Below are 55,502 nucleotides of genomic sequence, written 5' to 3'. Positions count from 1 at the left end.
ACTGCTACGCCGTCGGCGAGGTTGTGCGCAGCGGACTTCAGCCCCTCTTGGATCTTGGGGGAAGCGGTGTCAATGCCGTGCTGGATACGCGGAACAGCCCAATTCACAGCTGCTTCCACGCGGGGTGCAGCCCAGTCGCGGGCGTTATCCACACCAACCGCAACGGATTGTTCAAGGTCGCGGGCAATACGGTCTGATTTCTTCACAACTACCTCCCGATACACATGCTCGTTTGTTGCTAGCCTACGTCGCCAAGTGAACACCGGCTATTCATCTGCTGGATTAGGCCAGGATTTCACCGAGCGCGGAACCGGCTTTACAGCCATGCCGGCGTTGACCCTGCATGGAAGAATGGGCCCATGACCATTGCAACTGCAAAAGCAACGATCCACACGACCCTCGGCGACATCAAGGTTGACCTCTTCGGCAACCACGCGCCCAAGACGGTCGCCAACTTCATTGGGCTGGCCACGGGCGAAAAGTCCTGGAACCACCCTGAAACCGGCGAAGACAAGACCGGAACGCCCCTTTATGACGGCACCATTTTCCACCGCATCATCAAGGACTTCATGATCCAGGGCGGCGATCCCCTGGGCCGCGGCGTGGGTGGCCCCGGCTACCAGTTCGACGATGAGATCCACCCGGAACTGACGTTCAACGCTCCTTACAAGCTGGCCATGGCGAACGCCGGCATCCAGATGGGTAAGGGCACCAACGGGTCACAGTTCTTCATCACCACCGTGAACACCGACTGGCTCTTCGGCAAGCACAGCATCTTCGGCGAAGTTACCGACGAGGAATCCCGCAAGGTTGTTGACTCGATCGAGGCCGTTCGCACCGGTATGGGCGACCGCCCCGTCGAGGACGTTGTCATCAACAGCATCGACATCGAACAGCTCTAGTCACCCACTGAATCTGAGCTCATGAGTTACGGAATTCCGTCGGCAGAGCCGTCCGCTGATATTCCGGTGTGCCCCAGGCACCCGGACAGGCCCTCCTATGTGCGGTGCCAACGCTGTGGGCGCCCTGCGTGCCCCGAGTGCCAGCGGGCGGCCGCCGTCGGGTTCCAATGCGTTGACTGCGTCAACGAACAACAACGTACGACGCCGACCTACCGCTCCCCGTACGGCGGCGCCTTGGCCGTCGGCCGTCCTTTGGTGACGTTCACCATCATCGGGCTGTGCGTGCTGGTGTACATCCTTCAGTGGATTGTGCCGGGCGATCAGATGTTCAGGAACTTTGCCTTTGCCAATGTTTTCGCTGACCGCGAGCCGTGGCGCATGGTCACTTCCGCTTTCCTCCACTCCCAGGGTTTCCTCCTCCACATCGTGCTCAACATGTACACACTGTGGATCTTCGGACAGGCCCTTGAGCCTTTGCTCGGGCGCATCCGTTTTCTTGCCGTCTATCTGATTTCCGCAGTTGGCGGATCTGTAGGCTTCCTTGTCCTCACCCCGACCACAGTGCCCGCAGTGGGTGTGGTGGGTGCCTCCGGGGCCATCTTTGGCCTGTTTGGCGCCATGCTGGTGGTGCAGAGGCACAGGGGCGGCGAGACTAAGCAACTTTGGGTCCTGATTGCCATCAATGGCGCCATTGGCTTCTTTGTTCCCAGTATTGCCTGGCAAGCCCACTTGGGCGGTTTGATCACGGGTGGCCTCGCTGCTGCCGCGATTGCCTACGCCCCCAAGGGCAAGAACCAAGCGCTGCTCCAGGCTGGTGGACTGGTCCTGGTGGCAGGGCTGTTGGCCTTGATCACCTGGTTCCGCGTCACTGCTGGCTAGCGGCTCCTACTTGGTGTTCTGAGAGACCGGCTGCCGCAGGATGGTTTTGAGCTTTTCCGGTGCCGTACGGCGAGGATCACCAAGATAGATCTCATGGTGCCTGCCGGTCATGGACAGTGATTGCTCCGGTATGAAGTTATTGTGCATCTCCTCAAGTACAGGCCCTTCATGGTCGTAGGGCCCTATGTGGAGTGTCTGCACACTTAGTCCCTCCTCCAGTGGTTCCAGGCGGAGCGACCCCAAAGCCGGGGCCTCTCCTTGCTTGGCGACTACTTGTCGCACCATTTCCATGTGCTCCTGGGTGATCCAGTCGGGGACCATGTTCAACAATGTCCAGTCCCACCGCGACTTGTCCCTGGCGCTGGTGAACGACTCCATGTCATCGGACCACCACAGAGCCTCAAGCGGCATGACGCCATAGTCCTGGCCGAGCTCGGCTTTGCTGAAGAACTTCAACTTGTAGGCGACGGGGTACAGGGTAGTCAGCGCGTCCTTGTACGACTGCGCGGTGTTGGGATCCCCGTGGCCGTCGATCATGAGGAACTGCAAGGTGGGAACGGTAACCACAGAGAATTGGCCGTGCTTGGCGCTGTAGGTGGCGATCAGTTTCTTGAAGTCGCTCTTCATGGCTTCATATCTCCGGGTGTTGGGTACTTCTGAGGTGGATCCTTACAGATCCACTTTATCCACAGGCGTTATCCACACTGTGTGTAACTTACACAGGTGTAGTTAGAGCGATTCGCCGTCAGCAGCCTCGCCGGAGCGGTAGATATCCCCTGAAAGGCATGAATTTCTCCACAGCTGTGGATAACTTTGTCCCCGTCGAGGTCGAATATGTGGACAAACAGGGCATCTTGAGGCCCGGTGTGGACAACCCTGTTAATCACTCTGTAGAAGACGCTCTATCAACAGGCTTATCAACATTGTTAATAACTTACACAGGTGTAGTTCCGACCCCTTAAAGGGCTGAGAACCCCGGCATGGCAGGGATCTCCTGAGTAAAACCCACACGTTTTCCCCATCTGTGGATAACTTGTGGGTAGGGGGGTGTTGTTAAGTGGGTAACCTCTGGCAGGGCCGTAGGCCGCGAGCGGTGGGGTGGACCCCTTGGTTATCGAGTCCAAGACCCCTCGAAATGACGCTCGGCAAATCCGGCAATCCTGAGATGTTTAACTTTGGGTGAAGCTTGGAGCACTATCCACAGGGCAGTACACAGTGGGTATAAGTGTCCACGGGAGGTTCCGGGACGTGAATCGGCGGCGTGGCGGCGATTTGCACCGTATATACGTGGATGTCCACAGAAGTTATCCACGCTTGTGGATAAAGTTACGCACTTCTGTGGACAAGAACTGTGGACTACTGGAGGCTCTCCCACAGCGTGGAGGAAGAATCCCTGCCTAGACCCAAACCCCGGATGTCCCCCGGCGGTGGCTGTCCAGAAGGTGGGTATCTACGATCCCTACCGCTTCCATCAAGGCGTACATGGTGGTGGGCCCCACGAAGGCAAAGCCCTTTTTCCTCAGCGCCTTGGACAAAGCGATCGACTCAGGGGATGTCGTGGGGATATCGGCCATGGTGCTGGGCGTCGGCGTGCTTTCCGGCTGGAACGACCATACGAAGTCCACCAAGCCACCTTCCTCGCGCAGGGCAATGGTGGCCTTCGCGTTGGTGATGGCGGCGTGGATCTTGAGCCGGTTACGAACGATGCCGGCGTCCAACATGAGGCGCTCTACGTCCGCCTCGGTGAAAGCTGCAACGCTTTCCGGATGGAAGTCCAGGAAGGCCTTCCTGAACGCATCCCGTTTCCGAAGGATGGTGGCCCAGGAAAGGCCAGCCTGGAAAGCTTCGAGGCTGATGCGCTCGTACATGCCCTGCTCATCGCGGACGGGCATTCCCCATTCGTGGTCGTAGTACGCCTGCATGAGGGGATCAGAGGCAGCCCACAGAGGACGGGCCAAGCCGTCCTCGCCGATGATGGTGCCGTTATCCGGGGTCATGAATGCTCCTCTGCAGCCGAGCCACCCAGGTGGTCCAACCAGTAATTTAGCTTCCGGGGATATTGTGCCCCGTACCCCTGACATTCGAGAGCTGAGCCCGCGGCCTCACGACAATCCAGTGACCCGCATGGTGATGTTGATCCGTCCATGGGACAGGCCGCAGCCAAGCGGCGCCGTCCCCGGGAGGACTTTGGGGATGCCGTGATAGGCAAACCGTGATGGCCCGCCGAAAACGAAAAGGTCTCCGGAACGCAGCTCGACGTCCTTGTAGGGTTTGGTGCGTGTCTGGGCGTTACCGAAACGGAAGACACACGCCTCGCCAATGCTGAGCGACACCACAGGGGCGCTGGAGCGTTCGTCCTTGTCCTGGTGCATTCCCATGGCTGCGCCATCATCGTAAAAGTTCACCAGCGCGGCATCGGGTGTGTAGTCGTCCGCGAGGTTTGCCAGGGGATCATTGTCCTCAATACCAGAGGCGTAGGCCGCGTTAACAGCCTTCCGCCCCAAGCGGACCATCCAATCCGGGAAGTCGAGCACGGGACGCCCGTTGACGTCAGTGGCTTCCCGTGTGTACCGGTAGGGCTGCCAATGCCAGCCCAAGCACACCGTTCGTACGGACATCTGGTGGCCGCCCGGAAGGGTGGCGGCCCGCAACGGAACTGGCCCGTGCGTCCATTCGTCAAAGCGCTCCACTATCCAGCGCTGCTGCTCCATGGTGAGCCAGCCAGGGAGGTGAACAGCCCCCGGCGCTATCAGGCGAGGGCCGGCGTCGTGGTCTTCCGGCTGCACCAGCTCAAGCGGAAACAGGGCGTCGTCACTCACGCCGCTGCCTCAAGGGTGAGCAGTGCGCGTTTGGCGTCGGTTCCACCGAGATAGCCGCCAAAGCTGCCGTCGGATTTCACCACCCGATGGCACGGCACGATGACCGGAAGCGGGTTGGTGGCGCAAGCGGTTCCGACTGCGCGGACCGCGTTCGGGCTGCCTGCGGCTTGGGCAACTTGCGCATAGCTTTCGGTGTTGCCGTAGGCGATGCGAGGAAGGTGCTGAAGTACATTCAGGCGGAAACCGCGGGCCAGGCGGAAATCCAAAATGAGATCGAATTCCCTCCGCTTGCCGCTGAAGTACTCGTCGAGTTGGCGGGCGGCGTCCTCCAACCGCGCTGGTGCTCGAAGGATGCGGGGGCTGACGCTGTTCGCCAGCGCCTGCAGGACCTCGACATGGTCCTCCACTTCGAACGCCACCCGGACGATCCCACGGTCCGTGGCCGCCAGCAGGAGCTTACCCACCGGCGAGTCAACCACCCGGTACGCGACGTCCAGGGTGTGGGTCAGTTGCGCGTCGCGGGCCAGACGGGCGCGAAGACTGGCGATGGCGGGCTCGAGTCCGTCGTCGAGCGGGTGCAGGAGCTCCGCGACTTCGGAATAGTCCAGGGTTGGATCGAGGGTCATCGGATTTCTCCTTTCGAGGAATGAGCCAGCACGGAACGTTCCGCGAGAGCCAGGCGGAGCGCCTTCACGCCGTCTGCGCCGGCGCGACGTGCGGCCTCCGGGGTGCCACCCAGCAAGATGGCTATGTCCTTGTACGCGAGGCCTGCTAGGTAGTGGTATGCCACGGCCTGGCGCTGTTTCGGTGGAAGATGACTGACGGCGTCGAGCAGTTCCGCATTGCCCGCGCCTGGAATGCCAAGGCCGGAAGGCCGCTCCGGCGGAGAGTCGACGGGCACGGCACGACGGGATCCTGCCCGCACATGGTCGATGCACTTGCGGTGGGCGATGGTGACCAGCCAGGCTTGCACGTTCGCCTCACCCGGAAGAGCGGGATAGGCCTGCAGCGCGGACAGGAAGGTGTCGGACCAGGCGTCGTCAGCATCATGCACGCCGAGCACTGCACGGCACACCCGGAGCACAGTGGCGCCATGTTCCTGGACGACTGCCTCGAACGGCACTTTGGCGGTAGCCGACTGATCTGGCTGCATCAGAAAAGCTTTCCCTCTCTCACAGCCGCTGGTTCTTCAAGCTCCAAGAGGAACCGCTTGTTCCGGAGGCCGCCTGCGTATCCAGTGAGTTGTCCTTTGCGGCCCACCACTCGGTGGCACGGGATGATGATGCTGATGGGGTTGCGTCCCACAGCGGATCCGACGGCCTGGGCAAGGTGGGGATCGCCCAGCTCGGCTGCCAACTCGCCGTAACTGACTGTTTCCCCAAAGGGAATATGTCGGAGCCGATCCCAGACCTTTTCCTGGAAGGGGTTCCCACGGGCTTCGCACGGAACCGTGAATTCCGTCCGCTGGCCGGCAAGGTAGTCATCAAGTTCAACCCGGGTCAGCGCGAAAACGGGGTCCTCGAGCTCAGCCGGTTCCCCGAAGTAGTCGGGAGGAGGCATGTGCCAATGACCCTCGTAGAAGATACCCGTCAAGAATTCGCCGCGGGCAGTCATCGTCAACTGCCCTAACGGGGAATCCATGGTGGTGTGCCGGATGCTCATATCTTGTAGACGTCCTAGGGCACGGAAATGTGAGGTGCGGAATTCCTAGGAGCGCCAGCGAGTGGTCATGAGGAAGCCGACAATCGCGATGCCGAAGCCTGCCACGATGTTCCAGGAGGCCCAGTCGCGGACGGGGAATTGGCCCTCGGTGATATAGAACGTGATGATCCAAATCAGGCCGATGATCATCAGGCCAAACATAACTGCCTTGTACCAAACCGGGTTGGGCTTGTACTGCTGTGCTGCGGAAGTCTGCTGGGCCTGACGGGCAGGCCGCTTGCGGGGCTTGGACTCGGGCACGGATCCTCCTTGGCTGTTGGTTAATACCCGTTCCTGTCAGCCTTGATATCCTGCAGGAAGGAAAATTCCAGCGGTTAACGGCCACGCGGCGTTCCGGGTTGGTTCTAGCTGTCAAGTCTAGCCGCAACTCGGGGTCCGCCCGCGCCGCCCGTGCCCGATACAAGGAGACCCCGTGGCGCACCAGCAGACGACGGCGGCTACAGCCGCGCCGTCCGCCGGCAGAGGCCAGCAACAGGGTCCGGGCAGGCCGCTCCGAGCCTCGGACGTCATCCGCAAAATCAGCCAGATCCTGGGCGAACTCCTCATTACTGCAGGCGTTGTCCTGCTGCTCTTCGTGGGCTGGGAACTGTGGTGGACCAACGTGGAAGCCGATGCCAAGCAGACCGAAGCCATCAAGAGCTTCGCCCAGGATTTCAACGGCCCGTTGGAACCCGCAACACCGGACGCTTCGGTGGACTACGGCGTGCCCGTTGTGGGTACAGCTCCGGGTTACGGCGGGATGATCGGGATCATGTACGTTCCCCGGTTCGGGGCGGACTACACCCGTCCCATCATCGAGGGCACCGACTCCGGCGTCTTGGACACACTCGGCCTGGGCCACTACGGCAGCACCAGCATGCCGGGAGCCGTCGGCAACTTCGCAGTTGCCGGCCACAGGCAAACCCACGGCGCCGTGCTGGACAACATCCACACGTTGGTTCCCGGAGACAAGATCTACGTCCAGACGGCAGACGGCTACTACACCTACGTTTTCCGCAACAACCAGATCGTCCTGCCCGAGCGCACGGATGTTTTGTTGCCGGTTCCCACCCAAGCGGGAGCCGCACCCCAGGAGAGCATCCTCACCATGACCAGTTGCAACCCCCGATTCGGGGCGCAGGAACGCATCATCGCCTACTCCCTGTTGGAAAGTTGGCAACCCGCCTCGGCCGGACCGCCGTCGGAAATCGCCGCCCAAGTAGCCCAAGCAAACGGAAAGGGGTAACGGATGTACGCGTGGATCTTCCGCAACTTGCCCGGCCCCCTCTGGGTGCGAATCCTGACATGCTTGGTACTGGTGGGCGTAGCCCTGGTACTTATGGTGGAATTTCTCTTCCCCTGGTTCTCCCAATTCACCACATTGACTGACTCGACGATTGGTTTAGTGCAGCAACCATGAGCACAACAAAAATCCTGGTAGTGGATAACTACGACAGCTTCGTCTACACCCTGGTGGGATACCTTCAGGAGCTCGGCGCGGAAACGACCGTGGTCCGCAACGACGACGTGACGCTCGCAGAGGCCACCGAACTCGCAGCAACCCGCGACGGAGTCCTGGTGTCCCCCGGTCCCGGCACGCCCGCCGAAGCCGGCGTCTGCATCGAACTCATCAAATGGTGTGGTGACAACAGCAAGCCGATGTTTGGCGTCTGCCTGGGGCACCAAGCCCTCGCCGAGGCCTACGGTGGCGTGGTCACTCACGCCCCGGAGCTCATGCACGGCAAGACCTCTCCGGTGCGGCATGAAGGCAAGAGCGTGTTCGCCGGTCTTCCCTCGCCCGTGACGGCAACTCGCTACCACTCGCTCGCAGCGGTCCGCGACTCCATCCCGGACGTCCTGGAAATCACGGCCGAGACCACCAACGGCGTGGTGATGGGGTTGCAGCACAAGACCGCTCCCCTCTGCGGTGTCCAGTTCCACCCGGAATCGGTGCTCACTGAAGGCGGCTACCAGATGCTCGGCAACTGGCTGGAATCCCTCGGAATGACCGGCGCCGCCGAACGCGCTTCCAAGCTGAGCCCGCTCATCAAGCAGTAGCTGAAGGAGGCTGGCACTGCCGCGGTCCGACAGCTATTTCTTGGTTTCCGTCGGCTTCGGGGACGGCTTGTCCTTGTCCGTGGGGGTCGGCGTAGGCGTGGGGACTACCGGAGCCTTCGCCACCGTCACTGTGACCGACTTGCCCTGATCCACCTCGGTGTTGAAGGTCTCGCTCTGGGCAGTGACCGTGCCCGGTGCCACCTGGGAGTTCTCCTGCTCCACCACCGCCATGACCAGTCCGTTGGCCTTGAGCGTGGCTTCCGCTTCGGCCAACGGCAGCCCAATCAGCTGCGGCATGAGTACTTTGCCCGAGGAAACCTGCAGTTCAACCTTGGAGGAAGCCGCAATGGGGCCGCCTGGTGCGGGTCCGGTATTGATCACCAGTCCCACAGGAACAGTGGGGCTGTGTGTCCGGACGGTCACGATATCGCCGGTAATCCCGAGCCTGCGCAGGGCATCACGAGCGTCCGGCTCCGTCCGACCCACGATATCTGCGGGTATGGTGATCGAGCTGGGGCCGCTGGAAATCTTGAGGATGACCTCGGCGTCCCGGTCCAGCATTGAGCCGGCACTGGGTGCGGTTCCGATCGTCATGTCCTTGGCGACCGAATCGCTGGGCTCCCGAACCGTTTTCGGCACCAGCTTGGCCGAGTAGATTTCCTGGATGGCCTGGGATTCGGACATGTTGGCCACCACCGGGACGGCGATCTTGGCCGGGGGCGGCGGCTGCATGTTCATGAGGCTGTACAGCCAGAATCCACCGCCGGCGAGCACCAAGAGCGTGAAGATCACCAGTGTTGCTGCCCATGCACGACGGCGGGACTTTTGGCCTGCTGTCCGCTCGCTCTCCGGTGGGAGGCCCAGGGGAAGGGGCTCTTCCTGGACTTGCTCGGCCGGGTGGTCCCTGAACTGGTCGGCATCGAGGAATCCCACAGCGGTGGCGCTCAGTAGCTGGGTTGCCGGGTCTTCCGTGTCCACGAGGTCGTTCGGGTCGGTAGGCGCCTCGCTGGCCGGCAATGCCGGGACAGGGATGCCGTTGCTGGCGGCGCGCAAGGCGCGGCGGAAAGAAGCGGCGTCCTGGAAACGGTCCGTTCGGTTCTTCTGCAGGGCCTTGGCCAGGACGGAATCCAACGCTTCGGAGACTTCGGGGTTGTGCGCACTGGGCATGTCCGGAATTTCACGGACATGCTGATAGGCAACAGAAACGGGGCTGTCCCCGATGAACGGTGGCCGGCTGGTCAGCAACTCATACAGGAGGCATCCTGCCGAGTAGAGGTCGCTGCGGGCGTCCACGGTTTCGCCACGGGCCTGCTCCGGTGAAAGGTACTGCGCGGTACCCACCACGGCCTGCGTCTGCGTCATGGTGGCAGCAGAATCCGCCATGGCACGCGCTATGCCAAAGTCCATGACCTTGACCTCGCCGGTGTCGGCACAGACCATGACGTTGGCCGGCTTGATGTCGCGGTGCACGATTCCGGCCCGGTGGCTGTACTCCAGGGCGGCCAGGACCCCGAGTGTGTACCCAATGGAATCCTCGACGCCCAGCTCGTTCGCTTTGATCATGTCGCGCAGGGTACGTCCGGACACGAACTCCATGACGATGTACGGAACCCGTACGTCCTCTCCGGGACCTCCTGGGACGGAATATTCGCCGGTATCGAAGATCGCCACGATGGAGGGATGGTTCAACGCCGCAACGGCCTGGGCCTCCCGTTTAAAACGGGCCTGGAACTGCGGATCGCGTGCCAGGTCCGCACGCAGGACCTTGACGGCGATGGTCCGGCCCAGGAGCGTGTCCGTTCCGCGGTAGACGTCCGCCATGCCGCCACGACCGATCAACTCACCGAGTTCGTAGCGAGCATTGAGGATGCGCTGTGAAGACACAGGTGTGCTCTCCTCTCGATGCGCGGGACCGGGTCGTGGCGTAGACATGGCGGATTAATTAGTTGTTCGGGCTGCCGGTGCCGCTGGGGCTGGCGCTCGAGGAACCGGGGTTGGTGGGAACGACGTTCCTGGACAGGAAGTAGGTCACGGTGGAGCCTGCTTCCACCTGCGTTCCTGCAGCAGGCGAAGAGCGGACGAACGTGCCCGGCTGCTGGCCGACGGCGCCGTTCACGGGATCCCCTGCCACCCAACGCAGCCCGGCGCCTTCGATAGCTGCCCGAACCTGTGATTCGTTGGCACCTACGCCGATGGTTGGCACGGCCACGAGCTCAGGGCCCTTGGAGTACTGGACTGTGATGGTAGTCCCGGGATCCACGGCACCTGTGGGATTGAGGTTGATGACTGTTCCGGGGGCCGACGCATCGAACACTTCCTGGCCGTCTACACCCAAGCCCGCTGCACGAAGTTCCGCGCTGACCTGGTTAAACGGCCTTCCCAGGAACTGCTCGGGGATTACATTGATCTTTTCCGGAGTGGTCTGTGTAGGAGAAGGCGCCTCGGAGGTCTGCGTCTGGGTGGGAGTCGCTGACTGCGATGTCGCCGTCGGGCTGGCGCTCCGGCTGGGGCTGGTGGACGTCGTCTCCGTGGGACCAGGGTTCGGCGAGAAGAATCCCGACTGCGAGATCAGGAAACCAACCAGCGCGAACAGGACCAGCAGGATCAGGGCGACAAGGGGCCAGGTCCAGGGACTGCGCTTCTTGCGTTCCGGCTCGGCGTCGTCGAAGTTTTCGTCGTCGCTGTAGACGACTTCTTCCTCGTCGTTCAGCTGCCGCTCAGCCTCCAAGGCGTTGGCACGGGTCAACGGGTTGTCCGAAGATGCCGCTGCGGCTCCCAAAGCAGCCCCGGCTGCGCCGGCGCCGAGCACCGGAAGGGCGGAGGTCGCCGTCGTCGACTGTTCCTTGCCGTAAGGAGAGGTAACGACGCCGGTGGGGGCCGTTGCGGTGTCCACCGGCGCCGTGATGGGTCCCGTGGTGGATTCGAACAACAGCATGCCGGGTACGGCGGCGTGCGCCGTGGCAATGTCGCCGTTGCGGATGGCTTCGGCAGCTTCTGCCAACTTGATGGCATTGGCCGGACGGTTCTTGGGGTCCTTGGCCAGCATGGACATCAAGAGCGCGCGCACGGGGGTGGGCAGCGTCTCCGGAAGGGGCGGCGGGGCGTCGTTGACCTGCGCGAGGGCAATGGCAATCTGCGATTCGCCGGAGAAAGGACGGTGGCCGGTGAGGCATTCGTAGCCGATGACGCCCAAGGAATAGATGTCTGAGGAACCCGTGGCGGTTTGGCCTGTTGCCTGCTCAGGAGCCAAGTACTGGGCGGTGCCCATGACTTGACCGGTCTGCGTCAGCGGCACCTGGTCCGCAAGGCGGGCAATGCCGAAGTCCGTGACTTTGACGCGGTTGTCCGGCGTGATCAGCAGGTTGCCCGGCTTGATGTCGCGGTGGACCAAACCCTGGGCGTGAGCCACGGCAAGGGCCCTGGCCGTCTGCGCGATGATGGAAAGCGTCATATCCGGCGACAGCACCTGCTCGCGCTCAAGGATGCCGCTGAGCGGGTGTCCCGGGACGAGCTCCATGACCAAGTAAGCAGAACCGGCTTCTTCGCCGTAGTCGAAGACATTGGCGATGCCCACGTGGTTCAGGAGGGCGGTGTGGCGCGCCTCGGCACGGAAGCGCTGGAGGAAGCCGGGGTCCCCCGTGTATTCCTCCTTGAGCACCTTAATGGCAACGATCCGGCCCAGGATCTGGTCCTTGGCCTTCCAGACCTCGCCCATGCCGCCAATCGCAATGCGACTGGTCAGCTGGAACCTGCCGCCGAGTGTGATTCCCGAAGTAGGCCTCACTTATTCAACACCGCCTCAAAAATCTTCTTTGCGTTCGGACTGGTTAGCTTGGCACCGCTGAGCACATCCACACCTTCCATGACGATGGTGACGGCTACTTGCGGGTCGTTTGCCGGGGCGAACCCGGTAAACCATGAGTTGTTCAAACCTGAATCTCCGAGCTCGGCGGTACCGGTCTTGCCGGCCACCTTGACGCCCGGAACGGCAGCACCGTTGGCAATGCCGTTGTCCACCGCGCTGGTCATCCACTCGGTGATCTGGCTTGCGATGGGGGCCGTGGTGCTGGTGCGGAGGGATTCGGGCTTGGATTCGCTGATGACGCGAAGGTCCGGAGCGCGGACGGCCTTCACCAGGCTCGGCTTCATCTGCACTCCACCATTGGCGATGGCCGCTGTCATGAGGTTGATCTGGAGCGGGGTTGCCTTGACGTCGCGTTGGCCCACCGAGGACTGCGCCAGTTGAGCCTGGTCCAGATCCTTGGGGAAGATGCTGGGAGCCATTTGGAGCTTGAGTTGATCGCCGAAGTTATCGCCGAAGCCGAACTTCTCCGCCTGTTCCCGAATGGCATCCTGGCCCAGATCAAGGGCGATGCTGGCGAACGGTGTGTTGCAGGACTGCTCCAAGGCAAACACGAACGTGGCCGTTTCGCGGACGTTGCAGTTTCCGCCAGCGTAGTTGGGCAGGCTCGCACTGGAACCGGGAAGGGGCAGGCTGCTGGGGTTCGGCAGTTCGCTGTCCTTGTTGTACTTGCCCGAGTTCAGGGCAGCAGCCGTATCAACGAGCTTGAAGACTGAACCGGGCGACAACAGGTTGCCGGTGGGGCCACTGACGTTTTGGTTTAGGTTGATGCCGGGAATTTGGTTCAACTCGGTGTAATTGGCATCGGCCGTGGCGCGGTCATGGGAGGCGATCAGATTGGGATCATAGGACGGCTTTGAAGCCATGGCGAGGATGGCACCAGTCTTGGGATTGGTGACCACAATGGATCCGCGCTGCCCGTCGGGAATGAGGTCGAAGGCCAGTTGCTGGATGGCAGGGTCCAAGGTCAGTTCCACGGAGGCGCCCTTGGGCTCGTTGCCCAGGAACATTTGGCTCATGCGATCCAGGAATAGTTGGTCCGAGTTGCCAGCGAGGGTTTCCCCCATCGATTGCTCCAAGCCGGTGGAACCGAAGAACTTGGAGAAATATCCGGTGACGCCTGCATATAGCTCCGGCTGGTTGTACTGCCGCTGGAAGGCGCAGGACTCTGTTCCGGGGACTGATTCCGCGATTGGCTTGCCACCGACGATGATCGATCCCCGCTCGTTGCAGAACGACGCCAGGATGGCCCGCTGGTTCCAGGGGTTGGCGTTGAGGTCATCGGCGCCAATGACCTGCACGTAGCTGATGGCGCCGAAGATCAACGCGAACATGGCGACGGCAGCTATCCAGCTGCTGCGAATTGCCTGATTCATTGTTGCTTCACCGCCTCCGTGGGTGCGCTGGGGGTTTGTGCTGTGACAGGTTTCGGTGCGCCAGGATTGCTGCTGGTTGCTGGTGGTTTATTGACCATGGGAGTGGTGTCTACGGGACCACGTGCCGTGTTGGAGATCATGAGCAGAAGGCCAACGATGATCCAGTTGGCCAGGAGAGATGATCCCCCGGCAGCCAGGAACGGCGTGGTGAGGCCGGTCAACGGGATGAGCCGGGTGACGCCGCCAATAACCACAAAGCACTGGAGCGCGATGGCGAAGGACAGGCCACACGCCAGGAGCTTGCCAAAGGCGTCACGGGTTCCCAGAGCCGCACGGAAGCCACGGGTGAAGAGCAACAGGTAGAGCATCACCACGGCGAAGAGCCCGATCAGGCCCAGTTCTTCGCCGATGAGGGCCACGATCATGTCGCTGTTGGCGAAAGGAACCAGGTCGGGCCTGCCTTGGCCAAGTCCGGTGCCCACCAGGCCACCGTCCGCCATGCCGAACAGGCCCTCGACGATTTGCCCACTGCCGCCCGGGGATCTGCCGAAGACCTCCGGGGTGAACGCATTGATCCAACTGTCGATGCGGAACGCGACGTGGGAGAAGATCTGGGCGGCAATGAAGCCACCGCCCAGGATCAGCAGCAGGCCGATAACCACCCAGGAGATACGGCTGGTGGCCACGTAAATCATCACGATGAACAGGCCGAAGAAGAGGATGGAGGATCCGAGGTCGCGCTGGAAGACGAGCACGCCGATGCTCACCAACCATGCGGTGATCATGGGCCCGAGGTCCTTGAACCTCGGGAACTGCATGGGGCCGATCTTGCGGCCGGCCAAGAGAATCAGGTCCCGGTTGGAGGAAAGATACCCGGCGAAGAAGATTGCCAGCGTGATCTTCGCAATTTCGCCCGGTTGGAAGGTCATTGGACCCACGCGGATCCAAACCCGTGCACCCAGGATCTCACCAGCGGAGATACCCGGAATCAAGGGGAGAAGAAGAAGGAAAGCACTTGCCGCCAGCGAGATGTACGTAAACCGGCGCAGGATTCGGTGGTCCTTGAGGAACCAAATCACGGCAATCGAGACAGCCATGGCAATCAACGTCCAACGGAGTTGGTTGTTGCCAGTGTCGTCGCCGGGGCCGTCCATCCGGTGGATCAGGGCAAGGCCGAGCCCGTTCAGGGCCACGACGATAGGAAGTATTACCGGATCGGCATACTTCGCCCGAAGCCTGAGGACAATGTGGAACGCGAACGCTGCTACCGCGAGCAAGCTCGACTGGAACCAGAAGTCATTGTCCAGGCCGGACTCGGAGTTGATGCTCACCAAGGCGCTGGCGCCGATTCCTACGGCCAAGGCCAAGACGATGAGCACCAGCTCTACGTTCCGGCGGGGCTTGGGAGTTGTCTCAGTCTGGATCATTTGGCCGCCTCACAGAGAGTCGGGACGGGCGAAGGGCTGGGGGTAGCGACGGCCGCTGTGCTGGGCACGGGCACGCTGGTGGTGGGGGACGGCGTTGGGGTAGCGCTTGTCGTGGGGCAGTTGGCGGAGGCACTGCCGGTGTTCTTCAGGTTTTCCACAATCCGCTGGGCGTCGTCGAGGTCGCCTGCGGGGACGGTCTGGCGCACGCTCTGCTGGCCGTATTCCGGCAATGAGTCCACCCTGACGTCGGTAACGGCTTCGAGCCTGGAAAGCTGGATAGGCCCAAGCCGCTGCGAAATGCCGTTGAAAATGGCAACACGCTGATCGAACTCGCCCACGTAGTAGCGCGTCTGCGTCCAGGCATAGCCGAGCCACAGGCCCACCACGACGCCAAGGACTACGACGGCAGCGACCGCCGGCATGAGCCAGCGGACACGGCGACGTGGCGGTTCCTCGGCTTCAAGACGATCCTGCTCAGCCTTGTGGGTCAGGACAGTGGCGGCCCGACGAGCGACAGTGCGTCCTGCGACTGTGGGAATGGAACCTGATTCGGCTGCGGTGGCCGCGGCCCCCACGAGTTCATGGGGCCGGCTTGCGAGTTCTTCGCGCAGGACCTCGGCAGACAGGTGCTCACCGAGATGCGGGTCGGTAGTGGCAGGAGGCTCACTGGACCCGTTCGAAGACTCAGGCGCATCGGGGGATTCGTTCTTTGGCGCAGTTGGATCGCCGGCGCTGAACGAGGATCCTCCGTCGGGCGTGGCCTGCGGACCCGGTTTGGTGTCGTCTGCCGTTTTGGTCGCCGAAGGACCTTCTGCGGACTTGGAGGCGGTAACAGCTTCAGGCTCGTCCACGGCGGCAAGCATCGCGGCCGGAACGACGTCGACGGCGGCCGTGTTGACGTCGTCGTCGGTTTCTTCTGCTATCTCCACCATCACCACGGTGACGTTGTCCGGGGCCCCGGCTTCCAGCGTGAGGTCCACGAGGATCTCTGCGCACTCGCGCAGGTCCTTGGTCTCGCGGACCATGCGCTCCACGACGTGGCCCGCTACGTAGTTGAGGCCATCGGAGCACAGCAGCCAGCGTTCGCCGGGTTCGACGTCGAGAACGTCCAAGTCCAGTTCAGGGCTGGCGTCGACGTCGCCGAGGACACGCATCAGGACGTTCTTATGGGGGTGGGTTTCGGCTTCTTCGGGGCGGAGACGGCCTTCGTCAATAAGGCGCTGTACGAACGTGTGGTCCACGCTGACTTGCTCGAATTTTTTGTTTCGCAGGCGGTACGCGCGGGAGTCGCCGATGTGCGCAAAGTGGAGTTTGCGGTCTTCAAGGAGCAGGGCGGTGACCGTGGTTCCCATTCCGGAAAGCTTGGGATTCTGGTGGACCAGCTCTGAAAGGAGCGAATTGGCAGTCTGGATCTCGTCGGCCAGGACCGTCTCGGCGCCGTCCGGATAATCGTCGTGATCCAGGTGGATCATGTCCAGGACCGTTGAAGCTGAGGCGACATCGCCGCCGGCGTGACCGCCCATGCCGTCGGCCACGACTGCAAGATGGCGGCCCACGTATGCGGAGTCGTCATTCTTGGAGCGGATCCGGCCGACGTCGGAGCGCGCAGCGTAGCGCATGATGAGGGGGCGCTCCGCGGGCGTTTCCTTGCCTTCGGGGGTCTCGGGGGAGGCCATTGGGCTACGGCCTCAATTCAATGACCGTCTTGCCGATTCTCACGGGGACGCCAAGCTCAACCGGCAAAGCGCGGGTGAGCTGTTGATCGGCCAAGTAGGTGCCGTTGGTGGAGCCGAGGTCCTCGATGAACCATCGGCTGCCCTGCGGGAACAGGCGGGCGTGCCGGCCGGAAGCGTAATCGTCTTCCAGGACAAGGGTGGCTTCCTGTGCCCGGCCGAGCAAGATGGGGCTTGCTGCCAAGGGAACAGTAGTGCCCTTGAGTGGGCCCTCGGTGACCACCAGGGTGCGCGCATGCTGGATTGCCGGCGGCGGAGACGCGGCCAATTCGGGGTGCTTGCGGACTTCGCGTGCCGTGGGAACTCCGGTCACTGCCTTGCGGCCGATCTGGAAATCGCGGCGCATGGTGGACACGATGCTGAAGATCAGGACCCACAGCAGAAGGAGGAACCCGAAACGCAGCGCTGTGATGGTCAGCTCGCTGATGTCGTTCACGCGTGGCCACCCGGGGTTTGGGGGAGGAGGCGGAAAATGATCTTGGTACGTCCCATCGTGATGGTTGAGCCGTCTGTGAGCTCCACGCTGCCGTTTACCTTATGTCCGTTGACGTAGCTGCCATTGGTGGAGCCCATGTCAACGGCCCACGTGCTGCCGTTCTGAGTGCGAATCTCAAGGTGCTTCCGGGAGACGCCCGTGTCATCCACCAGGATGTCGGCTTCCGAGGAGCGACCCAGCACCACGGACTGGGCGTTGAGGGAATAGCGCTGGCCTCCGATGTCCAAAACAGGTTGGAGGCGGGTGGGCTGCCGTGCCGGAGCTGCCGGCACGTGGGCCCGGGGAGCTTGCGGAGCCGGAGCTGCGTCGTCGGACGATTTCTCGGTCCGGGAAGCGATTTCAAAGTGGCCGGCGCGTTCTTCGTCATTTCGACGGAACGAGATCCTTACCGCGCCCTGGAGCGTGTAGCCCTGGCTTCGGACGTGCTGGATGACGACGTCGCAGAGTTCCTCGGCCAGGGGAGTTCCCCATTCCTGGGCCCGGGCGAAGTCTTCGTCACTGAGGAGGACATCGAAAACGTTGGGTGCAAGTGTGCGGCCGGCGGCGATGGTGATGGACTTGTTGTCCAGTTCCCGCCTCAGCTTGCTTGCGATCTCCACTGGCTCAACACGCGCCCGCGACCCCGTGGAGAAGACGTTGCGGACGGCTTTTTCAATGCCACGTTCGACTTTGTCCAGCAAACCCATGGTCCTTCTCCTTTCCTTGCCGCGGCACCCGTTGTGCCTGTCCGATAGTCCGTCCATCTGTCCGTCTGTGCACACAGCGAAGTACGCGCCTGACGGCCCTTCCACTTCCCGATACTACTGGGACTGACTGGGAATGGCCTTAATCCACAACGCCTTGCGACCCGGAAAAGTTCGATCCCGGCCCTTGCTGACGCGGGAGTGGGGGCGAGAAATTTCCATGGAGTTCAAGCTCTGTTGGGCGTCTTTCGGCACCGTCCACGGGGGCCACTACCGCTCGATTGGTGTTTTGCCGGGGATGTCCGTTATGCTTGATCTCGCTGCTTTTGAAGGAAACGAAGCTGGGAGACCAGCTGAAGTCCGGAAAAAGAAGTTGCGCGCGAGTGGCGGAACGGCAGACGCGCTGGCTTCAGGTGCCAGTATCCGAAAGGGTGTGGGGGTTCAAATCCCCCCTCGCGCACGCAATCGAAAGAGCCCCGGTCTTAGGATCGGGGCTCTTTTGTTTTCCCGGAGGGATGCGTGTTTGGTTCTTGGTGGGACGCGCGGAACCGTCAGCCGCGTGCTGAAGCCGCGAATCGGCGTCGTGAGTTGCTCAAGTGCAGGCGCATGGCTGCTGCGGCAGCCACTTGGTCGCCCTCTGCGATTGCTTCGTATATAGAGGAATGCTCGTGCACCACTTGCTCGAAGCGTTCGCGGGAGTTTTGCTCATCACCGGCCACAAGACGCGGGCGCGGCATGGTGATCATGGTTTGGCCCAGGGCGGAGATGCAGTCCGTATAAAAGGGATTGCCGGTGGCGGCTGCAACTGCGCGGTGGAACTCGAAGTCCGCCTTCATGGAGTGGGCAGGGTGGCCCGAGCTCGCAATGAATTGCTCCAAGGCGCCATGCGCGGCCTTAAGTTGGCGTTCAGTGTGGTTCCGCGCGGCTAAAGCGGCGGCTTCGGTTTCGACGCCGATGCGGAAGTCGAGCATCTGAAGCCGCTCTGCCATGCTGGAAACGGCTCGCGTTCCAGGCGCGGGCGAGGGGCCTTCCGCGGGCGGAGTCAGCGCAAAGCTGCCCCGCCCACGTTCGGTTTCCACTAGTCCCTCGGCCTGCAGGTGGGTCAGGGCGGAGCGGACGACCGTCCGGCTCACCCCAAACTCGCTGATGAGGGTGTTTTCGCTGGGGAGCTTCTCACCTGGCTGGATGACGCCGTCGACGATGCGGTTGCGAAGGTCGGCGGCAAGATCCGCGGTCAGGTTTCGACTCATGGATTCAAGATTACGCGCCGAACTCCACGGATTCGGTGGTCCAGGCACGGGCCTGCTCGCTCAGGGTGACGCCCAGTCCGGGGCGGTCCGGAACGATCATGCGGCCGTTCTTGGTTTCCAGGCGCTCCTCAAACAGCGGGTCCAGCCAGTCGAAGTGCTCCACCCACGGCTCGCGCGGGTAGGCGGCGGCCAAGTGGAGGTGGATTTCCATGGCGAAGTGCGGAGCCAGGCCAAGGCCTCTTTCATCCGCCAAGGCGGCGAGGCGCAGGAATTGGGTGATACCGCCGACGCGGGGGGCATCGGGCTGGATGATGTCGCAGCTGTTGGCGTTGATGAGGCCCTTGTGTTCTGCGACGGACGCGAGCATTTCACCGGTGGCGATGGGCGTGTCCAGGACCTGTGCCAGATGTGCGTGGCCCTCGAAATCGTAGGCATCCAGAGGTTCTTCGATCCAGATGAGGTTGAATTCCTCGAGTTGGCGCCCCATGCGCAGCGCTGTGGCCCTGTCCCACTGTTGGTTGGCGTCCACCATGAGCGGGACGTCCCAGCCGATGTGCTCACGGACTCCGGCCACGCGGCGCAGGTCTTCCTTGGAGTCGGGCAGGCCAACCTTGATCTTGATGCCGCCGATGCCATCGTCGAGGGATTGCGTGGCGCGCTCCTTGACCTCGTCCAAGGTGGCGTTGAGGAAGCCGCCGGAGGTGTTGTAGGTCTGGACGGAGTCGCGGTAGGAACCCAGGAGCTTGGCCAGGGGGAGTCCGGCGCGCTTGGCCTTGAGGTCGTAGAGCGCAATGTCGATCGCGGCGAGAGCCTGGGTTGCCACACCCGAGCGGCCCACCGAGGCGCCGGCCCAGAGGAGCTTGGTGTAGATCTTGCCGATGTCGTTGGGATCCTCACCGATGATGCCTTCGGCGACTTCCTTGGCGTGGGCGTACTGGGCCGGCCCGCCGGCGCGCTTGGAGTAGCTGAAGCCCAGGCCGCTGTGGCCCTGCTCCGTGGTGATCTCGGCGAAGAGGAACACCACTTCCGTCATGGGCTTCTGCCTGCCGGTGAAGACTTTGGCATCGCTGATGGGTACGGTGAGGGGCAAACGTGCCGTGGACAGCTTGACGTGGCGAATGAGATCTACGGTGCTCATGGTTCTCCTAGTGGGGCGGGGCGTCCTTGCCTGCCACTTAGGATACAAGTTTCAAACTTGTACTACAAGGGTTTGAGGTTGTTGTGACGAGTGCAAGGAACGGCGGCTGAAACTTGGGCGGTCCGTTCCGTTCGGGTGAACGGCGTTTCACGAGGCGGGATGATCGGGCGCGACAATCGCTAGATCCACCCCTGTTGCCAAGCCTTTTCGGCGGCGTCGTGCCGGGATACCGCGCCAAGTTTCATCATGGCGGAGGACAAGTAATTGCGTACGGTACCAGGGGCGAGCCGCAACTGTTCGGCTACCTGCGAGACGCTGGAGGTCGACCGGCTGTACCTCAAGGCGTCCAACTCGCGGTCAGTGAGCGGGCAGCGCTCGGCGGCCAGGGCTGTCGCGGCTATTTCGGGATCGATGTAACGCTTGCCTGCCGCGACGTCACGGATAACGTCGGCCAGATCTTCGGCGGGGGTTGATTTCGGGACGAAGCCCGAGACCTTCGAGGCCAAGGCCCTGCGCAACACCCCGGGCCGGGCATGACGCGTGACGATGATGACGCGTGTCTTGACCGTGGACAGGATACGGGCAGCTGCTTCGACTCCGTCCATCCGGGGCATTTCCAGATCCAGGAGGCAGATATCCGGTTGTACTTCCAAGGCCAACTCTGCTGCGGTCACACCGTTGTCGGCGCTGGCAACCACCTCGATATCCGGTTCCAACCCCAGGAGCGCTTCCAAAGCGCCGCGAATGAGATGTTCATCGTCGGCAATCAGCAAACGAATGTTCTGCGGGCCGTCAGGGTTGTTCACTGTGCGTTTCCTTTGGACGGGACCGAAGCCTGAAGCTCAAAGAATCCGGCGTTAGTGGTTGTTTCGAGGCTGCCGCCCAATGCCGAGATCCGCTCACGGAGGCCGGCAAGGCCGTTGCCGGGTGTTCGGCTGCCGGTTGCCTCACTGGTAACCCCATTGTTGCTGACCGTGAGGATGCAGCCGTTTGCGGAGGCCGCCAGGGTGATGGAAGCCAAGGTTGCGTTGCTGTGCCTGAGGATGTTGGTGGTGGCCTCGCGGACCGCCATGGCCAACGCCTTGTGAGCGTCAGGATTTTCAGGCACGGGATCAATGGTGAGTTCGCATTGCGCTCCTGCGGCCGACAGTACTTCGCGGGCGTTCTCAAGCTCATTCTTGAGGACTGTGCCGCGGTATCCGGAAACCAGGGAACGCGTTTCCTCGAGTGCCTGTTTGGCGATCAGCCGCGAATCGTGGATGTGACCGCGGGCGGCCTCGGCGTCGATGGTTAGGAGACGTTCGGCAAGCTCAGATTTCAAGGCAATCACCTGAAGGTGGTGCCCCTGGATGTCGTGCAGGTCGGCGGCAAAGCGGAGCCGCTCCTGGGCAACGGCCAATTCCCCTGCCATGAGCCGGTGCCTGTCCAATTCCACCACTATGCGCCACCACCATAGGCTGCTGAGCAGGACCACGGGCATGGTTGCCGCATAGCTGATGAGCATGCGAAGACCCGGCTCTTCCGGGAAGGCATAGCTCTGGCCATGCAGGATCAGGTAGGTGATCGGATGCAGGAGAGTTAGTGCGAGGCCCGCGGCCAGGACGGCCAGCCGTTGGCGGTTGGGAAGCAAGCAAGCGATCAGGCAGGCGGCCAGCCATAACGGCAGGCTCCACATGAGGACATCGGCGTTGGTAAACAGGCCCACTATCCACACCGCAGCCGAGGGGATAACCAGTGCCAATGTCCAGGCAATGGGTGGAAGGCCTCCGCTGAGCCCTGCCCGCAGGAACCAGCAGTAGCGAATCTGGGTGGCCACCGCGCAGACCAAGCTGATGAGAAGAAGCCCCGCAACGGCGTCGAACCGGGCTTTTGCCGGTTCCAGCGCCAGGACAACCAGCATGAAGTCGAGGACCACGAGGATAAACACCATGCAACCCAAGGTGTACGTCCAAGTAGTGTGCACGCTCCGACCCGGGCGGGTAGTGGGCTGCAATACCTCGGGGGCGGTGGCTGCGGACATGACGCCCAGTGTAGGGCAATGACATTTGTCATGGTTCCGCTGGTGAATCGGCTCATGAAGCAGTGACACGAGCTCACTACACGGACCGCTTGGGTCGCTGAAGGATTGGATTGTCAACATCACCCATCCATGAAGAGAGCCCCTGATGATTGAGTCCTTGCAAGATTTCACTTCCTCCCTGCCGTCAATGCTGACGTGGCTGGGGGTGTTGCTGATCGCCGCCATCCCGTTTGTTGATTCCTACTTCGGTGCTGTGGTGGGAGTGTTGGCCGGCGTGCATCCCGCGGTGGCCATAGCTGCGGCAGTTGTGGGAAATGTCCTCTCGCTGCTCGTCTTCGTTTTTGCCGCGCACCGTGTGCGCAGCAAAGTGGCGGCTGGCAGGCCCTCCAAGGAGATCACCCCGCGCCGCGCCAAATTGCGCGCCACCTTCGATAAGTTCGGCGTGGCGGGAGTAAGCCTGATCGGTCCAACAATCCTGCCCAGCCAGATCACGTCAGTTGCCATGATCTCCTTCGGGGCCTCCAAGAACGCGGTCATTCTCTGGCAGATCATTTCAATAGTCATCTGGGGAACAGCGTTCGGGGTCCTGGCTACATTGGGTGTTTCACTTGTCCGCTAGGACTGCTGGCCCGGTGGTCGTCGGCGACCACCGGGCTTGTGCAGGATTGTTGAGCTTCGGCCAACCCCCGTCAGTAGGTGGGCGCTATCCGAACACCCGCGTGCCTTCCGGTATCGCGGGCATGGAGGTGGCTCCGCCGCTAATGTCCATGTCATTGGCGGTACTATCTGCCCCTTGGAATCGCAGTTCCTGGCGGTGATGGCCGTGAAGTTTTGCCAACCGTTCCCCCCGCAGCCCGTGAAATCAGAACCACCCAGCTTGGTACCGGCGTCATCGCAGACAACCCGCTATCAATGGCATCGGGTCAAGTTGGTCCGGAAATCACCGAGATGACTTAGGTCCGCCGTCTCAGCCTCTGACAGGGACCATTGGATCAGGGACACCTACCCCCGCAGCGCCCCGAACCCCGTGATCAGCGCCTCCAGACCCAAACTGAAGGCAACGTCGGTGGGCCGTGCATGCCGTTCCAGGGCCAAACGGTCTACGGCGGCCGTGAAGTTGGGGACCTGCTCAGCGAGGTTGCCGGCGTCGAAAATGTCCTCAGGTGCGGTGACGTCGTAAGCGGCACCGAACACGAACGCTTCCAAGGCGACGATCGCCGAGATGATTTTCTCTTCCGGGAAGCCGGCGTCGCGGAAGCCGGCGGTCACGGCCTCGTACATGGCCAGGGTCTTCGGCGCATTTGCCACTGGAAGTACTGCAATCACGGGGATCAGCGGCGTATGCTCCGAGAATACGTCCCGGTAGGACCACGCCCAGCGACGCACGGCAGCATCCCACGGCTCCACCCCGAAGGCGGAGACATCCACCATCGCCGCCAAATGGTCCTCCACCAGCAGCAACACGTCATCCTTGGAGGCCACGTGGTTGTACAGGGCAGACGGTGCGACGCCGAGGGAACGGGCCAAGGCCGCCATGGTGAGTCCGTCGTAGCCTTTGTTGCTGATCAACTCGAGGGCCGCCGTCGTGATGCCGTCCTGGTCCAGAATCGCCGCCGTCGGTCGTCCGGCACGGCGGCGCGCGGGAAGCGCGGAAGGAGCGGGCGTGGGTGCGGGCATCGGAGGCCTTTCTGCTGCCTGTGTCCCCAGCATTATTCCATCGGGCCTTCACAGCTGCGGACTACGACGCTACTATGGATATAAATGAATGGCATTCATTTATTGGTCAGCCACCACGGACGGCCACGGAGAGGACATCATGCAGAATCTTGATCGCGACGTTGTGATCGTCGGTGCCGGGCCGTCAGGGCTGACGGCGGCACGTGAGTTGAAGAAGGCCGGACTCAGCGTCGCAGTGCTCGAAGCACGCGACCGCGTGGGCGGCCGCACCTGGACCGACACCATCGACGGCGCCATGTTGGAGATCGGCGGCCAGTGGGTTTCCCCCGACCAGACGGCACTGATGGAGCTTCTGGACGAGCTCGGCCTCAAAATGTACTCGCGCTACCGCGAAGGCGAATCCGTCTACATCGGCGCAGATGGCAAGCGCACGCAGTACACCGGTGACACCTTCCCGGTGAACCAGACCACCAAGGCCGAGATGGACAAGCTCGTAGCCATCCTGGATGAGCTTGCTGCAGAGATCGGCCCCACCGAGCCCTGGGCACACCCCAAGGCACGTGAGTTGGACACCATCTCCTTCCACCACTGGCTTCGCCAGAACTCCAGCGACGAGGAAGCCTGCAACAACATCGGCCTCTTCATCGCCGGTGGCATGCTCACCAAGCCCGCCCACGCCTTCTCCGCACTGCAGGCAGTCCTCATGGCCGCCTCTGCTGGGTCCTTCAGCCACCTGACTGACGAAGACTTCATCCTGGACAAGCGCGTGATCGGCGGTATGCAGCAGGTTTCGCTGCTGCAGGCAGCTGAGCTGGGTGCCGACGTCGTCCTTAACAGCCCGGTTCGCACCATCAAGTGGGACGACAACAACGTGACCGTCGTGTCCGAGCAGGCAACCGTCAACGCCCGCTTCGTGATCATGGCCGTCCCGCCGAACCTGTACTCGCGCGTTTCGTTCGACCCGCCGCTGCCGCGCCGCCAGCACCAGATGCACCAGCACCAGTCCCTGGGCCTGGTCATCAAGGTCCATGCTGTCTACGACACGCCGTTCTGGCGCGAAGAAGGACTCTCCGGCACCGGCTTCAGCGCAGGCGCGCTGGTCCAGGAGGTCTACGACAACACCAACCACGGCGATTCCCGCGGCACCTTGGTGGGCTTCGTGTCCGACGAAAAGGCCGACGCCGTGTTCGAGCTCAGCGCCGAAGACCGCAAGAAGGCCATCCTGGAATCGATCGCCGGCTTCCTGGGAGACAAGGCCCTCACGCCCGAGGTCTACTACGAGTCCGACTGGGGCTCCGAAGAGTGGACCCGCGGCGCGTACGCTTCCAGCTACGACCTCGGTGGCCTGCACCGCTATGGCAAGGACCAGCACGCGAACGTTGGGCCGATCTACTGGTCCTCGTCCGACCTTGCAGCCGAGGGTTACCAGCACGTGGATGGCGCGGTCCGCATGGGCCAGGCAACCGCCGCCCGCATTGTCGAAGCCAACAAGCTGAGCGCGTTGCCCGTCGCCTAAGGTATTCCGCACCACACCGGCAGGCCGGGGGAGCATCATCCCCGGCCTGCCGGCTCCACTGTTTAAGCACCGAAAGGACCACCATGCGCTACGTAGTGGGCTACACCGCCAACGCCAGGGGGCACGACGCCGTTCACCTTGCCGTCGCGCTGGCCCGGAACCACGATGTCAGCCTGGACCTGGTCCTGGTGATCCCCGAAGACTCCCCGTTCAACGCCGTCTACCCACCCGAGGCCGGGTACAACGACATCCTTAACGAGCAGGCGCAGCGCTGGGTGGATGAGGGCCTGGCCCTGGTTCCGGACGACGTCACCGCCCGCGCCCACATCCGCCGCGGTGACTCCGAAGCCCAAACGTTGATCGATGCGGCCGTGGAATTCAACGCTGCGGCCTTGGTCATCGGCGCCACCAACAGCGGCCTCTTCAAGCGCTTCACCATTGGATCCGTGGCAAGTTCGCTGCTCCACTCGTCACCCGTGCCAGTCGCGTTGGCACCGCACGGGTACCACCGCACCGAGCCGATTACCCGCTTGAGCTGCGGTTTTGGGACGCGCCCGGGCGCTGACCAGCTGCTCGACGTCGCTGTGGAGTCCGCGCGCGACCGGGGCCTTCCGCTGCGGCTCGTCTCCCTATTGGCGCTCGACGGCGGTAACTCGCCTGGGTTGGCCGACGCCGCCTGGGTGCATGCCGCCGACCGGCTTGCCGCCGTCGGAGGTTCCAATGAGGGGGACCGCTCCGGTGAAGCGGGCGGTTCCGGTGAGGTGGACGGCTCCGTGCCCGAACCCGAGATCGTCGTCGCCCAGGGCCGCACCATCGAGGAAGCCGTTGACCGACTCGACTGGGAAGACGGCGAAATCCTGCTGATCGGCTCCAGTCGCCTGGCCCAGCAGCGGGCCACTTTCCTGGGCACCACCGCCAACCGGATTCTGCGTGCCCTCCCCGTTCCCATGATCGTGGTCCCCCGCGACTACACGCGACAAAGCTCCTAGCAATCGCCTGAGAGGCAAAACCCATGTCAACTGCACCAAAGACGGTCCAGTCGAAAGAGACGTCCCTGAGTGAAAAGGGACTGAAAGCCGGATCGGTGGGCCTGATCGGCGCCGTCGTGATCGGCGTTTCCTGCATCGCTCCCGCCTATACGCTGACCGCCGCCTTGGGCCCCACCGTGTCCGAAGTCGGCGTGCACCTGCCAGCCATCTTCCTGGTGGGCTTCATCCCCATGTTGCTTGTGGCACTCGGCTACCGCGAACTGAATAACGCAATGCCCGACGCCGGGACTTCCTTCACGTGGGCCACCCGCGCCTTTGGTCCGTGGATCGGGTGGATGGGTGGCTGGGGATTGATCGCGGCCACCATCATTGTGTTGTCCAACCTGGCGGCTGTGGCGGTGGACTTCTTCTACCTGATGCTCGCGCAGATTTTCAGTAACCCGGAATTGGGTGAGCTCAGCAAGATCTTGCCGTTGAACATCGCCACCACGCTGGTCTTCATAGCCCTGGCTTGTTGGATTTCCTACCGCGGAATGGAGACCACCAAGGGCGTCCAGTATGTGCTGGTGGCCTTCCAATTGCTGGTTCTCGGCTGGTTCGCAGTCTCAGCCTTTGCTCATGTAGCGAATGGAACGGCCTTCGATGCCACCACGGTTTCGCCGGACTGGTTCAACCCCTTCGCCGTGGATTCGTTCTCGTCATTCGCCGCGGGTGTATCACTCTCGATCTTCATTTACTGGGGGTGGGACGTCACCCTGACCATGAACGAGGAAACCAAGAATCCGGAGAAGACCCCGGGCCGCGCTGCGACCATCACCGTGCTGGTCATCGTGATCATCTACATGACCGTCGCGTTGGCCACCCTGTCCTTCGCTGGCGTCGGCGAGACCGGTTTGGGTGCCGGCAACCCGGAGAACCAGTCCAGCATATTTGCTGTCCTGGCCGGGCCGGTGATGGGTCCGTTTGCGATCCTCATGTCGCTGGCCATCCTGAGCAGCTCCGCCGCGTCCCTGCAGTCCACCTTCGTGTCGCCCGCACGGACCATGCTGGCCATGGGCCACTACCGGGCCATCTCGCCCAGGTTCGGCAAGATCAGCCCCACGTACAAGTCGCCCAGCTTTGCGACCATCGCCGCCGCCATCGCTGCCGCAGGCTTCTACGTGATAACCCGGACGGTGTCCGAAAATGCGCTGTGGGACACCATCACTGCGCTGGGCATGATGATCTGCTTCTACTACGGCATCACCGCGCTGGCCTGTGTCTGGTTCTTCCGGGCCGAGGCCTTCCGGGGAGCCAGGGCATTCTTCTTCAAGTTCCTGGCACCGCTCGTTGGTGGCGTGATTCTGCTGGTCATGTTCGTGAAGACCGCCATGGACTCAATGGATCCGGAGTACGGGTCCGGCTCGTCTGTTGGAGGCGTGGGCCTGGTGTTCATCCTGGGCATGGGCGTGATCCTGCTGGGTGTGGTGGTCATGCTGGTGATGTACCGGCTGCGGCCCGAGTTCTTCAAGGGCAAGGTTCTGACCCGGGCCTAGTTCCTGCGCCGAGATGCCATTTGATGACAATGTTGATCGCTGAGATTGGTATTAAATGCTATCTCGGCGCGGGTAGGGCGGCGGTTGGAACGCCTGCTGCCCGCTCGGCTGCGGCGAGGGCCTCGGCGAGGCGTTCGACGGCGGCGCGATAGTCGGTGCCGGCTGTCACCTTGCAGTATTCGGCCTCTCGCATGGCCCGGCTGAGCGCAGCAGTTTCCACAGTCCTCACATCCGTCATGGCCGGGAAGTCGATGGTCTGTGCCGGATCGAGTTCATAGCGGCGCCACTGTTCAAGGATGCTGCTGTGGCGGGCGGCATCGTCCGTAAAACCTGCACGACGCCGGGGCTCGGCTGCGTGGATCCGCTCCACCTTGCGGACGCTCGCCAAGGTCCCTGCAACGGTGGCGCCGCCGACGAAAACCATGATGAGCCCGGCCGGAGGCCAATGCACGGCGGGCACCAGGATGGCGGGAAGAATCACCACCGAGCCCCCGAAAACGTCCCAAAACAGCCCGTCCGGCTCGGGGCCACGGCCGTAGGTCAGTTTCCTGTGCAGGACAAACGTGGTTGCTGCGGTTGCGAGAACCAGAGCTACACCCCACAGGAGCATCATGGCGGGCATCGGACCACCTCCAGGCGACATCACGCTGCTTTGAATTCAGTATGCGCCAGTGCTTGCGCGGACGCGAGGGGTGGTCTGTCGCACCCTCGGCGTAGCCTAGGCAGCATGAGACTGAAAATGTGCAGCATCCACGTTAAGGACCCCGCAGCAGCTCACGCGTTCTATACGGAGACGCTGGGCTTCGAAACCCTGATGGCCATGCCGGAGTACAACCTGTTCATCATCAAGGACCCCGGGGCGGACAACAACAGCTCCCCCGGGCTGCTGCTGGAACCGAGCGACAACCCGATCGCTTCGAATTACATGAACGCCCTGCATGAGTCCGGCTTGGCAGCCATCACCTTCGGTGTTCCTGATGTTCAGGCCGAGTATGAGCGCCTGCTTGCTGCCGGCGTGAAATTCCAAGGTGAACCTTCTGAAGATCCCTCCGGCGTCAGCGCAGTCTTCGACGACGGTTGCGGCAACTTCGTCCAGCTTCACCAGGACTGACCCACTTAAACAGCTGTGGCCTTAAACAGCTATGGCCGGGACGCAAGGGTCCCGGCCACAGCTCAGTGAAAGCTACGCGTGGTCGCGCTTGGAAGTCTTGGGGGCATCGCGCTTTGCGGCTGCGTTGTCCTTCGCTTCCTTCGTTGCGGCCTTCTTGGCTGCTTCGTCCTTGACTCGCTGGGCCTCTGAACGCACAGCAGCGTGTGTAGCGCGCTCGGTGACCAACCACTGCGGCGGAGCCTGCAGCAGCTCGGTGATTTGCGCCGTCGTAAGTGCTTCCTCAACGCCGCCGCGGGCGAGGCCGCTGATGGAGACGTTCAGCTTCTGCGCGACTACCGGGCGCGGGTGCGGGCCGTTGCGACGCAGTTCGGCAAGCCACTCCGGCGGGTTGGCCTGGAGTTCGGCGAATTCGTCGCGGGAGATGGACGAATCCTGGAACTCCTGGGGTGTCGCGGGCAGGTAGATGCCGAGTTTCTTGGCAACTGTTGCCGGCTTCATGGACTGGGAGTTCGAGGACGTCATGCTTCAAGGGTATCTGGCCGGTACTGTGAGTGTGTGCCAGCCGCTGAAGAATCCACCGAAACAACCGAGCCCTTGCCCGGCCTCCGCTTCGCCTATGTGGCGGGTGTGACCCCTGGGAAATGGATCCGCCGGTGGGAAGAGCGGATGCCCGACTATCCGTTGCACGCGTTCATGTCCGACGACGGCGCGCAGCTTGCGGTGCTGCGTGACGGTTCCGCGGACCTCAGCTTTGTTCGGTTGCCCGTGGACCGTGAAGGCTTGAACGTCATTCCCCTCTACGAAGAACAGCCCGTGGTGGTTGCGCCCAAGGGCCACGAGATCTCGGTGTTCGAGGAAGTGGCCCTCGAGGATCTCTCCGAGGAGAACTTCCTGGATGTTGACGAGATGGGCGGGCCGGACATGGCCCTCCAGGTGGTGGCATCGGGCGCTGGGTTGGCAATCTTGCCTATGTCTGTTGCGCGGCACCTGAACGTCAAGGACACCGTCATGCGGCGGCTGACCGGCGCTCCCACCACCCAGATCGGTTTGGCGTGGCCCGTGGGAACGGACAGCCCGGTGATTGAGGAATTCATCGGGATTGTGCGGGGGCGCACGGCGCAAAGCTCACGCCAGCCATCCGCCCAGCAGGAGAAACCCAAGAAAGCCCCCAAACCTGACCGCCGTGGTGGCGGCCCCAAGAAGCCCGCGGTCGCACAGCGTTACGCCCCGAACCCGGACAAGGGACGCGGCAAGGGCTCGCGCAAGAAGGGCAAACGGTAGCTACGCACCGTGAATCGCGGTTTGTTGCTGTTCTGAACGGTTGAGATAGGCCAGCAACAGGTCCCCGGCGCGTTCCAATTCGCCGGCTTCCAGTGCCGAGCAGATCTGCTCGTTTTCCGTGAGCCAGTCGCTGTAGAAGTGGGCGTTCATGGTGGCCTTGTGGAAGTACAGCCGCATCTCCGCCAGGACTTGCGCCATGATCGTGTCCAGCCTGCCGCTTTCCGCCAGGGCAACGATCGCGCCGTGGAAATGCTGGTTGGCGCTGCCAAGTCCCTCATTGTCGTTGGCGGCCGCGGCGCGTTTACCCTCTTCGACGGCGGCCCTGACGGCGGCAATGCGCTCAGGTGACCCACCGGCGCGGATGGAACTGACCTCGATGGCCCGGCGCACTGTGTAGACATCATGGATGTCGCCCGCTTCCAAGGTGGCGACGTAGACGCCCCTGTTGGGTTGACGGATGAGCAGCCTCTCGCCGGCAAGTTCGGCGAACGCTTCGCGGACCGTGTTCCGGGAGACGCCCAGGTCCTCGGCAATGGTGGCCTCGGTGAGTTTGGCACCCGGGACCAGGAAGCCTTCGGCCAGTTGGTAGCGCAGTTCCTCGGCAACACGCTCAGCCACGGACGGCACCCTCAGGCGCATCCGCGCCCGTGCACCATCAAAGCCAGCGGGTTCGCTTGATTCCTGATCTGCACTGGCCATGACACCAAAAGTACACGATTGCCGAAGATCCGGATCGCTGGATTGTTGAACAATCCAGCGGATTGGTGCATGCTGGATGTAACGCACATCACGAGGCAGGGATCACATCATGGCAATCATCGATCTGAACAGCGACGTCGGAGAGTCATTCGGGCGCTGGACACTCGGCGATGACGCCGCCATGTTTGAGTCCGTCTCCAGCGCCAACGTTGCGTGTGGATTCCACGCTGGCGACCCCAGCGTCATCCGAAGCACCTGTGCGAAGGCGGTCCAGGCCGGCGTCGTGATTGGCGCCCACGTTGGCTACCGCGATCTCGCGGGATTCGGCCGCCGCTTCATGGACATCGATCCCGTGGAACTGGCCGACGACGTCGTATATCAGATCGGTGCGCTGCAAGCGCTGGCGGCCACCACGGGATCACGGGTTCAATACGTGAAGCCCCACGGCGGCCTTTACAACGCAATCGTGAAGCACACCGCCCAGGCCCGTGCCGTCGTCGACGCCGTGAAATCGGTTGACCCCAACCTTCCGATCCTCGGCCTCCCCGGCTCCGAAGTCCTGCGTCTCGCTGAGGAAGCCGGCCTTCGGGGCGTATCCGAAGCGTTCGCTGACCGCGCCTACAACCCGGACGGAACGCTCGTTTCGCGCTCCAAGCCGGGCGCTGTACTGCATGATCCCGCCGAAGTGGCCGAACACGTCCTTCGGATGGCTACCGAACAATCCGTCAGGACCATTGACGGTTCCATCCTGAAAATCCGCGCAGAAAGCATCTGCGTACATGGTGACTCACCCGGAGCCGTGGCAATGGCCACCGCGGTGAAGTCCGCTCTGGGCGACGCCGGCGTCAGCATCGGCTCGTTCCTCTAGCCCACCCGGGCTCCCCGCACCATCCCTCATCCCCCCGGAGGACATCATGACCAGCACCAACAATGCAGCCAAGGCAGTGACAAGGAAGCCACCGCCCGGCGCCATCAAGGCGTACGTCGCCAGTCTCACCGGCACGTCGCTGGAGTACTACGACTTCGCCATCTACTCGGTGGCCTCGGCCCTCGTGTTTCCCAAGATCTTCTTCCCGGGCAATGACGAGTTCGTCGCGTTGCTGCTCTCCTTCTCAGCCTTCGCGGTCGGTTACCTGGCCCGACCCATTGGTGGCGTCATCTTCGGGCGCCTCGGTGACAAGATCGGCCGCAAGTACGTACTGGTGTTCACGCTTGTTCTGATCGGCGTTGCCACGGTGCTCATCGGAGCGCTGCCCGACTACTCCGTAATAGGCGTCGCGGCACCCACAATCCTCGTGTTGCTGCGTTTGGCGCAGGGCATTGGCGTTGGCGGCGAATGGGGCGGTGCCGTATTGCTGTCCAGTGAATTCGGAGACCCCAACAAGCGCGGTTTCTGGTCTTCCGCTGCCCAGATCGGCCCGCCCGCAGGTAACCTCATGGCCAATGGCGTCCTCGCCATCCTCGCCGCTTCCCTCAGCGACGAAGCGTTCCTCTCCTGGGGCTGGCGCGTAGCGTTCCTGGCTTCGGCCCTCTTGGTGGTCTTCGGCCTGATCATCCGTCTCAAGCTCGAAGAAACCCCGGTGTTCAAGGCCATCCAGGCCCATGGCGACCGTCCCAAGGCTCCCATCAAGGAAGTCTTCACCACGCAGCCCAAGGCCTTGGTTGCCGCTGCGCTCTCCCGAGTGTGCCCCGACATCCTCTACGCGCTGTTCACGGTGTTCGTTGCCGTATACGCCACCAAGGAACTGGGCATGACCACGGGCAACGTGCTGTCCGCGATCCTTATTGGTTCAGCCTTCCAGCTCTTCCTGATCCCGCTGGCTGGTGCACTGACGGACCGCTTCAACCGGCGTTGGGTATATGGCATCGCCGCCGCCGCAACGGCTGCCTACATCCCGTTGTTCTTCCTGATGATCCAGGGCAAGTCGGTAGCCATGCTGACCATCGGAACCGTGATCGGCCTGGCGCTGCACGCCTTCATGTACGGTCCCCAGGCCGCGTTCATCACCGAGCAGTTCCCGGCCCGCCTCCGCTACGCAGGCAGTTCGCTGGCCTACACCCTGGCTGGTGTGATTGGCGGAGCTGTTGCGCCCATCATCTTTACCGCCCTCTATGGCGCGGCTGATGGCGGCTGGTACCTGATCGCCGTTTACATCCTCGTCGCGGCTGTTGTCACGATTGTGGGCATGCTCCTGGGCCGTGACCCCAAGCCGGAAGAAGACGTCCGTCTGATGCAGGGTGCGCACGCTCAGCCGGCGGCGTAGCTAACAATGGAAACCGTGATGCAAACGACCACCGCCAAAAGGGTTCGCTCCGTCAGGCCTGTCGGGACCCGCGCGGTCCTGGCAGAGCTGGACGGACTGCAGGATGTCCTCGCCCTGCAGGACATGCTCTACAAGTCTCCGCTTCCTGGCCAAGTGGACGTGCTTGCCGCAGCAGAAACCGTCATGGTGGTGGGGGAGTCCGCAGCGGCAACCCGAGCGATCGGTGCCCGGCTCATGGAGTTGGAACTGTTTGCCCCGGAGGTCACCGACTCCGGGCTGGTGGCCATCGACACCGTGTACGACGGCGACGACCTCGCCGATGTCGCGGAGCTGACCGGACTGAGCGTGGAGGGTGTGATTGCCGCGCACACCGGCCAGATCTGGACCGTTGCCTTCGCTGGCTTCGCACCCGGGTTCGGCTACATGGTGGGCGAGAATGAAGCACTCACGGTTCCTCGCCGATCTTCCCCGCGAACAGCAGTGCCCGCCGGATCCGTGGCCCTCGGTGGACAGTACTCCGCCGTCTACCCGCGTCGTTCGCCGGGTGGTTGGCAGTTGATTGGCCGGACCGGTGCGCGGATGTGGGATCTGGACCGATCACAGCCGGCCCTTGTGAGGCCCGGTGATCGTGTGCAGTACCGGGCAGTCCGGGAGGTCATCACCGCACCGGCCCATGATTCCGAAGCCGAAGCAGACCACCACACGGGCCCTGGATTGCGGATTCTCAACCCTGGCGCGCAGAGCCTTATCCAAGACCTCGGCCGGCGAGGGTTCGGCCCGCTTGGCGTCTCGGCCGCCGGGGCTTTGGACCGGGCGTCCCTCCGGCGCGCGAATCGTTTGGTCGGCAACACCCCTTCGGCCGCCGCCATTGAGTCCGTCAACGGCGGGCTGACCGTAGAGGCCGTTGGAGACCAGGTAATTGCCGTCGCCGGTGCGCCGACCACGCTGACTGTCCAGTCGCCGTCGAACGTTGAATCCGACGACGACGGGTCCCGGCCCGGTGCGCAGCGGACCGTCCCGATGGCCGCGCCTTTCGCGCTGCTCGACGGCGAAATCCTCACCTTGGGTGCGCCCGAGTCCGGGTTCAGGAACTATGTGGCGATCCGGGGCGGAGTGGATGTCCCGGAGGTGCTGGGCAGCCGCTCGGCGGACACGATGTCCGGCATCGGACCGGCTCCACTGGTCATCAGGCAGGTCCTTGCGGCGGGCGAGGCCACGGCGTCCACGGCTGTTGGCAGTCCCGAATTGCAGCCTGAGTTCCCCGGCGTGGGCGTAACGGTGCTGGACGTTGTTCCTGGACCGCGTGCCGACTGGTTCGACCAGGAGGCATTGGATTCCTTGTGTGACCAGGACTGGCTGGTCACACCGCAGTCCAACCGCGTGGGCATGCGACTGGACGGCGTTCCGCTGAAGCGAACCCGCGAAGGCGAACTCCCCAGCGAGGGCACCATGGCCGGGGCCCTCCAGATCCCGCCGGCTGGACTGCCCGTCCTCTTCCTTGCGGATCACCCCATCACCGGCGGGTATCCCGTGATCGGCGTGGTGCGCGATGAGCATTTGGACCGTGCCGCGCAGGTCCCCATCGGCGGGCGGATCAGATTCCGGTTCGTCCACGATTCTCCAGACTTCACCAAGACCCCAGAGAAGTGAGTATTTGATGCGCAAGGTCCTGATTGCGAACCGCGGCGAAATCGCCGTCCGCGTCGCCCGAGCCTGCGATGACGCCGGCATTTCGTCCGTGGCTGTTTACGCAAATATCGACGCAGACGCGATGCACGTTGGCGCCGCCGATGAAGCGTACAGCTTGGACGGAAACAGTCCCGCTGACACGTACCTGAACATCGGGAAGCTGCTGGGCGTCGCGGCACAGTCCGGCGCGGACGCCGTCCACCCCGGCTATGGCTTCCTCTCCGAGAATGCGGACTTCGCGCAGGCAGTGCTCGACGCCGGGCTTGAGTGGATTGGTCCCTCGCCGGAGTCGATCCGGCAGTTGGGCAACAAGATCACCGCCCGCGAGATCGCTGTCCGGGCGGGAGCTCCATTGGTTGCAGGCAGCGATGGGCCGGTGTCCTCCGCCGCAGAAGCACGGGCGTTTGCCGAGGAACACGGACTTCCGATGGCCATCAAAGCTGCCTTCGGCGGAGGTGGCCGCGGGCTCAAGGTTGTCCGCGAGCTTGCTGAAGTGGAGGAAGCCTTTGACTCCGCAGTCCGCGAGGCCGTGGCCGCCTTCGGACGTGGCGAGTGCTTCGTAGAGCAATACCTGGACCGGCCGCGGCACGTGGAAGCGCAGATCATCGCAGACAAGCTGGGCAACGTCATTGTGGTGGGCACCCGCGACTGTTCACTCCAGCGTCGCCACCAAAAGCTCGTGGAAGAGGCACCCGCGCCCTTCCTCAGCGATACGCAGCGGCAGAAGATCTACGACGGTTCCAAGGCAATCGTCCGTGAAGCTGGCTACTACGGAGCCGGGACGGTGGAGTTCCTGGTTTCCGCGGACGGAGCAGTGGCGTTCCTTGAGGTCAACACGCGACTTCAGGTGGAGCACCCGATCACCGAGGAGACCGCCGGGATCGACCTTGTGCAGGAGCAGTTCCGCATCGCTGCCGGGTTGCCCCTGAGCATTTCGGATGACCCGGCCCCTCGCGGACATTCCTTCGAGTTCCGCATCAACGCCGAGGACGTGGGCCGTGGCTTCCTGCCTTCCCCGGGGACGGTGGCACTCTTTGAAGCCCCCACCGGTCCCGGCATCCGCGTGGACAGCGGCGTGCGGTCGGGTTCGTTTGTGGCACCACAGTTCGATTCCTTGCTTGCCAAGCTGATCGTCACTGGGGCTGACCGGCAGCAAGCCCTACGCCGCGCGCGCAGGGCCCTTGCGGAAATCAAGATCACCGGCCTCGCCACGGTACTGCCCTTCCACCGCGCGGTTCTGGAGTCCGAGGATTTCACTTCCGTGGCCGGAATGCGCGTTCACACCCGGTGGATCGAGACCGACTTTGCGGATCAGATCCCCGTGGACCCTGAGTACAACGTGGTCGCCCCGGAAGGAGGGCGCCGCACCATCACGATCGATGTTGACGGCAAGCGGCTGGCGGTGGGACTTCCGGCTGATCTGTTGGATGGCTGGGCGCACTCCGGTCAGGGCATCCCTGCCTTTACCGCGCCGGCCGATACGCCGGGTTCTGTAAGCACTGACTCGCCCGCCGAATCCGCCCTCGTTTCCAGCATGGCCGGCACCGTGGTGAAGTGGCTCGTGGAGCCCGGGGCCAACGTGGCGGCAGGGGACCCGTTGGTGGTCCTGGAAGCCATGAAGATGGAAACCCAAGTTCCGGCACACCGCACTGGAACCCTCTCCGAAGTACTCTCGGCACCCGGCGGGGTCGTCACCGTTGGAGCAGTTCTGGCCCACATCGAGTAATGCCGCTGTTCCGTTGCCAAGCCGCTGTTCCGTGGCTGCCCGGCGACGAAATAGCGGGCCGACAACGGGCTACGACGTAACCGTCACACCCAGCACGCTGTCCAGCAAGGCGTTACGGAACTTGCCCGTGGGATCGTTGGCCTGAACCAAGGACCGGAAGTCCTCGAACCGAGGGTAGAGCGCGGCGAAGTCGTACTCGCTGGGCGTGAAGAGCTTGCCCCAGTGGGGACGTGCGCCGAAAGGCCTCAACGCTGCTTCGAGCTCGGGGAGGACCGCTTCCACCTCGGGCTGGAGCGGCTTCCACGTGAAGTGGAGCGCAACGCTCTGCTGCCGGTAGAACGGGCTGAGCCAGAACTCATCCTCGGCCACTGTGCGGACCTCGGAGATGAACAAAAGCGGTGCCAGCTTGTCGGCCAGCCCGCGAACCGCACGCAGGGCAGCGGGTGCCTGGTCCAGCGGCAGCAGGAACTCGCTCTGCAGTTCTTCTCCGTTGCTCGGCGTGAACTCATGCCGGAAGTGGGGCAGCCGGTCCAGCCACTTACCCGCAACGTCCAGCTGCTCGGTGCAGTTCTCGGCGGACATGTCAGGCAAGGGATGCAGGGCCGACGTCGCTGCGGTTGCTCCAAAGAGGTCAGGGAGCGGCGCTTCAGTATCCAGCGCTTTCAGCCAAACCTGCGGGATGGTGTCGCCGGTGTAATTGGTGAAGAAGCTGACGCTGTAGGCGCTCGACGCGATGGTCTGGAAGTTCGCCAGCGCCCCCTCCCAAGTGAGGTTGGTGAGCACGCGCTGCCGGACGTCGAAGCTCGGACGGACAGCCAGCTCCAGTCCCGTGACGATGCCAAGGGCGCCCACGCCCACCACGCTGGCGAGGAATTCGTCGTCGTCCGCTGTGAGCGTCACCAGCTCGCCGGAGGCGCGCACCAAGTCGACACCTACGACGGCGGCAGCCAGGGAGGGATTGTTGACTCCACTGCCGTGGGTGCCGGTTTGGATGGCACCCGCGACGGAGATATGGGGGAGCGAAGCGAGGTTGTGGATGGCGTATCCCTGCTCCTCCAGCGCTCGGCCGAGGGCTCCATAGCTGATGCCACCGCTGACCTTGACAGTGCTCTTTTCCTTGTTGAGGACTACTTCCTGGGGTAGCGCGTCCAGCAGGACGTGGGTACCGTCCGTGTCGGCAACCGTGTTGAAGGAGTGCCGGGAACCGAGCGCCTTGATCCGCGACACGTTGGCTACGAGTTCCTGCAGCTCCTCCACCGACGTGGGGCTGTGGACTTCCGCGGACGAGTACTCAAGGTTTCCTGCCCAGTTCTTCATCGAATGATCTTCCCACTTGGATACGTAATGGCTCCCGTAATTGTTAACGTTCACAACTAATTGCGTCAAGGGCTGTCCACGCCATAACGGCTAGAGTTCAAGAAACCCGCTGTCTATCAGGAGTCGCACGTGAGCAAGGGATCCAAGCCCACCATCCGGGACGTAGCGAAGGCCGCGGAGGTCTCCCTGACCACCGTTTCCTACGTGCTCTCCGGTCGGCACGGCGGGACCACCCGGATCAGCCAGCCGACGCAGGACAGGGTCTTGGCCGCGGTGAAGGAACTGGGCTATGTGCCCAATCAGGCCGCGCGGGGGATGCGGAGGGGCAAAACGGATGTCGTGGCGGTAGCCATCGGAAACCTTGAATGGCCCTGGGACCGCGCCCTCGCCACCGCCGCAGCAGCGATCCTCCCGCAGCATGGCTACCAACCCGTGATCCTGCTGGGCGACGACTGGCGGAAGTTCATGATGTCCGGCGGAGCGGACGGCGTGATCATCGGCTACTTCCCTGAAGCAAAGTCACAGGATGAAACTGTCACGGAGCTCGCCCGACGCGGCGTTGCCCAAGTGGTGATCTCCGGAACCATGAAGCCGGCGGGCTTCGATGTCCTTGCTCCAGAAGCTGACGCTGGGCTCGAGGAGTGCATGGACTTCCTCACCGCGTCCCACCGCAGAATCGCCTGTATCCGGAGGGCAGACCCGGCGGGACGGCCCAAGAGTCGCTTCGCCGCCTACGCAGCCGGATTGGAGAAGGCGGGCATTCCGCTCGACGAGACCTTTGTGAGGACGTCGCAGCACCGCCCGGCCATCGCCTATCAGTCCGCCCTTGAGCTGCTCCAACTGCCGGACCGGCCCACTGCCATCCTCTGCACGGACGACATGGAGGCGCTGCAGACCATCCGTGCCGCCTATCGCCTGGGCCTCCGCGTACCCGAAGATGTGCAGATTGTCGGCGTCGGGAACTCTACCGAGGGCCAGGATTACGATCCCGCCCTGACCACGGTTGGGCCCGAACCCATCTTCGAACAGGTGGTCCGTATGCTGTTGGATCGTTTGGCAGGCACCACTCCGGTGGAGGGCGTCAGGGTTGCCTCGCCGTGGAAGTTGCACCGGCGCGGCACCACTCTGAGTAACTAGTCCTTCAACGGGCGGCGAGCAAGCCAAGCCGCCACAATGGCGCCCGAGATGTTGTGCCACAGCGAGAACACTGCCGACGGCAGCGCTGCCAGCGGGCTGAAGTGCGCGGTGGCCAGTGTCGCTGCCAGGCCGGAGTTCTGCATGCCAACCTCGAAAGCGAGGGCGCGGCGAGCCTTGTCATCCAGGCGACCGAGCTTGCCGGCCAGGTAGCCGAGGCCCAGGCCGAAGCCGTTGTGGAGGACCACTGCCAGGAACACGATGCCGCCGGCGGCCACGATCTTGCTGGCGCTGCCCGCCACGACAATCGCAACAATCAGCGAAATCACGACGGCGGATGCCCACGGAAGTGCCGGGAGCACCTTCGCGACGAGCTTCGAGAGGAACAGTCGGGCCAGAAGGCCTGCGATGACCGGCAGCAGGACGGTTTTCACGATGTCCATGACCATGGCACCGGCATCGATGTGCAGGAACGAGCCGGCCAGGAAGAGCGTCAGTGCAGGAGTCACGATGGGGGCGATCAGTGTGGAAACGGAGGCAACGGCGACGGACAGGGCTACGTCGCCCTTGGCCAGGAATGCCATGACGTTGGACGCCGTACCGGAAGGAGCACAGCCCACCAGGATGAGGCCGACAGCCAGTTCGGGAGGGAGTTGGAGTAGGACGGCTATGAGCCAGCCGGCGCCGGGCATGATCACGTAATGCGCCACGATGCCCAGCGCTACGGCCCACGGTCGACGGGCCACCGAGGCAAAGTCCGGCGGAGTCAGCGTCAGGCCCATGCAGAACATGATGACGCCCAGCAGGTAAGGAACCGAGACGCCCATGGGTTTGAACAGGTCCGGTATGAGGAAGCCGAGGACGCCGGCAACCACCACAAGAAGCGGGAACACCGTGACGGCAACCCGCGCGATCTTGGCCTCAGCGGCGAGGGCGGCGTTGACGGGCGCAGCGGATTCATCGGTTTTCGGTGGGGTATTGGTTGCCTCAAGCATTCATCCATGCTCACACTTGCCCCGCAGCGGGAACGAATTCTTTACTTGCAGGGAGACGTATATGTCAGATGACCGCTGTTTGCGTCAGGAGTTGAGTTTCCCTGCCAAACGCTCGCGCATGCGGATGCTGGCTTCGTTGAGCCCGATGAACTCCACCTCGCGCCCGTGGTTACGGTACTTCTCGGTAACGGAATCCAGCACGGCCACCGTTGACGCGTCCCAAATATGCGAGCCGTGCAGGTCGATGATCACTCGATCTATGCCTTCCGAGGCATCCTTTGCGTAGTCGAACTGCGTGTACAGATCGTTGGATGACGCAAAGAAAAGTTCGCCATCCACCGTGTAGGTGGCAACCCTTTCACCGTTGAGGTCCAGTTCGGTCCGCTCAACGGTAGCGAAGTGGGCCACGCGCCGCGCGAACAGCACCATGGCGGTCACAACTCCGACGCCGACACCCACCGCCAGGTTGTGCGTGGCCACCACGGCCGCAACAGTAACCACCATGACCGCGGTCTCCGACTTGGGCAGGCGCTTGAGCGTGGAAGGCCGGATGGAGTGCCAGTCGAAGGTGATCAGTGAAACGAAGATCATCACTGCCACCAAGGCAGCCATCGGAATCATGCCCACCACATCGCCCAGGACCACAACAAGGATCAGCAGGAAGACGCCGGCCAAGAAGGTCGAGAGCCGGCTGCGGGCACCCGAACCCTTCACGTTGATCATGGTTTGGCCAATGACCGCGCAACCGCCCAAACCGCCCAGGAAACCGGTGACAATGTTGGCCGCCCCTTGACCCCAGGAGACCCGCGTCTTGTTGGAGCGCGTGTCCGTGATGTCATCCACGAGCTTGGCCGTCATCAGCGACTCCAGCAGGCCCACCAGCGCCATGGACAAGGCGAACGGCGCAATGATCTGGAAGGTCTCCAGGGTCAGCGGAACGTTGGGCAGGAAGAACCCGGGCAAGCTGTCCGGGAGTTCGCCCTTGTCGCTGACGGTGGGAACGTCCACATTGCCCAGCACGGTCACCAACGTGATGACCACGATCGCTACCAGCGGTGCAGGAATGGCAGTGGTCAGACGTGGCAGCCCAAACACGATCACCAAGCCCACCACCACAATCGGATACACCATCCACGGCACGTTGAAGAGCTCTGGCATCTGAGACATGAACACCAGGATGGCCAGCGCGTTCACGAAGCCGATCATGACGGACCGTGGGATGAACCGCATCAGCTTGGTCACGCCAAGGACCGCAAGGATGATCTGGAAGACGCCCGCCAGAATGATGGTGGCAATCAGGTAGTCGAGCCCGTGTTCCTTCATGACGGGAGCGATCACCAATGCCACCGCGCCGGTGGCCGCGGAGATCATGGCAGGACGGCCGCCCACCAGCGCGGTGACCACGCCCATGGTGAACGATGCGAACAAGCCGATGCGTGGATCCACGCCCGCAATCACGGAAAAGGCAATGGCTTCCGGGATCAGCGCCAAAGCCACCACGAGCCCTGCGAGGGACTCCGTCAGCAGACGGCGGGGCGAGCGGAACGTCGCCCGCAGTGACATGAGTTGCTCGGGAGTCATGGGTCCTTACAGGGCAGATTTCTTACAGTGCAGTCTGGCGGTAACGCTCAATCTGCTTAAGACGCCGCTGGAGGCTGTCGCGCCGCGGGTGCGGGACGACGTCGGGCGCCTCAGCGGTGAGATCAATGTGTTCGGTTCCGTACTGCCACAGCAGGAGGTCGTCCAAGAGGCGGTCGGGGCCGGGGGAGTAGCGGTGGTCCAGGGCCTTGCGGACCTCGGTGATCCGGTTGGCGCTGAGCAGCCCGGCCAGTTCCACGGTCTTGGTGAGTCCGTGGGCGGCAAGGAGTTCGGCAGCCCATCCCCAGTCGTCATCAACTTTACGGTCAACGTGGGGCAGGAGCGTACGCCAGACGTCACGGACCCGGTTGGGTGTCAGCGGCGATCCGCCCTCCCCTTCGAGGTCCCAGTAGCTTCGGACTTCCTCGTAGCGCTCGTGAAGATCGGCGAACGCGCTCTCCACGGTTTCCAGCATGGCTGCCGTGGCTGTGAATTGACGGTCGAAATGCGGCGTCCATGCACGCGGGTCCTCGGCCTTGAAACGGATGTCGTGCTCGATCTCGCTCCATGCGTGCGCAAACACAGTACGGATCTGGCATTCAAAAAAGTAGCTGCCGTTGGCGGGCATGTCCGGATTGAAGACGTGCTGGTACTCCTTGACGGCCTCATTCTGGATGGTGCGCAGGATGAGGTGCCTGCTGGAGTACCCGTACGTTCCGGACTCGATGGAACCGATGTCCTTCTCGCGGTCCCCACGGCAGTCGAAGAGCTGGCGTTGGCGCTTGATGATGTTGGCCACCGCAGCGTTTTCGGCGGGCAGCTTGGTGATCACGCGGATGCCCACCATGTCGTTCAACGTGCGGAATGGGTCCGGGAACTTGAGGACGCGCGGGCCCCCCGGCTCCAAAGGATCATCAGTGCGGGAAATTTTCTCGCGGAAGGACTCCACCGTTTTAGTCCGGCCGGTAACAAACAGTGGGGTGACCTCGGCGTCGTTCAACATGTCCCGCAGGGTGAGCAGGACGTCCCGCGTAACCCGCTTCAGGGCAGGGCGAACACGCTCGTAGAGTGCCACGTTCGCATCCACTGCATCGCGCTGATCCTGGTCCAGGCTGTCCCAATTGCTTGCCATGCCCCCAGCTTACGGGGCGGCTCCGACACTGAACCGAGCCACTCGCCGTCGGGGTGCCTCTAGCCAAACATCCGAACCGTCACGATAGGCTCAGTACAAAGGAGGGCGCAATGTTGCGGCACAAGTACAGCTACGGCGAACACCCCAGTCAGTGGGGCGAACTCTTCATACCTGAACCAAGCAACGGAAACCATCGCGGCGCATCAGCTGTGGCCGGTGGAATCGCCGTTGTGATCCATGGCGGCTACTGGCGTTCGCAGTACGGCGCGGAGCTCGGTGAGCCCCTGGCGCGCGACCTTGCCGCGCATGGCATTACCGCTTGGAACCTGGAATACCGGCGGGCCGGCAACGGCGGTGGTTGGCCCCATACCTTTGAGGACATCCTGGCCGGCATCGACCATCTGTCCGAAATCGCCGGCGAGCACGACCTCCAGCTCGGCAAGGTGGTGGCCCTCGGCCACTCCGCCGGCGGCCATTTGGCTGTCTGGGCTGCGGGCCGGCAGCGGCTCTCGGACATCGGAACGCCCGACGCCGACCGTCAACTCCAGCGCAGCCCTGAAGATAGCGCTGTGCACCTGACGGGCGTCGTCAGCCAGTCCGGCCTTCTGAACCTCGCCGCCGCGGAGAAACTGAACCTCAGCAACGGCGCAGTCTGCAATTTGATGGGCGGGGATTCCCATAGGTACCCCAAACGGCATAAATACGCCGATCCCATGAGTTTGCTGCCGCTCGACGTCCCCGTATATGCCGTGCACGCCACGGATGACGAGGACGTTCCTGCGAGCCAGTCCGAAGCGTACGTGGCGGCGGCAACGGCAGCAGGCAGCGCGGCGCAGTTGCTGCGTGTTCCGGGAGACCACTTTGACCTGATCGATCCCAAAGCTGTCGCATACAAGAAGTGCCGCGAACTGGTGCAACGCCTGCTCTCGTAATCTGTGGTCCGCCGGGACCGCCTCTGGCAGAGTGGTCCCATGCTGACAGTCATTGGTGAGGCCCTGGTCGACGTCGTTCAACGCCCCTCGGGAATTGAGGCGCACGTAGGCGGGAGCCCACTCAACGTTGCCGTGGGCCTCGCCAGGCTGGACCACCCGGTGCAGTTCATCGGGCGCTACGGCCGCGACGCCTACGGAGATTCCGTGGCCGCGCACCTGCGCTCGAGTTCGGTGATGGTGCCGCTTCCGCCGGATGAGAAGCCAACCAGCGTAGCCACTGCGCAGATTGACGACGACGGCGCCGCCACCTACGCCTTCGATCTCACCTGGGAACTCCCCGGCCTCGCCGGTAGGTTGCCGCTGATGCTGCAGGGCGCCACCTTGCTGCATACAGGTTCCATTGCCACCGCCTTGGAGCCCGGCGCCGCTGAGGTGCTCGCCGCCGTCGAGCATGCCCACCCGAGCAGCACCATCAGCTTCGATCCCAACTGCCGCCCCAGCATCATCACGGACGTTGAGTATGCGCGAACGCAGGCCGAGCGCTTTGTGGTCCTGTCTGACGTCGTGAAGGCTTCCGACGAGGACCTCGAGTGGCTGTATCCGGGCGTTGATCCGACGGAATCCGCGCGTCGGTGGCTGTCATTGGGCGGCGAGGAAGGCCCGGCCCTGGTGGTGGTGACCCGTGGTTCACGCGGTCCGTGGGGCATCACGCGGGCGGGCGAAACCCAGGTTCCGGCGCCGTCCGTGAACGTGGTGGACACCGTGGGCGCTGGTGATTCGTTCATGGCGGGGCTGCTGTCCGCGATTGTGGATCACGGGCTGGATGGTGCGCAAAACCGCGAAGCGCTGCGCGCCATGCCCCCTGAAACGCTGGCTGCGATCATGGAGCATGCCAGCCGCGCCGCAGCCGTGACCGTTTCACGCGCCGGCGCCAACCCGCCGACGCGTGCCGAGCTGAACCACGGGGCGGTGTAAGTCTTCGGGGCTCCGTAAAATTCCAGGAGCAGGGCGCTTAGGCGGCCCCGTGCCCGGCGGTCACTTCTTCGCCGGCCTTGACCGGGCCCGGGGGAGTGCCCTTCCCGAACGGGCTGCCTCCCAGCGACTCCCGACCGTGAGCCGTGAGCCATCCGGATAGCTCGGGGCCTGCCGGAACGATCTTCGTGGGATTAATGTCCTCGTGCACGATGTAGTAATGCTGTTTGATTTGCACGAAGTCGATGGTGTCCCCGAACCCCGGCGTCTGGAACAGGTCCCGTGCATAGGCCCACAACGCCGGCATTTCGCTGAGCTTGTTCCGGTTGCATTTGAAGTGTCCGTGATACACGGCGTCGAAGCGCGCCAACGTGGTGAAGAGCCGGACGTCAGCCTCGGTGATGGAGTCACCTACCAGGTATCGCTGGCCGGTGAGCCGTTCCTCCAACCAGTCCATGGCGTTCCACAACCGGGCGTAGGCGGCATCGTAGGCTTCTTGTGACCCGGCGAAGCCGCATCGGTAGACGCCGTTGTTGACCTCGGTAAAGACGCGTTTGTTGACCTGGTCGATTTCCTCACGGAGGTGCTCCGGGTACAGCTGGGGTGCGCCGGTGCGGTGGAACTCCGTCCACTCCGTGGAGAAGTCCAGCGTGATCTGCGGGTAGTTGTTGGTCACTACCTCGCCGCTGGGGATATCGACAATGGCCGGGACAGTGATTCCGCGGGGGTAATCCGGGAAACGGCGGAAGAACGCCTCCTGTAGCCGCTCGATGCCCAGCACGGGATCCTTGCCGCCGGGATCAAGGTCGAAAGTCCAAGAGCGGGCATCGTGGGTGGGGCCAGGTTGGCCAAGGCTGATGACATCCTCGAGTCCCAGAAGCCGGCGCACAATCACTGTCCGATTGGCCCACGGGCACGCCCGCGCCGCAATCAGCCGGTACCGCCCGGGCTCTACGGGCCAACCCGGCTCGCCGTTTGGTCCCGGAGTACCGTCGCGGGTGATGCGGTCCTCGATGTAGTTGGTGTCGCGGGTGAACTCACCGCCGGTGACGTACGCTCCGCGGGTGCTGTGTTCTTCGACTGCGCTGGTCTTCTCACTCATTGACCCAGCCTATGCTCCCGATTTTGGAAATGTGGAGGCTTTCCGGTGCGCAGCCGCCTGTTTCGCTCCAACGTAGACTGGCATGATGCGGCTCGTAGCAAGCGATATTGACGGCACTATCCTCGGTCACGACGGAAAAATCAGTGATCGGACCATCAAGGCATTCCAGGCATGCCGCGACGCAGGCGTGGAACTCGTCTTCGTCACCGGCCGTCCGCCACGCTGGTTGTACCCACTCCAGGAACAGCTCGGGCACAGCGGAATCGTGATCTGTTCCAACGGCGCCGTGGTGTGGGACTTGGAAACGGAGAAGGCACTTTCCTCGTGCGTCCTGGATGCGGAGTCTGTTTTTGAGGCCCGCCGTATCATCAAATCCCTCCGGCCGGATGCCCTGTTCGCCGTCGAGACGTTGACGGGCTTCCAGCTGGAACCGGGCTTCATCGAAAACGAAACCAGCGAGCTGCTCGCGGAGTTCACCCCCAAACCGCTGATCGAGACGCTCACAGCGGATGACGCCGTCGTGAAGTTCCTGGCAATTACCCGCAAAGGTACGCCGGACGAGTTCCTGGCCGAGGTACAGCCGGCTGTTGCCCACCTCGTGTCAACCACGCACTCCGCCCCGCGGACGGCGATGCTGGAGATGTCCGTTCCGGGCATCAACAAAGCCGTCACCCTCGCCAAGTACGCAGAGTCCCTGGGGATCGAAGCCGCCGATGTTGTGGCGTTCGGGGACATGCCCAATGATATTGAAATGCTCCGTTGGGCTGGCCACGGCTACGCCATGGCCAGCGGACACCCGGAGGCCATCCTCGCCGCCGGCCAGCAGGCACCGCACTTCGACGACGACGGCGTGGCCCAGATTCTCGAGGCAAAGCTGACGGAGCAGCGGGTCTAGCGTCGTCAGACGCGGGGAATCCAGCAGCGCACCGTATCGCGGTATTGCTGGAACTCGGTTCCAAACCGTTTTTCCAAGTCTGCTTCTTCCAGTGGCCGGACGGCATAATTCCACAGCAGCGAACCGATCATCGCGTACGCGACCACGAGCCATGACCCCAGGATGAGGCCCACTCCTACGCCTTGGGTGATGCCGGCGACAGCCATCGGATTGCGAACCCAGCGATACGGGCCGGCGACAACCAACCGGTTGGGCATGGCGGATGGCAGGGGCGTTCCACTGCCCCGGGACGCCATGGTCACCGCCGAAGCGACCCCAAGAACGCTGGCCAGCACCAAAAGCGTGGCGCCCGCCGTGGCAGCGAACGGCGGAACAGGCAGGGACACCAGCCATCGAATTTCCAGCCACGATATGAGCAGTGGGACAGCGACGAGGAAGAAGCCCCAGAACAGGATCATCTGCCCGATGGTCGCGCTCACGTGTGTAGTTGCCGGACGGTTCGCGGCAGCGGAGCGGAATGCGAAGGGCCCACGGATGATCCATTCCGTGGGAGCCCGACCCAGCAGGACGAAGCAGAGCGCAAGGCCTGAGCAAGCGGCGGCGGCAATCATCATCAGGACGCCCAAGCCCGCTTCGGTAGTGATCGTGGCGTAGAGGGCCAGCGCGGCGGCTACCAAGGCCGTCCATCCTGAAGCCACCACAGCAGCGGCCTTCACACCAAGGGCCGCCATGGCCGAACCCAGCACGAACAGCGGAACGTCGAGGGCGGCCACAGCGATGGGGTCGAGGCTTCCGAGGGTGGCTGTGCGGACCGCGGGCGATAAGAAGACGGCAATCCACCAAGCCAGCCCGGAGATCGCCTGTGTTGCGAAGTAGGCCCGTCCCCAACGGTGCAACTGCGTTCCCGCAGGTGGGGCCGCAGGTGTCACGGGTGCCGCACGCCCTGGCCGGACAGCAGGGCGCGATACCCCTCTTTGTAGGTGGGAAAAGTGAGTTCAAAGCCCGTCGCCCTCAAGCGGGAATTCGAGCAGCGTTTGTCACCGGGGCCAGCGTCGGACGCGCCGCCAGGTGCCGCCGTCGTGGGTTCCGGGCATCCCATCTCAGAGGCGAGGAACCGCATGACTTCGCCCATTTCGGCAGCGTGATCGTCAACGCCCACATACACCGGATCCGGGACCTGATCCATGGTGGTGAGGTGGACGATCATGGCCGCAGCATCGTCCCTGTGGACACGGTTCGTGTGCCGGGGCTGGGCCGGAATGACGGCTTGGCCCGTTCTGACTTGGTCGATCAGGCGGGTGCGTCCGGGTCCGTAGATCCCGCCGAGCCGGAGGGAGATTGGCTGCGTACCCGTCCCGCGAGTCCGGGCGAACAGCAGCTGCTCGGCCTCCACCAACACCTTGCCGCTGAACCGAGTGGGCTCCGTTGGCGTCGACTCGTCCACAACGGCCCCACCGGAGTCCTTGTACACGGCCGTGGACGAAACGAAGAGGACCCGACGCGGCTCTATGGACTGCCGCTCCAGCGCCTCCAGCACGTTCTTCACGCCGTTCAGGTACGCCGCGCGATAGGCCTCTTCAGTGGAGGCATCGGCAGCGACGGCCACCACCACAATGTCCACATCCGCGGGCAACTCCGGGAGCTCAACAGCGAGGTCCGCGTAGACGCCACGGATTTCCGGAGGCAGCTTTTCGGGGGAACGGCGCAAGCCCACAACCTGGTGGCCTGCCGCAGCGAAGCGAAGCCCGGCTTCCGTTCCAAGGTCGCCGCATCCGGCAATCAACACAGTCATGTCCCTAGTCTGGCAGTTCCAGACTGTCACCGACTTCCCAGACTCCATACAACCGGCGTTCACATTGCAACCGTAGGCTTCCAGCCAAGGGACCCGTTCGCATCGTGTCTTACAAGTCGGATTTGCAGGGGTAATCATGGCCAAGCGCAGGATCAACGATTTCAACACCGCTCCTTTGCGGCGCATCGAACCGGATCACCACTGGCGTTCGCTGCGCCAAGGCGACAGGGTCAGCGTCACGCTCACGCCGGGGTACGAATCGGCTGGCGTAGTTGACGCCGTCACCGGCGATGCCACCGCCGTTTGGGTGGAGCTCGACGGCGGTCGCGGCCGGACGCTGGTTCATGTCAGCGACGGCGTGGCGATAGTCCCGCACGAGGCCTGACGCCCTTCATTGGGGTGCTGGTCCGCTACGCTACGGGTGTGACGCTGCCCTATTTCCTCCGCAAGGACGGTTCAGTGGGTCCTTTGGCCTTCGCGCACCGTGGTTTCTCTTTGGATGGCCTGGAGAATTCCATGGGTGCCTTCAGGGCTGCGGCGGAACTCGGGACCGTGCACCTTGAAACGGACGTCCACACCACGTCGGACGGCGTGCTGCTGGTCTTCCACGACTCCTCCTTGGACCGCGTGACGGATTCTGTGGGCAAGATCGCGGAGTTGACAGCCGCCGAGGTGGCCACGGCCCGCATCGGCGGGGTGGAACCTGTTCCGACCTTCGATGAGCTGGTTTCAGCGCTGCCGGACGCCCGGCTGAACCTGGATATCAAGGACTGGAATTCGGTGGGCCCGATGGCCGAGGCCATTGAGCGGCACGGGATCCATGATCGCGTCCTGGTCACCAGCTTCTCGGACAGGCGCCGCCGGGCAGTCCTGTCCAAGCTGTCTCGTCGCGTGGCTTCCTCAGCCGGCAGTTCGCTCACTGCGTTCTTTGTTCTTCTTGGTCCCCTGCTTCCGGTTCCATGGGCGCGAAGGCTGCTTGCCGGCGTCGACGTTTTCCAAGTTCCCGTGCGCTACGGCAGGTTCCGTGTGGTGACCCCGGGATTCATCCGCCGTGCCCATCGCCTGAACAGGCAGGTGCATGTATGGACCATCAACGATCCTGCCGAAATGGAGCGTCTGCTGGATCTGGGCGTGGACGGAATCGTGTCCGACCGCCTGGACCTCCTCAAGGAGGTCCTGATCCGTCGAGGCCAGTGGGTCTAGGTAGTCCGCTGAGCTCCCGCGACATGGCATTTGATGATAGTTCCAAGCACTCACATTGGCATTAAGTGTCATCCCGGCGGAGCTGGCTGGCCCGGATCCTCTCGAGGTCGAACTTGGGGCTGCGATCGAACGTGAAGATGCCGTTCTTCTCCTGGAAGACATCCGTCAGCTGCGTGTAGCAGTACCCAAACATGTCCGGATTATCCAGCAGGACCGAGCACAGTCCTTCGAAGCGGGCATAGAACTCCTCTTCGCTGCTGACGCGCTGGCCGTATCCCCATGAACTTTCGACGTCGGTGCCTGCCGCCTCTGCTGCCTGGCGGGCTTCAGTCTCGTTCCACCAAATGCCGCCGAATTCGGAGACGAAGTACGGCTGGCCACCGTAGGGCACTGAGTACTCCTCGCCGTCGTCCTTGCGGTTGATGTACGGCTTTCCCTCGGCCAGTCCCTGCTGCTCGATGCGGAAACGCTCGGGGTCCTGCTCGTAGGAGTGGGAGTCGTAGATGTCGGTCTCACGAATCCTATGGGCATAACCGGAAGCGTCTATGACTGGCCGGGTGGGGTCAGCGAGCTTGGTGGCGAGGAACATCGCCTGGGTGACGTCGTCCAGTACGGTGATGTGGTCGTGCAGGACCTGGTGGGTTTCGTTGAGGGGACACCAGCCGATGATGGAGGGGTGGTTGACGTCGCGCTGCAGTACCTCCAACCATTGGGCCACGAAACTCGCCGTGGGTTTCTGGTTGTGGCCTATGGTGCCGCCACCGGAGACTCCCCAGTCGCCGAACTCGCCCCACACCAGGTACCCGAGCCGGTCCGCGTGATAAAGAAAGCGCTCCTCGAAGACCTTTTGGTGCAGGCGGGCGCCGTTGAACCCGGCAGCCATGGAGAGCTCAATGTCCTTGATCAACGCGGCCTCATCGGGCGAGGTCATCAAGGACTCCGGCCAGTAGCCCTGGTCCAGGACCAGCCGCTGGAACACGGCCTTGCCGTTGATGCGGACCACCTTGCCGTCCAAGGCCACTGATCGCACGGCTGCGTAACTGCTGACGCGGTCCACAACGTGGCCGGAGCCGTCACGCACAGTGACTTCGAGGTCATAGAGGAAGGGATCCTCAATGGACCAGGGGCGGAGAGTCTCGGCCGGGATGTTGAGCTGGAGTAATGGGGTGAGGTCCAGATCGGCACGCGCCGACGCTTGGATCCTCTCAGCGTCCCCGGTGAGGACCGCAGAAACCGTGTGCCCGGTCCGGTTCCGGCTGATAGGCACTTCCAGTGTGATGCTGGAGGCTGCCAGATTGGGGGTCATGCGGAGGCGCTTGATGTAGACCTCGGGTACGGCCTCCATCCACACCGTCTGCCAGATCCCAGTGGTGCGTGTGTACTGGCAATGAGTGTTGTTGTACCAGGTTGCCTGCTTGCCGCGGGCCTGCATCTCATGCCGCGAGTCCCGCGCCCGGACCACGATCACAGCGTCCGCTCCAGGTTCCACCACTCCGCCCAAATCCGCGGTAAACGGCGTGAACCCGCCTCGATGCCGCGCAACCTCAACACCGTTCACCCACACGGTGGCGTCGTGGTCCACTGCGCCGAAGTGAAGCAGCAGGTTGTGTCCGGCCCACTCCTGGGGGATGGTTACGGTCCGGCGATACCAGACGGCTTCCATGAAGTCGACGTGCTCAATCCCGGAAAGCGCCGATTCAGGCGCGAACGGGACCAGTATCTCGCTGTTGAGTTCGCGGGCGGGGAGCCCGCGCTCCCAACCGGAGTCGCCGGCGTCGATCTCAAAACCCCAGGTGCCGTTGAGGTTCATCCACTTGTCGCGGACCAGCTGAGGGCGGGGGTGCTCGGGCTTGGGCATGGTGGAGGTCACATTTTGGCTCACACTCAAAAACCTAACGTGAGATGGTGTTCAGTACCACCAGTCGCCGCGGGAGGAGATTGACGTGACCCAGTTCCGTCTAGCCATTCTTGATGATTACCAGCAGGTCGCCGGGGACTACGCCCCGTGGGATTCACTGCTCGACGACGGCGTGAAGGTCAGCGTCTTCAGCGCACCTTTCGTTTCGGAAGAGCAAGCTGTGGCGGCTTTGGCGCCGTTCGACATCATTGTGGCCATGCGCGAACGCACGCGATTCCCACAGCGTGTCCTCGATTCGCTGCCGAACCTGAAACTCCTGGTCACCACGGGCATGGCCAACGCCGCGATCGACCTCGAAGCGGCCACAGAACGCGGCATCGTGGTGTGCGGGACAGGTGGCTCGCCGGCTGCGGCACCCGAACTGACGTGGGCGCTGCTGCTTGCCTTCGCTAGGAACCTGGTGGCGGAAGAGAACTCACTGCGGGCAGGCGAGTGGCAGACCGGCGTCGGGTTCGAATTCGAAGGCAAGACGCTGGGAATCGTTGGGCTGGGCAAGATCGGCAAGCGGATTGCGGGCTACGCCAAGGCGTTCGGGATGGACGTCCTCGCGTGGAGCCAGAACCTGACTGCCGAGGATGCTGAGGCCGCTGGCGCCCGCAAGGTGAGCAAGGAGGAGTTGTTCCGTGAGTCCGATGTGGTGACGCTGCACCTGAGGTTGTCCGAACGGACGGAGGGCATTGTTGGCGCGGAGGAGCTGCGGCTCCTGGGCCCGGACGGAGTCCTGGTCAACACGGCGCGGGGGCCATTGGTGGATGAAGCGGCGTTGATCCGGGCATTGGAGGAGGGGTGGATCCGGGGTGCTGCCCTGGATGTCTTTGATGAGGAGCCCCTGCCCGCCGGGCACGCGATGCTGCATTCTCCGCGCACTGTCCTCTCGCCGCACATCGGGTACGTGACGCATGAGAGTTACCGGCAGTTCTACGGTGGGGCGTTCGAGGACGTGAAAGCGTGGCTTGAGGGCACGCCCGTGAGGGTTATCAGCGGCTAGGTTACAGCGTGGGCAAGCGCTTTCCGAGCAAAGCTGGCAAGATGGGTCCATGCGTATCCTCATCGCCCCGGACAAGTTCAAGGGATCACTGACCGCCGCCGAAGCCGCGTCAGCCATGGCCGAAGGCGCCCTCCGTGTTTACCCGGATGCCGTGACCACCCAGTTCCCCATTGCCGACGGCGGCGAAGGAACACTGGACGCTGCCGTTGCTGCTGGCTACGAAGAGCGGAACAACGCCGTTGTGGGTCCGATCCTCAAGCCTGTCGGCGCGTCCTGGGCCGTCCGTAAGGATTCTTTCGGTGGCGCGACTGCCGTGATCGAGACCGCTCAGGCATCAGGCCTGGCCCACATGGAGCCCACTCCCGAGAACTCACTTCGCGCCCACAGCTACGGCTGCGGCCAGTTGATCGCCGCCGCCCTGGATGCCGGTGCAACCGAGATTGTGCTTGGTTTGGGCGGCTCGGCCATGTCCGACGGCGGCAGCGGAGCGCTGCGTGCGTTGGGGCTCAAACCCGTTGATGCCGCCGGGAACGTGGTTCCCCTCGGCGGAGGTTCCCTGGCCGACGTCGTTGCCTTGAACGTTTCCGAGCTGGATCCGCGGCTGTCGGCCGTAAAGTTCCGCATCGCCGTCGACGTCCAAAACCCGCTGTACGGCCAGGAAGGTGCCGCCCACGTTTTCGGCCCGCAGAAGGGCGCGGATGAGGACGCCGTCGAAAAGCTCGACGCCGGTCTCCGCAACTGGGCGTCGCTCCTTCGGGAGGCCACCGGCCGCGACGTGAACCTTCCGGGAGCTGGAGCGGCGGGCGGGTTCCCGGCGTCGTTCCTGGCTTTCACTGACGCTGCGCTGGAAGGCGGCTTCGCGCTGGTGGCCGGACTCACGGGCCTCGCTTCACACTTGAGCGAGGCCGACCTGGTAATCACCGGCGAGGGCTCCATGGACGAGCAGTCGCTCACGGGCAAGGCGCCGATCGCACTCGCCGATGCCGCGAGCGTGCACGGCATTCCCGTCATCGCGGTCGCTGGCCGCATTACCGTAACGCCCGAGGACCTGGCGAAGCACGGCATTGTGGCCGCCGCCCAGCTGCTGGACGTAGCGCAGCGCAAGGACGGCGTTCCGGACGTGGCCGACGCCGTTGCCAACGCTGGCAAATACCTCGCATGGGCAACGAGCCAGGTGCTTGAAGGGGCGTAGCCCGGCTTGGCCATAGCGCGAGCTGCGGCTATTGGCTAGGCTCGAGAGCGTGTCAAAGATGAGTGGGGACTACCAAATCCGTCGGTTCGAGCCGGCCGCCAAGAATGAACCTGATTACGATGCCGCCGTAGCGTGGTCGCGTGCGGTGGCCTTCGGGTTCCACGAGGAGAGCAAGAGCGAGACAAGGATCGATCGAGGCTTGGCCATGAGCCGGGCCGACCACACTGTGTTTACCGGGGTCTATCAGACCAGCGAACCGGCGGCGTACTCCCTTGGCGCTGAGGTGCCGGTTGCTACCTTCGCGACGTGGCGCAAGACGCTCAACGTCGGTTTTGGAAAGCTCGTGGATGCTCACCTGATCTCAGCCGTGACAGTCCGCACCTCGCACCGCCGCCGAGGCCTGCTGCGGCAGATGATGAGCGAAGACCTGGCTTTGGCCAAGGACGATGGCGTCGCGATTGCAGCGCTGACGGCCTCTGAAGCGTCCATCTATGGGCGCTTCGGGTTCGGCGTCGCGACCTCCGAGCAGTCCATCACGGTGGATACGAGCGCCCGCTTCAAGCTCAACCATGCTTCGGAAGGAACCGTGGAAGTGGCCGACCCGAAGATCCTGCTGGACTTGGCGCCACAGATCTTCGAGCAGCAACACCGGCATTCGCCCGGATCAATCGACCGGCAGGAGTCTTACCGCCAATATGTCTCCGGATCTGTTGGCGGCGATGGGGCCGATGGTGACGGGGGACCGGATGCCAAGATCAAGGCGGCCCTGCATTATGCGTCCAACGGTGATGTTGACGGTTACGTGTCCTACAAATTCGGTGGGTGGGAAACGGAGCCTGCCACCATGGAGATCGTGGACTTGGTGGCAGCCAACTCCGCCGCCTACTTGGAACTGTGGCAGTACTTGGGCGCCATTGATCTTGTGGAACGCGTGAAGTGGAGCGGAGTCTCCGTGGACAACCCCCTGACCTGGGCCCTTGAGGACCCGCGTTGCGTCAAAGGGTCCGACCCGCGGGACATGCTCTGGCTGCGAATCCTGGATGTTCAGAAGGCCCTGGAAGAGCGTCAATTCCCCGCCGATGGTACTCTGGTCCTAAAGGTCCGCGATGCACTCGGACTGACGCCCGGGACGTTCTCGCTCGATGTCCGCGAGGGCCACGCAACCGTGACTGCTACCGATGCTGCCCCTGATCTGGAGTTGGACATCTCCGTGTTGTCATCCATTTACTTGGGCGCAGTCCATCCGGCATCCTTGGTGGCGGCTGGGCGGATACAAGAGAACCAGCAGGGTGCGGCGTTCCTGGCAGCGCAGATGTTCGCGGTGGAGCGGCCAGCATTTTGCCCGACGCACTTCTGATGGGAGGGCAGGCACTGCGGCGTCACTACTGCCGGTAGCCCTCCACTTCGCTGACGGGTCGCGGTTCGGCCTCGTCCGGGTTCTCGCCGGCGTCCTTCTTTGCACGGCGTTGGCGCAGCAAGTCCCAGCACTGGTCCAACTGGGCTTCGAGCTGGGCAAGGCGG

At 63.1% G+C, this 55,502-nt stretch carries 55 protein-coding genes and 1 tRNA gene (2 of these 56 running past the window's edge); 24 read left to right on the top strand and 32 right to left on the bottom strand.

Annotated features, from left to right (window positions below; translation table 11 throughout):
- Positions 1-206: the beginning of a hypothetical protein gene (locus tag ACR30Z_RS11795; protein ID WP_144648998.1), read on the bottom strand. The gene continues 751 nt to the left of window position 1, outside the view; only the first 206 of its 957 coding nucleotides appear in the window; the start codon lies at positions 204-206; the stop codon falls past the left edge of the window.
- Positions 207-359: 153 nt separating this feature from the next.
- Between ACR30Z_RS11795 and ACR30Z_RS11790 the strand changes: the two genes are divergently transcribed.
- On the top strand, positions 360-902 hold the full coding sequence (locus ACR30Z_RS11790) for a peptidylprolyl isomerase (protein ID WP_026541003.1): 543 nt from the start codon (positions 360-362) through the stop codon (positions 900-902).
- Positions 903-923: 21 nt separating this feature from the next.
- Positions 924-1,781, top strand: a complete 858-nt coding sequence (locus ACR30Z_RS11785) for a rhomboid family intramembrane serine protease (RefSeq protein WP_434372715.1) — start codon at positions 924-926, stop codon at positions 1,779-1,781.
- Positions 1,782-1,787: 6 nt separating this feature from the next.
- Here the strand turns inward: ACR30Z_RS11785 and ACR30Z_RS11780 are convergent, their stop codons facing one another.
- The 7 genes from ACR30Z_RS11780 to ACR30Z_RS11750 all read right to left on the bottom strand — a co-directional run bounded on the left by ACR30Z_RS11780 (position 1,788) and on the right by ACR30Z_RS11750 (position 6,562).
- The gene (locus ACR30Z_RS11780) at positions 1,788-2,408 is read right to left on the bottom strand and encodes a GyrI-like domain-containing protein (RefSeq protein WP_434372714.1); all 621 of its coding nucleotides are present in this window, start codon (positions 2,406-2,408) and stop codon (positions 1,788-1,790) included.
- A 770-nt stretch (positions 2,409-3,178) separates the two neighbouring features.
- Entirely contained in the window at positions 3,179-3,778 is a 600-nt protein-coding gene (locus ACR30Z_RS11775; protein ID WP_434372713.1) for a DNA-3-methyladenine glycosylase I, read from the bottom strand.
- A 105-nt stretch (positions 3,779-3,883) separates the two neighbouring features.
- Positions 3,884-4,600: an alpha-ketoglutarate-dependent dioxygenase AlkB family protein gene (locus ACR30Z_RS11770; protein ID WP_144649002.1), complete on the bottom strand. Its 717-nt coding sequence runs from the start codon at positions 4,598-4,600 to the stop codon at positions 3,884-3,886.
- Positions 4,597-5,226 carry a methylated-DNA--[protein]-cysteine S-methyltransferase gene (locus ACR30Z_RS11765; protein WP_434372712.1) on the bottom strand — a complete coding sequence of 210 codons (630 nt, stop codon included), beginning with the start codon at positions 5,224-5,226 and terminating at the stop codon, positions 4,597-4,599. The genes ACR30Z_RS11770 and ACR30Z_RS11765 overlap by 4 nt, the downstream gene beginning before the upstream one ends.
- A complete protein-coding gene (locus tag ACR30Z_RS11760) occupies positions 5,223-5,753 on the bottom strand; it encodes an RNA polymerase sigma factor (protein ID WP_434372711.1) in 531 nt (176 codons plus the stop codon). The genes ACR30Z_RS11765 and ACR30Z_RS11760 overlap by 4 nt, the downstream gene beginning before the upstream one ends.
- The gene (locus ACR30Z_RS11755) at positions 5,753-6,262 is read right to left on the bottom strand and encodes a methylated-DNA--[protein]-cysteine S-methyltransferase (protein WP_434372710.1); all 510 of its coding nucleotides are present in this window, start codon (positions 6,260-6,262) and stop codon (positions 5,753-5,755) included. The genes ACR30Z_RS11760 and ACR30Z_RS11755 overlap by 1 nt, the downstream gene beginning before the upstream one ends.
- Positions 6,263-6,307: 45 nt before the next feature.
- Positions 6,308-6,562, bottom strand: a complete 255-nt coding sequence (locus tag ACR30Z_RS11750; RefSeq protein WP_144649006.1) for a cell division protein CrgA — start codon at positions 6,560-6,562, stop codon at positions 6,308-6,310.
- Positions 6,563-6,719: 157 nt separating this feature from the next.
- Between ACR30Z_RS11750 and ACR30Z_RS11745 the strand changes: the two genes are divergently transcribed.
- Positions 6,720-7,547, top strand: a complete 828-nt coding sequence (locus ACR30Z_RS11745) for a class E sortase (protein ID WP_434372920.1) — start codon at positions 6,720-6,722, stop codon at positions 7,545-7,547.
- A 170-nt stretch (positions 7,548-7,717) separates the two neighbouring features.
- The gene (locus ACR30Z_RS11740) at positions 7,718-8,359 is read left to right on the top strand and encodes an aminodeoxychorismate/anthranilate synthase component II (protein ID WP_144649008.1); all 642 of its coding nucleotides are present in this window, start codon (positions 7,718-7,720) and stop codon (positions 8,357-8,359) included.
- Positions 8,360-8,392: 33 nt separating this feature from the next.
- Here ACR30Z_RS11740 and pknB read toward each other — a convergent pair whose 3' ends face one another.
- From pknB to ACR30Z_RS11705, 7 genes are read right to left on the bottom strand one after another with little or no spacing between them, the layout of a single operon-like run.
- Positions 8,393-10,291: a Stk1 family PASTA domain-containing Ser/Thr kinase gene (gene pknB, locus ACR30Z_RS11735; protein ID WP_144649009.1), complete on the bottom strand. Its 1,899-nt coding sequence runs from the start codon at positions 10,289-10,291 to the stop codon at positions 8,393-8,395.
- Positions 10,292-10,301: 10 nt separating this feature from the next.
- Positions 10,302-12,143 (bottom strand): protein kinase domain-containing protein, encoded by a 1,842-nt coding sequence (locus ACR30Z_RS11730; RefSeq protein ID WP_434372709.1) that lies wholly within the window; start codon positions 12,141-12,143, stop codon positions 10,302-10,304.
- The gene (locus ACR30Z_RS11725; RefSeq protein WP_144649011.1) at positions 12,140-13,597 is read right to left on the bottom strand and encodes a penicillin-binding transpeptidase domain-containing protein; all 1,458 of its coding nucleotides are present in this window, start codon (positions 13,595-13,597) and stop codon (positions 12,140-12,142) included. The genes ACR30Z_RS11730 and ACR30Z_RS11725 overlap by 4 nt, the downstream gene beginning before the upstream one ends.
- Positions 13,594-15,024, bottom strand: coding sequence for an FtsW/RodA/SpoVE family cell cycle protein (locus ACR30Z_RS11720; protein ID WP_144649012.1), 1,431 nt, complete (start codon positions 15,022-15,024; stop codon positions 13,594-13,596). Before ACR30Z_RS11720 ends, ACR30Z_RS11725 begins: the two co-directional genes overlap by 4 nt.
- Entirely contained in the window at positions 15,021-16,700 is a 1,680-nt protein-coding gene (locus ACR30Z_RS11715) for a protein phosphatase 2C domain-containing protein (RefSeq protein WP_434372706.1), read from the bottom strand. Before ACR30Z_RS11715 ends, ACR30Z_RS11720 begins: the two co-directional genes overlap by 4 nt.
- A gap of 4 nt (positions 16,701-16,704) precedes the next feature.
- On the bottom strand, positions 16,705-17,184 hold the full coding sequence (locus tag ACR30Z_RS11710) for an FHA domain-containing protein FhaB/FipA (RefSeq protein WP_089597073.1): 480 nt from the start codon (positions 17,182-17,184) through the stop codon (positions 16,705-16,707).
- Between the two features lie 5 nt (positions 17,185-17,189).
- Complete coding sequence (locus ACR30Z_RS11705) at positions 17,190-17,939, bottom strand: FhaA domain-containing protein (protein WP_144649014.1); 750 nt, start codon at positions 17,937-17,939, stop codon at positions 17,190-17,192.
- A 374-nt stretch (positions 17,940-18,313) separates the two neighbouring features.
- Between ACR30Z_RS11705 and ACR30Z_RS11700 the strand changes: the two genes are divergently transcribed.
- A tRNA-Leu gene (locus ACR30Z_RS11700) sits at positions 18,314-18,396 on the top strand.
- Positions 18,397-18,487: 91 nt separating this feature from the next.
- On the opposite strand, the gene ACR30Z_RS11695 is transcribed toward ACR30Z_RS11700, so the two are convergent.
- The 4 genes from ACR30Z_RS11695 to ACR30Z_RS11680 form a co-directional block, all read right to left on the bottom strand.
- Positions 18,488-19,186, bottom strand: coding sequence for a FadR/GntR family transcriptional regulator (locus ACR30Z_RS11695; RefSeq protein ID WP_144649015.1), 699 nt, complete (start codon positions 19,184-19,186; stop codon positions 18,488-18,490).
- A 10-nt stretch (positions 19,187-19,196) separates the two neighbouring features.
- Positions 19,197-20,324, bottom strand: coding sequence for an L-talarate/galactarate dehydratase (locus tag ACR30Z_RS11690; RefSeq protein ID WP_144649016.1), 1,128 nt, complete (start codon positions 20,322-20,324; stop codon positions 19,197-19,199).
- Positions 20,325-20,503: 179 nt separating this feature from the next.
- Positions 20,504-21,130 (bottom strand): response regulator transcription factor, encoded by a 627-nt coding sequence (locus ACR30Z_RS11685; RefSeq protein ID WP_434372704.1) that lies wholly within the window; start codon positions 21,128-21,130, stop codon positions 20,504-20,506.
- The gene (locus ACR30Z_RS11680; RefSeq protein WP_434372702.1) at positions 21,127-22,344 is read right to left on the bottom strand and encodes a sensor histidine kinase; all 1,218 of its coding nucleotides are present in this window, start codon (positions 22,342-22,344) and stop codon (positions 21,127-21,129) included. The genes ACR30Z_RS11685 and ACR30Z_RS11680 overlap by 4 nt, the downstream gene beginning before the upstream one ends.
- A gap of 145 nt (positions 22,345-22,489) precedes the next feature.
- Between ACR30Z_RS11680 and ACR30Z_RS11675 the strand changes: the two genes are divergently transcribed.
- Positions 22,490-22,963: a hypothetical protein gene (locus ACR30Z_RS11675; RefSeq protein WP_144649019.1), complete on the top strand. Its 474-nt coding sequence runs from the start codon at positions 22,490-22,492 to the stop codon at positions 22,961-22,963.
- Positions 22,964-23,346: 383 nt separating this feature from the next.
- Here ACR30Z_RS11675 and ACR30Z_RS11670 read toward each other — a convergent pair whose 3' ends face one another.
- A complete protein-coding gene (locus tag ACR30Z_RS11670) occupies positions 23,347-24,054 on the bottom strand; it encodes a TetR/AcrR family transcriptional regulator (protein WP_144649020.1) in 708 nt (235 codons plus the stop codon).
- A 55-nt stretch (positions 24,055-24,109) separates the two neighbouring features.
- Here ACR30Z_RS11670 and ACR30Z_RS11665 point away from each other — a divergent pair, with 55 nt between their 5' ends.
- The 3 genes from ACR30Z_RS11665 to ACR30Z_RS11655 all read left to right on the top strand — a co-directional run bounded on the left by ACR30Z_RS11665 (position 24,110) and on the right by ACR30Z_RS11655 (position 28,061).
- Positions 24,110-25,537 carry a flavin monoamine oxidase family protein gene (locus ACR30Z_RS11665; protein ID WP_434372700.1) on the top strand — a complete coding sequence of 476 codons (1,428 nt, stop codon included), beginning with the start codon at positions 24,110-24,112 and terminating at the stop codon, positions 25,535-25,537.
- Positions 25,538-25,620: 83 nt separating this feature from the next.
- Positions 25,621-26,526: a universal stress protein gene (locus ACR30Z_RS11660; RefSeq protein ID WP_434372699.1), complete on the top strand. Its 906-nt coding sequence runs from the start codon at positions 25,621-25,623 to the stop codon at positions 26,524-26,526.
- Positions 26,527-26,549: 23 nt separating this feature from the next.
- Positions 26,550-28,061 (top strand): APC family permease, encoded by a 1,512-nt coding sequence (locus tag ACR30Z_RS11655; RefSeq protein WP_434372698.1) that lies wholly within the window; start codon positions 26,550-26,552, stop codon positions 28,059-28,061.
- 58 nt (positions 28,062-28,119) lie between these two features.
- Here the strand turns inward: ACR30Z_RS11655 and ACR30Z_RS11650 are convergent, their stop codons facing one another.
- On the bottom strand, positions 28,120-28,683 hold the full coding sequence (locus ACR30Z_RS11650) for a hypothetical protein (protein ID WP_144649024.1): 564 nt from the start codon (positions 28,681-28,683) through the stop codon (positions 28,120-28,122).
- 105 nt (positions 28,684-28,788) lie between these two features.
- Between ACR30Z_RS11650 and ACR30Z_RS11645 the strand changes: the two genes are divergently transcribed.
- Complete coding sequence (locus ACR30Z_RS11645; protein ID WP_144649025.1) at positions 28,789-29,172, top strand: VOC family protein; 384 nt, start codon at positions 28,789-28,791, stop codon at positions 29,170-29,172.
- A gap of 72 nt (positions 29,173-29,244) precedes the next feature.
- Here ACR30Z_RS11645 and ACR30Z_RS11640 read toward each other — a convergent pair whose 3' ends face one another.
- Positions 29,245-29,694 carry a DUF5997 family protein gene (locus tag ACR30Z_RS11640; protein ID WP_144649026.1) on the bottom strand — a complete coding sequence of 150 codons (450 nt, stop codon included), beginning with the start codon at positions 29,692-29,694 and terminating at the stop codon, positions 29,245-29,247.
- Positions 29,695-29,727: 33 nt separating this feature from the next.
- Between ACR30Z_RS11640 and ACR30Z_RS11635 the strand changes: the two genes are divergently transcribed.
- Complete coding sequence (locus ACR30Z_RS11635; RefSeq protein ID WP_144649027.1) at positions 29,728-30,453, top strand: LysR family substrate-binding domain-containing protein; 726 nt, start codon at positions 29,728-29,730, stop codon at positions 30,451-30,453.
- On the opposite strand, the gene ACR30Z_RS11630 is transcribed toward ACR30Z_RS11635, so the two are convergent.
- Complete coding sequence (locus ACR30Z_RS11630; protein ID WP_144649028.1) at positions 30,454-31,152, bottom strand: GntR family transcriptional regulator; 699 nt, start codon at positions 31,150-31,152, stop codon at positions 30,454-30,456.
- A gap of 109 nt (positions 31,153-31,261) precedes the next feature.
- On the opposite strand from ACR30Z_RS11630, the gene ACR30Z_RS11625 reads away from it, so the two are divergent.
- The 4 genes from ACR30Z_RS11625 to ACR30Z_RS11610 are packed head-to-tail and all read left to right on the top strand — an operon-like array spanning position 31,262 to position 36,831.
- The gene (locus ACR30Z_RS11625) at positions 31,262-32,020 is read left to right on the top strand and encodes a LamB/YcsF family protein (protein WP_434372696.1); all 759 of its coding nucleotides are present in this window, start codon (positions 31,262-31,264) and stop codon (positions 32,018-32,020) included.
- 46 nt (positions 32,021-32,066) lie between these two features.
- Complete coding sequence (locus ACR30Z_RS11620; protein WP_144649030.1) at positions 32,067-33,416, top strand: MFS transporter; 1,350 nt, start codon at positions 32,067-32,069, stop codon at positions 33,414-33,416.
- Positions 33,417-33,422: 6 nt separating this feature from the next.
- Complete coding sequence (locus ACR30Z_RS11615; protein ID WP_434372694.1) at positions 33,423-35,066, top strand: 5-oxoprolinase/urea amidolyase family protein; 1,644 nt, start codon at positions 33,423-33,425, stop codon at positions 35,064-35,066.
- A gap of 7 nt (positions 35,067-35,073) precedes the next feature.
- Entirely contained in the window at positions 35,074-36,831 is a 1,758-nt protein-coding gene (locus tag ACR30Z_RS11610; protein ID WP_434372693.1) for an acetyl/propionyl/methylcrotonyl-CoA carboxylase subunit alpha, read from the top strand.
- Positions 36,832-36,900: 69 nt separating this feature from the next.
- Here the strand turns inward: ACR30Z_RS11610 and ACR30Z_RS11605 are convergent, their stop codons facing one another.
- Positions 36,901-38,148: a D-arabinono-1,4-lactone oxidase gene (locus ACR30Z_RS11605; protein WP_434372692.1), complete on the bottom strand. Its 1,248-nt coding sequence runs from the start codon at positions 38,146-38,148 to the stop codon at positions 36,901-36,903.
- A 129-nt stretch (positions 38,149-38,277) separates the two neighbouring features.
- On the opposite strand from ACR30Z_RS11605, the gene ACR30Z_RS11600 reads away from it, so the two are divergent.
- A complete protein-coding gene (locus tag ACR30Z_RS11600; RefSeq protein WP_434372690.1) occupies positions 38,278-39,285 on the top strand; it encodes a LacI family DNA-binding transcriptional regulator in 1,008 nt (335 codons plus the stop codon).
- Here ACR30Z_RS11600 and ACR30Z_RS11595 read toward each other — a convergent pair.
- From ACR30Z_RS11595 to ACR30Z_RS11585, 3 genes are all read right to left on the bottom strand, one after another.
- Positions 39,282-40,277 carry a bile acid:sodium symporter family protein gene (locus ACR30Z_RS11595; RefSeq protein ID WP_434372689.1) on the bottom strand — a complete coding sequence of 332 codons (996 nt, stop codon included), beginning with the start codon at positions 40,275-40,277 and terminating at the stop codon, positions 39,282-39,284. The two genes, ACR30Z_RS11600 and ACR30Z_RS11595, sit on opposite strands and share 4 nt — an antisense overlap.
- Before the next feature lie 84 nt (positions 40,278-40,361).
- On the bottom strand, positions 40,362-41,858 hold the full coding sequence (locus ACR30Z_RS11590; protein WP_434372687.1) for a SulP family inorganic anion transporter: 1,497 nt from the start codon (positions 41,856-41,858) through the stop codon (positions 40,362-40,364).
- A 22-nt stretch (positions 41,859-41,880) separates the two neighbouring features.
- Positions 41,881-42,987 carry a GTP pyrophosphokinase gene (locus ACR30Z_RS11585; RefSeq protein WP_144649037.1) on the bottom strand — a complete coding sequence of 369 codons (1,107 nt, stop codon included), beginning with the start codon at positions 42,985-42,987 and terminating at the stop codon, positions 41,881-41,883.
- 110 nt (positions 42,988-43,097) lie between these two features.
- Between ACR30Z_RS11585 and ACR30Z_RS11580 the strand changes: the two genes are divergently transcribed.
- Positions 43,098-43,919 (top strand): alpha/beta hydrolase fold domain-containing protein, encoded by an 822-nt coding sequence (locus ACR30Z_RS11580; protein WP_144649038.1) that lies wholly within the window; start codon positions 43,098-43,100, stop codon positions 43,917-43,919.
- A gap of 39 nt (positions 43,920-43,958) precedes the next feature.
- Entirely contained in the window at positions 43,959-44,894 is a 936-nt protein-coding gene (locus ACR30Z_RS11575; RefSeq protein ID WP_434372684.1) for a carbohydrate kinase family protein, read from the top strand.
- A 37-nt stretch (positions 44,895-44,931) separates the two neighbouring features.
- Here ACR30Z_RS11575 and ACR30Z_RS11570 read toward each other — a convergent pair whose 3' ends face one another.
- Complete coding sequence (locus tag ACR30Z_RS11570; RefSeq protein WP_434372682.1) at positions 44,932-45,993, bottom strand: glutathione S-transferase family protein; 1,062 nt, start codon at positions 45,991-45,993, stop codon at positions 44,932-44,934.
- Between the two features lie 85 nt (positions 45,994-46,078).
- Here ACR30Z_RS11570 and ACR30Z_RS11565 point away from each other — a divergent pair, with 85 nt between their 5' ends.
- Entirely contained in the window at positions 46,079-46,888 is an 810-nt protein-coding gene (locus tag ACR30Z_RS11565; protein ID WP_208759963.1) for an HAD family hydrolase, read from the top strand.
- Between the two features lie 5 nt (positions 46,889-46,893).
- On the opposite strand, the gene ACR30Z_RS11560 is transcribed toward ACR30Z_RS11565, so the two are convergent.
- Together ACR30Z_RS11560 and ACR30Z_RS11555 are read right to left on the bottom strand one after the other, a co-directional pair.
- Positions 46,894-47,817: a methyltransferase family protein gene (locus ACR30Z_RS11560; RefSeq protein WP_434372681.1), complete on the bottom strand. Its 924-nt coding sequence runs from the start codon at positions 47,815-47,817 to the stop codon at positions 46,894-46,896.
- The gene (locus ACR30Z_RS11555; RefSeq protein WP_434372680.1) at positions 47,814-48,680 is read right to left on the bottom strand and encodes an NAD-dependent epimerase/dehydratase family protein; all 867 of its coding nucleotides are present in this window, start codon (positions 48,678-48,680) and stop codon (positions 47,814-47,816) included. The genes ACR30Z_RS11560 and ACR30Z_RS11555 overlap by 4 nt, the downstream gene beginning before the upstream one ends.
- 136 nt (positions 48,681-48,816) lie before the next feature.
- Here ACR30Z_RS11555 and ACR30Z_RS11550 point away from each other — a divergent pair, with 136 nt between their 5' ends.
- Positions 48,817-49,065: a hypothetical protein gene (locus tag ACR30Z_RS11550; protein WP_144649043.1), complete on the top strand. Its 249-nt coding sequence runs from the start codon at positions 48,817-48,819 to the stop codon at positions 49,063-49,065.
- Positions 49,066-49,103: 38 nt separating this feature from the next.
- Positions 49,104-49,883, top strand: a complete 780-nt coding sequence (locus ACR30Z_RS11545; RefSeq protein WP_434372678.1) for a glycerophosphodiester phosphodiesterase — start codon at positions 49,104-49,106, stop codon at positions 49,881-49,883.
- Between the two features lie 61 nt (positions 49,884-49,944).
- On the opposite strand, the gene ACR30Z_RS11540 is transcribed toward ACR30Z_RS11545, so the two are convergent.
- Entirely contained in the window at positions 49,945-51,753 is a 1,809-nt protein-coding gene (locus tag ACR30Z_RS11540) for a glycoside hydrolase family 2 protein (protein ID WP_434372917.1), read from the bottom strand.
- A 73-nt stretch (positions 51,754-51,826) separates the two neighbouring features.
- On the opposite strand from ACR30Z_RS11540, the gene ACR30Z_RS11535 reads away from it, so the two are divergent.
- The 3 genes from ACR30Z_RS11535 to ACR30Z_RS11525 are packed head-to-tail and all read left to right on the top strand — an operon-like array spanning position 51,827 to position 55,338.
- Positions 51,827-52,789 (top strand): D-2-hydroxyacid dehydrogenase family protein, encoded by a 963-nt coding sequence (locus ACR30Z_RS11535; protein ID WP_434372676.1) that lies wholly within the window; start codon positions 51,827-51,829, stop codon positions 52,787-52,789.
- A gap of 49 nt (positions 52,790-52,838) precedes the next feature.
- Complete coding sequence (locus tag ACR30Z_RS11530) at positions 52,839-53,981, top strand: glycerate kinase (RefSeq protein ID WP_434372675.1); 1,143 nt, start codon at positions 52,839-52,841, stop codon at positions 53,979-53,981.
- Positions 53,982-54,039: 58 nt separating this feature from the next.
- Positions 54,040-55,338, top strand: a complete 1,299-nt coding sequence (locus tag ACR30Z_RS11525) for a GNAT family N-acetyltransferase (RefSeq protein ID WP_434372915.1) — start codon at positions 54,040-54,042, stop codon at positions 55,336-55,338.
- 25 nt (positions 55,339-55,363) lie between these two features.
- Here ACR30Z_RS11525 and ACR30Z_RS11520 read toward each other — a convergent pair whose 3' ends face one another.
- On the bottom strand, positions 55,364-55,502 hold the 3' portion of the coding sequence (locus tag ACR30Z_RS11520) for a DUF2630 family protein (RefSeq protein ID WP_434372674.1). The gene runs 98 nt beyond the window's last position; only the last 139 of its 237 coding nucleotides appear in the window; the start codon falls outside the window, past its right edge; it ends in the stop codon at positions 55,364-55,366.

The organism is Paenarthrobacter sp. FR1, from assembly GCF_051106045.1.
In the GTDB taxonomy this organism is placed as follows: Bacteria; Actinomycetota; Actinomycetes; order Actinomycetales; family Micrococcaceae; genus Arthrobacter; species Arthrobacter nitroguajacolicus_A.
The sequence above is the reverse complement of the archived record's forward strand: the minus strand, read 5'-3'. Positions and strand labels throughout refer to the sequence as shown.

Coding starts and splice junctions, on each gene's coding strand:
- ACR30Z_RS11610 (WP_434372693.1), top strand. CDS start 35,074: ATGCGCAAGGTCCTGATTGCGAACCGCGGCGAAATCGCCGTCCGCGTC.
- ACR30Z_RS11640 (WP_144649026.1), bottom strand. CDS start 29,694: ATGACGTCCTCGAACTCCCAGTCCATGAAGCCGGCAACAGTTGCCAAG.
- ACR30Z_RS11615 (WP_434372694.1), top strand. CDS start 33,423: ATGGAAACCGTGATGCAAACGACCACCGCCAAAAGGGTTCGCTCCGTC.
- ACR30Z_RS11760 (WP_434372711.1), bottom strand. CDS start 5,753: ATGCAGCCAGATCAGTCGGCTACCGCCAAAGTGCCGTTCGAGGCAGTC.
- ACR30Z_RS11715 (WP_434372706.1), bottom strand. CDS start 16,700: ATGGCCTCCCCCGAGACCCCCGAAGGCAAGGAAACGCCCGCGGAGCGC.
- ACR30Z_RS11575 (WP_434372684.1), top strand. CDS start 43,959: ATGCTGACAGTCATTGGTGAGGCCCTGGTCGACGTCGTTCAACGCCCC.
- ACR30Z_RS11605 (WP_434372692.1), bottom strand. CDS start 38,148: ATGAAGAACTGGGCAGGAAACCTTGAGTACTCGTCCGCGGAAGTCCAC.
- ACR30Z_RS11595 (WP_434372689.1), bottom strand. CDS start 40,277: ATGCTTGAGGCAACCAATACCCCACCGAAAACCGATGAATCCGCTGCG.
- ACR30Z_RS11660 (WP_434372699.1), top strand. CDS start 25,621: ATGCGCTACGTAGTGGGCTACACCGCCAACGCCAGGGGGCACGACGCC.
- ACR30Z_RS11765 (WP_434372712.1), bottom strand. CDS start 5,226: ATGACCCTCGATCCAACCCTGGACTATTCCGAAGTCGCGGAGCTCCTG.
- ACR30Z_RS11720 (WP_144649012.1), bottom strand. CDS start 15,024: ATGATCCAGACTGAGACAACTCCCAAGCCCCGCCGGAACGTAGAGCTG.
- ACR30Z_RS11650 (WP_144649024.1), bottom strand. CDS start 28,683: ATGCCCGCCATGATGCTCCTGTGGGGTGTAGCTCTGGTTCTCGCAACC.
- ACR30Z_RS11665 (WP_434372700.1), top strand. CDS start 24,110: ATGGCATTCATTTATTGGTCAGCCACCACGGACGGCCACGGAGAGGAC.
- ACR30Z_RS11675 (WP_144649019.1), top strand. CDS start 22,490: ATGATTGAGTCCTTGCAAGATTTCACTTCCTCCCTGCCGTCAATGCTG.
- ACR30Z_RS11645 (WP_144649025.1), top strand. CDS start 28,789: ATGAGACTGAAAATGTGCAGCATCCACGTTAAGGACCCCGCAGCAGCT.
- ACR30Z_RS11690 (WP_144649016.1), bottom strand. CDS start 20,324: ATGAGCACCGTAGATCTCATTCGCCACGTCAAGCTGTCCACGGCACGT.
- ACR30Z_RS11530 (WP_434372675.1), top strand. CDS start 52,839: ATGCGTATCCTCATCGCCCCGGACAAGTTCAAGGGATCACTGACCGCC.
- ACR30Z_RS11775 (WP_434372713.1), bottom strand. CDS start 3,778: ATGACCCCGGATAACGGCACCATCATCGGCGAGGACGGCTTGGCCCGT.
- ACR30Z_RS11785 (WP_434372715.1), top strand. CDS start 924: ATGAGTTACGGAATTCCGTCGGCAGAGCCGTCCGCTGATATTCCGGTG.
- pknB (WP_144649009.1), bottom strand. CDS start 10,291: ATGTCTACGCCACGACCCGGTCCCGCGCATCGAGAGGAGAGCACACCT.
- ACR30Z_RS11570 (WP_434372682.1), bottom strand. CDS start 45,993: ATGAGTGAGAAGACCAGCGCAGTCGAAGAACACAGCACCCGCGGAGCG.
- ACR30Z_RS11555 (WP_434372680.1), bottom strand. CDS start 48,680: ATGACTGTGTTGATTGCCGGATGCGGCGACCTTGGAACGGAAGCCGGG.
- ACR30Z_RS11790 (WP_026541003.1), top strand. CDS start 360: ATGACCATTGCAACTGCAAAAGCAACGATCCACACGACCCTCGGCGAC.
- ACR30Z_RS11625 (WP_434372696.1), top strand. CDS start 31,262: ATGGCAATCATCGATCTGAACAGCGACGTCGGAGAGTCATTCGGGCGC.
- ACR30Z_RS11525 (WP_434372915.1), top strand. CDS start 54,040: ATGAGTGGGGACTACCAAATCCGTCGGTTCGAGCCGGCCGCCAAGAAT.
- ACR30Z_RS11740 (WP_144649008.1), top strand. CDS start 7,718: ATGAGCACAACAAAAATCCTGGTAGTGGATAACTACGACAGCTTCGTC.
- ACR30Z_RS11590 (WP_434372687.1), bottom strand. CDS start 41,858: ATGACTCCCGAGCAACTCATGTCACTGCGGGCGACGTTCCGCTCGCCC.
- ACR30Z_RS11670 (WP_144649020.1), bottom strand. CDS start 24,054: ATGCTGGGGACACAGGCAGCAGAAAGGCCTCCGATGCCCGCACCCACG.
- ACR30Z_RS11725 (WP_144649011.1), bottom strand. CDS start 13,597: ATGAATCAGGCAATTCGCAGCAGCTGGATAGCTGCCGTCGCCATGTTC.
- ACR30Z_RS11705 (WP_144649014.1), bottom strand. CDS start 17,939: ATGGGTTTGCTGGACAAAGTCGAACGTGGCATTGAAAAAGCCGTCCGC.
- ACR30Z_RS11755 (WP_434372710.1), bottom strand. CDS start 6,262: ATGAGCATCCGGCACACCACCATGGATTCCCCGTTAGGGCAGTTGACG.
- ACR30Z_RS11620 (WP_144649030.1), top strand. CDS start 32,067: ATGACCAGCACCAACAATGCAGCCAAGGCAGTGACAAGGAAGCCACCG.
- ACR30Z_RS11780 (WP_434372714.1), bottom strand. CDS start 2,408: ATGAAGAGCGACTTCAAGAAACTGATCGCCACCTACAGCGCCAAGCAC.
- ACR30Z_RS11695 (WP_144649015.1), bottom strand. CDS start 19,186: ATGAGTCGAAACCTGACCGCGGATCTTGCCGCCGACCTTCGCAACCGC.
- ACR30Z_RS11565 (WP_208759963.1), top strand. CDS start 46,079: ATGCGGCTCGTAGCAAGCGATATTGACGGCACTATCCTCGGTCACGAC.
- ACR30Z_RS11580 (WP_144649038.1), top strand. CDS start 43,098: ATGTTGCGGCACAAGTACAGCTACGGCGAACACCCCAGTCAGTGGGGC.
- ACR30Z_RS11630 (WP_144649028.1), bottom strand. CDS start 31,152: ATGGCCAGTGCAGATCAGGAATCAAGCGAACCCGCTGGCTTTGATGGT.
- ACR30Z_RS11585 (WP_144649037.1), bottom strand. CDS start 42,987: ATGGCAAGCAATTGGGACAGCCTGGACCAGGATCAGCGCGATGCAGTG.
- ACR30Z_RS11680 (WP_434372702.1), bottom strand. CDS start 22,344: ATGTCCGCAGCCACCGCCCCCGAGGTATTGCAGCCCACTACCCGCCCG.
- ACR30Z_RS11655 (WP_434372698.1), top strand. CDS start 26,550: ATGTCAACTGCACCAAAGACGGTCCAGTCGAAAGAGACGTCCCTGAGT.
- ACR30Z_RS11550 (WP_144649043.1), top strand. CDS start 48,817: ATGGCCAAGCGCAGGATCAACGATTTCAACACCGCTCCTTTGCGGCGC.